50 protein-coding genes, 2 tRNA genes and 2 pseudogenes (1 of these 54 running past the window's edge) are annotated in these 56,987 nt (G+C 71.5%); 31 read left to right on the top strand and 23 right to left on the bottom strand.

Going from position 1 to position 56,987, the window contains the following annotated elements:
• The 8 genes in view from BU197_RS01580 to nuoN are tightly spaced (at most 12 nt apart) and all read left to right on the top strand, a layout consistent with a single transcriptional unit that may run on beyond the window.
• Positions 1–2,104 carry the 3' portion of an NADH-quinone oxidoreductase subunit G gene (locus BU197_RS01580; RefSeq protein ID WP_188266327.1) on the top strand. The gene continues 374 nt to the left of window position 1, outside the view, so 2,104 of the gene's 2,478 nt are visible here — the last part of the coding sequence; the start codon falls outside the window, past its left edge; its stop codon occupies positions 2,102–2,104.
• Complete coding sequence (gene nuoH / locus BU197_RS01575; protein ID WP_188266326.1) at positions 2,101–3,462, top strand: NADH-quinone oxidoreductase subunit NuoH; 1,362 nt, start codon at positions 2,101–2,103, stop codon at positions 3,460–3,462. The genes BU197_RS01580 and nuoH overlap by 4 nt, the downstream gene beginning before the upstream one ends.
• A complete protein-coding gene (nuoI, locus tag BU197_RS01570) occupies positions 3,437–4,051 on the top strand; it encodes an NADH-quinone oxidoreductase subunit NuoI (RefSeq protein ID WP_188266325.1) in 615 nt (204 codons plus the stop codon). Before nuoH ends, nuoI begins: the two co-directional genes overlap by 26 nt.
• Positions 4,048–4,875 (top strand): NADH-quinone oxidoreductase subunit J, encoded by an 828-nt coding sequence (locus BU197_RS01565; RefSeq protein ID WP_188266324.1) that lies wholly within the window; start codon positions 4,048–4,050, stop codon positions 4,873–4,875. Before nuoI ends, BU197_RS01565 begins: the two co-directional genes overlap by 4 nt.
• A complete protein-coding gene (gene nuoK / locus BU197_RS01560) occupies positions 4,872–5,171 on the top strand; it encodes an NADH-quinone oxidoreductase subunit NuoK (protein ID WP_188266323.1) in 300 nt (99 codons plus the stop codon). Before BU197_RS01565 ends, nuoK (BU197_RS01560) begins: the two co-directional genes overlap by 4 nt.
• A 12-nt stretch (positions 5,172–5,183) precedes the next feature.
• On the top strand, positions 5,184–7,079 hold the full coding sequence (nuoL, locus tag BU197_RS01555) for an NADH-quinone oxidoreductase subunit L (RefSeq protein WP_188266322.1): 1,896 nt from the start codon (positions 5,184–5,186) through the stop codon (positions 7,077–7,079).
• 5 nt (positions 7,080–7,084) lie between these two features.
• Positions 7,085–8,665, top strand: a complete 1,581-nt coding sequence (locus tag BU197_RS01550; RefSeq protein ID WP_188266321.1) for an NADH-quinone oxidoreductase subunit M — start codon at positions 7,085–7,087, stop codon at positions 8,663–8,665.
• Positions 8,662–10,311, top strand: a complete 1,650-nt coding sequence (gene nuoN / locus BU197_RS01545) for an NADH-quinone oxidoreductase subunit NuoN (RefSeq protein ID WP_188266320.1) — start codon at positions 8,662–8,664, stop codon at positions 10,309–10,311. The genes BU197_RS01550 and nuoN overlap by 4 nt, the downstream gene beginning before the upstream one ends.
• 69 nt (positions 10,312–10,380) lie before the next feature.
• On the opposite strand, the gene BU197_RS01540 is transcribed toward nuoN, so the two are convergent.
• On the bottom strand, positions 10,381–10,956 hold the full coding sequence (locus BU197_RS01540) for a hypothetical protein (RefSeq protein WP_188266319.1): 576 nt from the start codon (positions 10,954–10,956) through the stop codon (positions 10,381–10,383).
• Between the two features lie 201 nt (positions 10,957–11,157).
• Between BU197_RS01540 and BU197_RS01535 the strand changes: the two genes are divergently transcribed.
• Together BU197_RS01535 and BU197_RS01530 are read left to right on the top strand one after the other, a co-directional pair.
• On the top strand, positions 11,158–12,090 hold the full coding sequence (locus tag BU197_RS01535; RefSeq protein WP_188266318.1) for a helix-turn-helix domain-containing protein: 933 nt from the start codon (positions 11,158–11,160) through the stop codon (positions 12,088–12,090).
• Between the two features lie 40 nt (positions 12,091–12,130).
• Positions 12,131–12,955, top strand: a complete 825-nt coding sequence (locus BU197_RS01530) for a carbohydrate-binding protein (protein ID WP_188266317.1) — start codon at positions 12,131–12,133, stop codon at positions 12,953–12,955.
• 130 nt (positions 12,956–13,085) lie between these two features.
• Here the strand turns inward: BU197_RS01530 and fahA are convergent, their stop codons facing one another.
• Positions 13,086–14,312 carry a fumarylacetoacetase gene (gene fahA / locus BU197_RS01525; RefSeq protein ID WP_188266316.1) on the bottom strand — a complete coding sequence of 409 codons (1,227 nt, stop codon included), beginning with the start codon at positions 14,310–14,312 and terminating at the stop codon, positions 13,086–13,088.
• Positions 14,313–14,598: 286 nt separating this feature from the next.
• Here fahA and BU197_RS01520 point away from each other — a divergent pair, with 286 nt between their 5' ends.
• Positions 14,599–15,939, top strand: coding sequence for a peptidase (locus tag BU197_RS01520; protein ID WP_188266315.1), 1,341 nt, complete (start codon positions 14,599–14,601; stop codon positions 15,937–15,939).
• 60 nt (positions 15,940–15,999) lie between these two features.
• On the opposite strand, the gene BU197_RS01515 is transcribed toward BU197_RS01520, so the two are convergent.
• Entirely contained in the window at positions 16,000–17,997 is a 1,998-nt protein-coding gene (locus BU197_RS01515) for a CocE/NonD family hydrolase (RefSeq protein ID WP_188266314.1), read from the bottom strand.
• Positions 17,998–18,006: 9 nt separating this feature from the next.
• Positions 18,007–19,512 carry a peptide MFS transporter gene (locus BU197_RS01510; RefSeq protein WP_223182758.1) on the bottom strand — a complete coding sequence of 502 codons (1,506 nt, stop codon included), beginning with the start codon at positions 19,510–19,512 and terminating at the stop codon, positions 18,007–18,009.
• 167 nt (positions 19,513–19,679) lie between these two features.
• On the opposite strand from BU197_RS01510, the gene BU197_RS01505 reads away from it, so the two are divergent.
• Entirely contained in the window at positions 19,680–20,690 is a 1,011-nt protein-coding gene (locus tag BU197_RS01505) for a polyprenyl synthetase family protein (RefSeq protein ID WP_188266313.1), read from the top strand.
• 116 nt (positions 20,691–20,806) lie between these two features.
• Positions 20,807–22,027 (top strand): LolA family protein, encoded by a 1,221-nt coding sequence (locus tag BU197_RS01500; RefSeq protein WP_188266312.1) that lies wholly within the window; start codon positions 20,807–20,809, stop codon positions 22,025–22,027.
• Between the two features lie 152 nt (positions 22,028–22,179).
• Here the strand turns inward: BU197_RS01500 and BU197_RS01495 are convergent, their stop codons facing one another.
• Positions 22,180–23,496, bottom strand: coding sequence for a M28 family metallopeptidase (locus BU197_RS01495; protein WP_188266311.1), 1,317 nt, complete (start codon positions 23,494–23,496; stop codon positions 22,180–22,182).
• Between the two features lie 254 nt (positions 23,497–23,750).
• Here BU197_RS01495 and BU197_RS01490 point away from each other — a divergent pair, with 254 nt between their 5' ends.
• On the top strand, positions 23,751–24,353 hold the full coding sequence (locus BU197_RS01490) for a GNAT family N-acetyltransferase (RefSeq protein WP_188266310.1): 603 nt from the start codon (positions 23,751–23,753) through the stop codon (positions 24,351–24,353).
• A gap of 72 nt (positions 24,354–24,425) precedes the next feature.
• Here the strand turns inward: BU197_RS01490 and BU197_RS01485 are convergent, their stop codons facing one another.
• The 3 genes from BU197_RS01485 to BU197_RS01475 form a co-directional block, all read right to left on the bottom strand.
• Entirely contained in the window at positions 24,426–25,073 is a 648-nt protein-coding gene (locus BU197_RS01485; protein ID WP_188266309.1) for a DUF4291 domain-containing protein, read from the bottom strand.
• 80 nt (positions 25,074–25,153) lie between these two features.
• A complete protein-coding gene (gene rarD / locus BU197_RS01480; protein WP_411158429.1) occupies positions 25,154–26,080 on the bottom strand; it encodes an EamA family transporter RarD in 927 nt (308 codons plus the stop codon).
• Between the two features lie 172 nt (positions 26,081–26,252).
• Positions 26,253–27,119 carry an SDR family oxidoreductase gene (locus tag BU197_RS01475; protein WP_188266307.1) on the bottom strand — a complete coding sequence of 289 codons (867 nt, stop codon included), beginning with the start codon at positions 27,117–27,119 and terminating at the stop codon, positions 26,253–26,255.
• A gap of 171 nt (positions 27,120–27,290) precedes the next feature.
• Between BU197_RS01475 and BU197_RS01470 the strand changes: the two genes are divergently transcribed.
• Positions 27,291–27,641, top strand: coding sequence for a winged helix-turn-helix transcriptional regulator (locus BU197_RS01470; protein ID WP_188266474.1), 351 nt, complete (start codon positions 27,291–27,293; stop codon positions 27,639–27,641).
• A gap of 79 nt (positions 27,642–27,720) precedes the next feature.
• Here the strand turns inward: BU197_RS01470 and BU197_RS01465 are convergent, their stop codons facing one another.
• From BU197_RS01465 to BU197_RS01445, 5 genes are all read right to left on the bottom strand, one after another.
• Positions 27,721–28,773, bottom strand: a complete 1,053-nt coding sequence (locus BU197_RS01465; RefSeq protein WP_188266306.1) for a 2-oxoacid:ferredoxin oxidoreductase subunit beta — start codon at positions 28,771–28,773, stop codon at positions 27,721–27,723.
• A complete protein-coding gene (locus tag BU197_RS01460) occupies positions 28,766–30,703 on the bottom strand; it encodes a 2-oxoacid:acceptor oxidoreductase subunit alpha (protein WP_188266305.1) in 1,938 nt (645 codons plus the stop codon). Before BU197_RS01460 ends, BU197_RS01465 begins: the two co-directional genes overlap by 8 nt.
• A 299-nt stretch (positions 30,704–31,002) precedes the next feature.
• A complete protein-coding gene (locus tag BU197_RS01455; protein ID WP_317452081.1) occupies positions 31,003–31,674 on the bottom strand; it encodes a response regulator transcription factor in 672 nt (223 codons plus the stop codon).
• A gap of 172 nt (positions 31,675–31,846) precedes the next feature.
• A complete protein-coding gene (locus BU197_RS01450; RefSeq protein WP_188266304.1) occupies positions 31,847–33,133 on the bottom strand; it encodes a sensor histidine kinase in 1,287 nt (428 codons plus the stop codon).
• A gap of 418 nt (positions 33,134–33,551) precedes the next feature.
• Positions 33,552–34,733 (bottom strand): sensor histidine kinase, encoded by a 1,182-nt coding sequence (locus BU197_RS01445; protein WP_188266303.1) that lies wholly within the window; start codon positions 34,731–34,733, stop codon positions 33,552–33,554.
• Between the two features lie 303 nt (positions 34,734–35,036).
• On the opposite strand from BU197_RS01445, the gene BU197_RS01440 reads away from it, so the two are divergent.
• The 14 genes from BU197_RS01440 to BU197_RS01375 all read left to right on the top strand — a co-directional run bounded on the left by BU197_RS01440 (position 35,037) and on the right by BU197_RS01375 (position 48,119).
• Positions 35,037–35,438, top strand: a complete 402-nt coding sequence (locus BU197_RS01440; RefSeq protein WP_188266302.1) for an NADH-quinone oxidoreductase subunit A — start codon at positions 35,037–35,039, stop codon at positions 35,436–35,438.
• Entirely contained in the window at positions 35,429–36,016 is a 588-nt protein-coding gene (locus BU197_RS31170) for an NADH-quinone oxidoreductase subunit B (protein ID WP_188266301.1), read from the top strand. Before BU197_RS01440 ends, BU197_RS31170 begins: the two co-directional genes overlap by 10 nt.
• A complete protein-coding gene (locus BU197_RS01430) occupies positions 36,013–37,455 on the top strand; it encodes an NADH-quinone oxidoreductase subunit C (RefSeq protein WP_188266300.1) in 1,443 nt (480 codons plus the stop codon). The genes BU197_RS31170 and BU197_RS01430 overlap by 4 nt, the downstream gene beginning before the upstream one ends.
• Entirely contained in the window at positions 37,452–38,420 is a 969-nt protein-coding gene (locus tag BU197_RS01425; protein ID WP_188266299.1) for a complex I subunit 1/NuoH family protein, read from the top strand. The genes BU197_RS01430 and BU197_RS01425 overlap by 4 nt, the downstream gene beginning before the upstream one ends.
• Before the next feature lie 2 nt (positions 38,421–38,422).
• On the top strand, positions 38,423–39,091 hold the full coding sequence (locus tag BU197_RS01420; protein ID WP_188266298.1) for a NuoI/complex I 23 kDa subunit family protein: 669 nt from the start codon (positions 38,423–38,425) through the stop codon (positions 39,089–39,091).
• Complete coding sequence (locus BU197_RS01415) at positions 39,088–39,642, top strand: NADH-quinone oxidoreductase subunit J (RefSeq protein ID WP_188266297.1); 555 nt, start codon at positions 39,088–39,090, stop codon at positions 39,640–39,642. Before BU197_RS01420 ends, BU197_RS01415 begins: the two co-directional genes overlap by 4 nt.
• Positions 39,642–40,055, top strand: coding sequence for an NADH-quinone oxidoreductase subunit NuoK (gene nuoK, locus BU197_RS01410; protein WP_188266296.1), 414 nt, complete (start codon positions 39,642–39,644; stop codon positions 40,053–40,055). Before BU197_RS01415 ends, nuoK (BU197_RS01410) begins: the two co-directional genes overlap by 1 nt.
• The gene (locus BU197_RS01405; RefSeq protein ID WP_188266295.1) at positions 40,052–42,031 is read left to right on the top strand and encodes an NADH-quinone oxidoreductase subunit L; all 1,980 of its coding nucleotides are present in this window, start codon (positions 40,052–40,054) and stop codon (positions 42,029–42,031) included. Before nuoK (BU197_RS01410) ends, BU197_RS01405 begins: the two co-directional genes overlap by 4 nt.
• A gap of 27 nt (positions 42,032–42,058) precedes the next feature.
• The gene (locus tag BU197_RS01400; RefSeq protein WP_188266471.1) at positions 42,059–43,612 is read left to right on the top strand and encodes a NuoM family protein; all 1,554 of its coding nucleotides are present in this window, start codon (positions 42,059–42,061) and stop codon (positions 43,610–43,612) included.
• A 29-nt stretch (positions 43,613–43,641) separates the two neighbouring features.
• Positions 43,642–45,162: an NADH-quinone oxidoreductase subunit N gene (locus BU197_RS01395; protein WP_188266472.1), complete on the top strand. Its 1,521-nt coding sequence runs from the start codon at positions 43,642–43,644 to the stop codon at positions 45,160–45,162.
• A 35-nt stretch (positions 45,163–45,197) separates the two neighbouring features.
• On the top strand, positions 45,198–45,653 hold the full coding sequence (gene mscL / locus BU197_RS01390) for a large conductance mechanosensitive channel protein MscL (protein ID WP_188266294.1): 456 nt from the start codon (positions 45,198–45,200) through the stop codon (positions 45,651–45,653).
• 176 nt (positions 45,654–45,829) lie between these two features.
• Positions 45,830–46,693, top strand: a complete 864-nt coding sequence (gene htpX / locus BU197_RS01385; protein WP_188266293.1) for a zinc metalloprotease HtpX — start codon at positions 45,830–45,832, stop codon at positions 46,691–46,693.
• Positions 46,690–47,097 carry a YccF domain-containing protein gene (locus BU197_RS01380; RefSeq protein WP_188266292.1) on the top strand — a complete coding sequence of 136 codons (408 nt, stop codon included), beginning with the start codon at positions 46,690–46,692 and terminating at the stop codon, positions 47,095–47,097. The genes htpX and BU197_RS01380 overlap by 4 nt, the downstream gene beginning before the upstream one ends.
• A gap of 8 nt (positions 47,098–47,105) precedes the next feature.
• A complete protein-coding gene (locus tag BU197_RS01375; RefSeq protein WP_188266291.1) occupies positions 47,106–48,119 on the top strand; it encodes a hypothetical protein in 1,014 nt (337 codons plus the stop codon).
• A gap of 127 nt (positions 48,120–48,246) precedes the next feature.
• Here BU197_RS01375 and BU197_RS01370 read toward each other — a convergent pair whose 3' ends face one another.
• The 4 genes from BU197_RS01370 to BU197_RS01355 form a co-directional block, all read right to left on the bottom strand.
• The gene (locus BU197_RS01370; protein WP_188266290.1) at positions 48,247–49,485 is read right to left on the bottom strand and encodes an APC family permease; all 1,239 of its coding nucleotides are present in this window, start codon (positions 49,483–49,485) and stop codon (positions 48,247–48,249) included.
• 20 nt (positions 49,486–49,505) lie between these two features.
• Entirely contained in the window at positions 49,506–50,141 is a 636-nt protein-coding gene (locus BU197_RS01365; RefSeq protein ID WP_188266289.1) for an alpha-ketoglutarate-dependent dioxygenase AlkB family protein, read from the bottom strand.
• A complete protein-coding gene (locus tag BU197_RS01360) occupies positions 50,138–50,635 on the bottom strand; it encodes a methylated-DNA--[protein]-cysteine S-methyltransferase (protein WP_188266288.1) in 498 nt (165 codons plus the stop codon). The genes BU197_RS01365 and BU197_RS01360 overlap by 4 nt, the downstream gene beginning before the upstream one ends.
• A gap of 216 nt (positions 50,636–50,851) precedes the next feature.
• Positions 50,852–51,343, bottom strand: coding sequence for a YajQ family cyclic di-GMP-binding protein (locus BU197_RS01355; protein WP_188266287.1), 492 nt, complete (start codon positions 51,341–51,343; stop codon positions 50,852–50,854).
• Between the two features lie 173 nt (positions 51,344–51,516).
• Here BU197_RS01355 and BU197_RS01350 point away from each other — a divergent pair.
• Positions 51,517–51,598: transfer RNA gene (locus BU197_RS01350), tRNA-Tyr, on the top strand.
• A gap of 251 nt (positions 51,599–51,849) precedes the next feature.
• Here BU197_RS01350 and BU197_RS01345 read toward each other — a convergent pair.
• The 4 genes and pseudogenes from BU197_RS01345 to BU197_RS01330 form a co-directional block, all read right to left on the bottom strand.
• A complete protein-coding gene (locus tag BU197_RS01345; RefSeq protein ID WP_188266286.1) occupies positions 51,850–52,086 on the bottom strand; it encodes a hypothetical protein in 237 nt (78 codons plus the stop codon).
• Between the two features lie 768 nt (positions 52,087–52,854).
• Positions 52,855–53,220 (bottom strand): annotated as a pseudogene (locus tag BU197_RS01340) (site-specific integrase); the annotation flags it as partial.
• A gap of 15 nt (positions 53,221–53,235) precedes the next feature.
• Positions 53,236–54,108 carry a hypothetical protein gene (locus tag BU197_RS01335; RefSeq protein ID WP_188266285.1) on the bottom strand — a complete coding sequence of 291 codons (873 nt, stop codon included), beginning with the start codon at positions 54,106–54,108 and terminating at the stop codon, positions 53,236–53,238.
• A gap of 27 nt (positions 54,109–54,135) precedes the next feature.
• Entirely contained in the window at positions 54,136–55,272 is a 1,137-nt protein-coding gene (locus BU197_RS01330; protein WP_223182756.1) for a helix-turn-helix domain-containing protein, read from the bottom strand.
• Positions 55,273–55,594: 322 nt separating this feature from the next.
• On the opposite strand from BU197_RS01330, the gene BU197_RS01325 reads away from it, so the two are divergent.
• A tRNA-OTHER gene (locus BU197_RS01325) sits at positions 55,595–55,665 on the top strand.
• Between the two features lie 191 nt (positions 55,666–55,856).
• On the opposite strand, the gene BU197_RS01320 is transcribed toward BU197_RS01325, so the two are convergent.
• Together BU197_RS01320 and BU197_RS01315 are read right to left on the bottom strand one after the other, a co-directional pair.
• Positions 55,857–56,513: an SDR family oxidoreductase gene (locus BU197_RS01320; protein ID WP_188266284.1), complete on the bottom strand. Its 657-nt coding sequence runs from the start codon at positions 56,511–56,513 to the stop codon at positions 55,857–55,859.
• Positions 56,514–56,515: 2 nt separating this feature from the next.
• Positions 56,516–56,987 (bottom strand): annotated as a pseudogene (locus BU197_RS01315) (hydrolase); the annotation flags it as partial.

The following is a 56,987-nucleotide window of genomic DNA, read 5'->3' as shown; positions in this document are numbered from 1 at the left end:
CGAATGCCCCCTCCAGAACCAGGCCATGTCCCACGGACAGGCCGAATCCCGCTTCGACGGCGTCAAGCGCACCTACGAGAAGCCCCTCGCCATCTCCACCCAGGTCCTCCTCGACCGCGAGCGCTGCGTCCTGTGCGCCCGCTGCACCCGCTTCTCCAACCAGGTCGCGGGCGACCCGATGATCGAACTCGTCGAGCGCGGCGCACTCCAGCAGGTCGGCACCGGCGAAGGCGACCCCTTCGAGTCGTACTTCTCCGGCAACACCATCCAGATCTGCCCCGTCGGCGCCCTCACCTCCGCCGCCTACCGCTTCCGCTCCCGCCCCTTCGACCTCGTCTCCACCCCCTCCGTCTGCGAACACTGCGCCGGAGGCTGCGCCACCCGCACCGACCACCGGCGCGGCAAGGTCATGCGACGGCTCGCCGCCGAGGACCCCGAGGTCAACGAGGAGTGGATCTGCGACAAGGGCCGCTTCGGCTTCCGCTACGCCCAGCAGCGCGACCGCCTCACCACCCCCCTCGTACGGAACGCCGACACCGGTGAACTGGAGCCCGCCTCCTGGCCCGAGGCCCTCGAAGCCGCCGCCCGGGGACTCGTCAGGGGCCGCACCGGCGTCCTCACCGGCGGCAGGCTGACCGTCGAGGACTCCTACGCGTACGCCAAGTTCGCCCGGGTCGCCCTCGGCACCCACGACATCGACTTCCGCGCCCGCGTCCACTCCGGCGAAGAGGCCGACTTCCTCGCCTCCACCGTCGCCGGACGCGGCAAGGACCTCGACGGCACCGGAGTCACCTACGCCTCCCTCGAAGCCGCCCCCGCCGTCCTCCTCGTCGGCCTCGAAGCCGAGGAGGAGGCCCCCGGCGTCTTCCTGCGGCTCCGCAAGGCCTGGCGCAAGCACGGCCAGCGCACCTACGCCGTCGCCTCCCACGCCACCCGGGGCCTGACGAAGACCGGCGGCACCCTGCTCCCCGCCGCCCCCGGCACCGAGACCGAATGGCTCGACGCCCTCAGCTCCCGGGTCGGCCTCGAAGGCGCGGGACCCGCCGCCGCCGACGCCCTCCGCGAGGAAGGCGCCGTCATCGCCGTCGGCGAACGGCTCGCCGGAATCCCCGGCGCCCTCACCGCCGCCCTGCGCACCGCCGCCGCCACCGGCGCCCGGCTCGTCTGGATCCCGCGCCGCGCCGGAGAACGCGGCGCCGTCGAGGCGGGAGCGCTCCCCGCCCTCCTCCCCGGCGGACGCCCCGCCACCCACCCCCGCGCCCGCGAGGAGGTCGCCGCCGTCTGGGGCGTCCGCGAACTCCCCCAGGGCTACGGACGCGACACCGGCCAGATCGTCGACGCCGCCGTCACCGGCGAACTCGCCGCCCTGCTCGTCGGCGCCGTCGAGGTCGCCGACCTGCCGGACCCGGCCCGCGCCCGTACCGCCCTCGAAGCGGCCTTCGTCGTCTCCCTCGAACTGCGCCCGAGCGAGGTCACCGAACGCGCCGACGTCGTCCTCCCGGTCGCCGCCGTCGCCGAGAAGCCCGGCACCTTCCTCGACTGGGAGGGCAGGGCCCGCATGTTCGAAGCCGCGCTCAAGCCCGAGCAGATGACCCGGCCGCTCGCCCCCACCGACGCGCGCGTCCTCCACATGCTCGCCGACGCCCTCGACAGCCACCTCGGACTGCCCGACCTCAAGTCCGTACGCCGGGAACTCGACCGGCTCGGCGGCTGGACCGAGGACCGGGCCTCCGAGCCCTCCGAGCCCGGCCAGAGCGGGCCCCGGGCCGGAGAGGGAGAGGCCGTCCTCGCCGGACACCGCCTCCTGCTCGACCTCGGCCGCCTCCAGGAAGGCGACACCGCCCTCGCCGGAACCCGGCACGCGGCCGTCGCCCGGCTCTCCGCCGCCACCGCCGCCGACACCGGCGTCAAGAACGGCGACACCCTCCGGGTCACCGGCCCCGCCGGCTCCGTCGCCTTCCCGCTCCAGGTCACCGAGATGCCCGACCGGGTCGTCTGGCTGCCGCTCAACTCGGCCGGACGGGGCGTCCTCTCCGACACCGGAGCCCACCCCGGCGACCTGGTCCGCATCGGTTCGGCGACCCCCCAGGAGGTGCAGGCATGACCCCGAACGTGCTGGCCGCCGAAGACCTGTCCATGTTCGGCACCGACCCCTGGTGGCTGGTCCTGGTCAAGGCCGTCTTCTGCTTCGCCTTCCTCATGGTCACCGTGCTCTTCTCCATCGTGTGGGAGCGCAAGGTCGTCGCCTGGATGCAGCTGCGCGTCGGCCCCAACCGGCACGGCCCCTGGGGCCTCCTTCAGTCCCTCGCGGACGGCATCAAGCTGATGCTCAAGGAGGACGTGATCGTCCGCAAGGCCGACAAGGTCGTCTACGTCCTCGCCCCGATCGTCGCCGCCATCCCCGCCTTCATGGCCATCGCCGTGATCCCCTTCGGCCCGGCGGGCAACGAGGTCTCGATCTTCGGCCACCGCACCGCGATGCAGCTCACCGACCTGCCGATCGCGATGCTGTACGTCCTCGCGGTCGCCTCCGTCGGCATCTACGGCATCGTCCTCGCGGGCTGGTCCTCCGGCTCCACGTACCCGCTGCTCGGCGGACTCCGCTCCTGCGCGCAGATGATCTCCTACGAGATCGCCATGGGCGCCGCCTTCGCCTCCGTCTTCCTCTACTCCGGGTCGATGTCGACCTCGAAGATCGTCGAGGCGCAGGCGGACCGCTGGTTCGTGATCCTGCTGCCGGTCTCCTTCATCATCTACATCGTCACCATGGTCGGCGAGACCAACCGCGCCCCCTTCGACATGCCGGAGTCCGAGGGCGACCTGGTCGGCGGCTTCAACACCGAGTACTCCTCCATCAAGTTCGCGATGTTCATGCTCGCCGAATACGTGAACATGGTGACGGTCTCGGCCGTCTCCGCCACCCTCTTCCTGGGCGGCTGGCGGGCCCCGTACCCGATCTCGGCCTTCTGGGAGGGCGCGAACCACGGGTGGTGGCCGATGCTCTGGTTCGTCGTCAAGGTGCAGCTCCTCCTCTTCTTCTTCATCTGGCTCCGCGGCACCCTGCCCCGCGTCCGCTACGACCAGCTGATGAAGCTCGGCTGGAAGGTCCTCATCCCGGTCTCCGTCGTCTGGCTGATGCTGGTCGCCACCGTCCGGGCGCTGCGCAACGAGAACATCGCCTTCGGCAGCATCGTCCTGTACGTCGCCGGAGCCGTCCTCGCCCTGCTGCTGCTCTCCTTCGTCGCCGACGCCTTCCGCGACCGGAAGGCCGAGTCCACCGACGCGACCGGGACCGCACCCGCCTTCGACCCGATGGCCGGGGGCTTCCCCGTACCCCCCAAACCCGGGCAGTCCCTGCCGCCCGTACCCCGGCGCGGGCCGCGGCACGAACGGGACCTCGTTGTCAGTGGCGCCCCCGATACCGCTACTGCGAGTGATGGAAAGGAGACGGACGGTGTCTGACTTCCAGAATCCGGTGGCCGGGTTCGGCGTGACCTTCAAGGCCATGTTCAAGAAGCGGCTGACCGAGCAGTACCCGGAGCAGCCGAAGACGACGGCGCCCCGCTTCCACGGCCGCCACCAGCTCAACCGTCACCCCGACGGCCTTGAGAAGTGCGTCGGCTGCGAGCTGTGCGCCTGGGCCTGTCCCGCCGACGCCATCTACGTGGAGGGCGCGGACAACACCGAGGAGGAGCGGTACTCGCCCGGTGAGCGGTACGGCCGCGTCTACCAGATCAACTACGCCCGCTGCATCCTCTGCGGACTGTGCATCGAGGCCTGCCCCACCCGGGCGCTCACGATGACCAACGAGTTCGAGCTGGCCGACTCCTCCCGGGCCAACCTGATCTACACCAAGGAACAGCTCCTCGCGGGACTCGAAGAGACGATGGTCGACACCCCGCACGCGATCTTCCCCGGCATGACCGAGCAGGACTACTACCGGGGTCTGGTCGACGGAGCCGCGCCCGGCACCGTCCGCCAGGTCGCCGTCTCCAAGGGCGAGACAGGCGAGACGAGCGGGACGGGCGAGCAGGAAGAGGTGGACGCGTGAGCGCGAACCTCGCGGCGTACGCGACCTCCACCGGCGAGGCGTTCCAGTTCTGGGTCCTCGGCACCGTCGCCGTCATCGGCGCCCTCTGCACGATCCTGATGCGGCGGGCCGTCCACTCGGCGCTCTGCCTCGCCGGAACCATGATCATCCTGGCGGTCTTCTACCTGGCCAACGGGGCGTACTTCCTCGGCATCGTCCAGATCGTCGTCTACACCGGCGCGATCATGATGCTCTTCCTCTTCGTCGTCATGCTCGTCGGCGTCACGGCGGCGGACTCCCTCAAGGAGACCATCAAGGGCCAGCGCTGGCTGGCCGTCGCCTGCGCCCTCGGCTTCGGCATCCTGCTCGCCGCCGGCATCGGGAACGCCTCGCTGACCGAGTTCACCGGCCTCGGCGCGGCCAACAGCGCCCGCGGCGGGAACGTGGAGGGCCTCGCCGCCCTCATCTTCACCAAGTACGTCTTCGCCTTCGAGATCACCGGCGCCCTCCTCATCACCGCCACCGTCGGCGCGATGGTGCTCACCCACCGCGAGCGCACCGAACGGGCCCGCACCCAGCGGGAACTGGCCGAGCAGCGCGTCCGCGAGGGCGTCCACGTACCGCCGCTGCCCGCCCCCGGCGTCTACGCCCGGCACAACGCCGTGGACATCGCGGGACTGCTGCCCGACGGCACCCCCGCCGAGCTGACCGTCATGGGCACCCTGCGCAAGCGGGGCCAGATCCGGGACGTGTCCCCCGAGGCGCTGGCCGACCTCAAGGCCCTGGAGCAGCGCTCGCAGGAGCGGCTCGGCCGCGACCGGGACGAAGAGGAGGCCACCCGGTGAACCCCGTCAACTACCTCTATCTCGCCGCCCTGCTGTTCACCATCGGTGCGACCGGGGTGCTGATCCGGCGCAACGCGATCGTGGTCTTCATGTGCGTCGAGCTGATGCTCAACGCCTGCAACCTCGCGTTCGTCACCTTCTCCCGCATGCACGGAAACCTCGACGGCCAGGTCATCGCCTTCTTCACGATGGTCGTCGCCGCCGCGGAGGTCGTCGTCGGGCTCGCGATCATCGTGTCCGTCTTCCGTGCCCGCCACTCGGCCTCGGTCGACGACGCCAGCCTGATGAAGCTGTAAGGGGCCGGAACTGTGGACAATCTGATTGCGCTGCTCGTCGGGGCGCCCCTGCTCGGAGCGGTCGTCCTGCTCTGCGGCGGGCGGCGGCTCGACCGGTCCGGCCACTGGATCGGCACCCTGCTCGCGGCCGTCTCCTTCGGCCTCGGCCTCGTCCTCTTCGCCGACATGCTCGGCAAGGGCGCCGAGGACCGGCTCCTGCACCAGCGGCTCTTCTCCTGGATCCCCGTCGAGGGCTTCCAGGCGGACATGGCCTTCCAGCTCGACCAGCTGTCGATGACCTTCGTCCTGCTGATCAGCGGGGTCGGCACCCTCATCCACGTCTACTCCATCGGCTACATGGAGCACGACGAGCGCCGCCGCCGCTTCTTCGGCTACCTCAACCTGTTCGTCGCGGCGATGCTCCTGCTCGTCCTCGCCGACAACTACCTCCTCCTGTACTTCGGCTGGGAGGGCGTCGGCCTCGCCTCGTACCTCCTGATCGGCTTCTGGCAGCACAAGCCCAGCGCGGCCACCGCCGCCAAGAAGGCCTTCCTGGTCAACCGGGTCGGCGACATCGGCCTCTCCATCGCGATCATGCTGATGTTCACCACCTTCGGCACCTTCGCCTTCGGCTCGGTGCTCCCCGCGGCCGGTCAGGCGGGCGAGGGCAAGCTCACCGCGATCGGTCTGATGCTGCTCCTCGCCGCCTGCGGCAAGTCGGCCCAGGTGCCGTTGCAGTCCTGGCTCGGGGACGCGATGGAGGGCCCGACCCCGGTCTCGGCCCTCATCCACGCGGCCACCATGGTGACCGCCGGCGTCTATCTGATCGTCCGCTCCGCCGCCGTCTTCGACGGCGCCCCGGACGCCCAGGTCGTCGTCACCGTGGTCGGCGCGGTCACGCTCCTCTTCGGTGCGATCGTCGGTTGCGCCAAGGACGACATCAAGAAGGCGCTGGCCGGCTCGACGATGTCGCAGATCGGCTACATGATCCTGGCGGCCGGACTCGGCCCGATCGGCTACGTCTTCGCCATCATGCACCTGGTGACGCACGGCTTCTTCAAGGCCGGGCTCTTCCTCGGCGCCGGTTCCGTCATGCACGGCATGAACGACGAGGTCGACATGCGCAAGTACGGCGGCCTGCGAAAGTACATGCCGGTCACCTTCGTCACCTTCGGCCTCGGCTACCTCGCCATCATCGGCTTCCCCGGCCTCTCCGGCTTCTTCTCCAAGGACAAGATCATCGAGGCGGCCTTCGCCAAGGGCGGCACCGAGGGCTGGATCCTCGGCGCGGTCACCCTCCTCGGCGCCGCCATCACCGCGTACTACATGACCCGCGTGATGCTGATGACCTTCTTCGGCGAGAAGCGCTGGCAGCCCGACGAGCACGGCCACGAGCCCCACCCGCACGAGTCGCCGAAGTCCATGACGGTCCCGATGATCCTCCTCGCCTTCGGCTCGGTCTTCGCGGGCGGCGTCTTCGGCGTCGGCGACCGGTTCGTGAAGTGGCTGGAGCCCGTCACCGCCTTCGAGCACGGACACCCGCCGATCGGCGCCGGGGCGATCACCACCGCCACCGTCGCCGTCATGGTGATCGGCGTCGGTCTCGCCTACCTCCAGTACGGCCGGAGCCCCGTCCCCGTCACCGCCCCGCGCGGCTCGCTGCTCACCCGGGCGGCCCGCCGCGATCTGCTCCAGGACGACCTCAACCACGTCGTCTTCGTCCGCGGCGGCACGCATCTGACCCGCTCGCTCGTCTACGTCGACCACTCCCTCGTCGACGGCGTGGTCAACGGCACCGCCGCCTCCGTCGGCGGCCTCTCCGGCCGCCTGCGCAAGCTCCAGAACGGCTACGTCCGCTCGTACGCCGTCTCCATGTTCGGAGGTACGGCGGTGCTCATCGCCGCGACCCTGCTGATGAGGGCGGTGTGATCCCCATGTCCTTCCCGCTCCTTACGGTGACGGCTGCGGTCCCGGCGGTCGGTGCCATCCTCACCGCCGCCGTCCCCGCCGCCCGCCGCACCGCCGCCAAATGGCTGGCCCTGCTCGTCTCGCTCGCCACCCTGGCACTCGCCGCCGTCGCCTTCGCCCGCTTCGAGCCCGGCGGCGAGCGGTACCAGCTCACCGAGTCACACGCCTGGATCAAGGACTTCGGCGTCCGCTACGAACTGGGCGTGGACGGCATCGGGGTGGCGCTCCTCGCGCTCACCGCGCTGCTCGTCCCCTTCGTCATCCTCGCCGGATGGAACGACGCAGAACCCCTGGAGACCTCCTCCCCGCGGTGGCGGCCCACCCAGGGCTTCTTCGCCCTGATCCTCATGGTCGAGGCGATGGTGATCCTCTCCTTCGAGGCCACCGACGTCTTCCTCTTCTACATCCTCTTCGAAGCCATGCTCATCCCGATGTACTTCCTCATCGGCGGCTTCGGCGACCGCGCCCACAGCGGCTCCGACGAGAACGCGGCGGCCCAACGCTCCTACGCGGCCGTCAAGTTCCTCCTCTACAACCTGGCCGGCGGGCTGATCATGCTCGCCGCCGTCATCGGGCTCTACGTGGTCGCGGGGAACTTCTCGCTCACCGAGATCGCGGCGGCGCGCGCCGACGGCTCGCTGACCATGGCGACCGGCACCGAGCGGTGGCTCTTCCTCGGCTTCTTCTTCGCCTTCGCGGTGAAGGCGCCGCTGTGGCCGCTGCACACCTGGCTGCCGAACGCGATGGGGGAGGCCACCGCCCCGGTCGCCGTCCTCATCACCGCCGTCGTCGACAAGGTCGGCACCTTCGCGATGCTCCGCTTCTGCCTCGGACTCTTCCCCGAGGCGTCGAAGTGGGCCACCCCCGCGATCGTCGTCCTCGCCCTGATCAGCATCGTCTACGGGGCGCTGCTCGCCGTCGGCCAGCGGGACATCAAGCGCCTGGTGGCGTACGCGTCGATCTCGCACTTCGGCTTCATCATCCTGGGCATCTTCGCGATGACCAGCCAGGGCCAGTCGGGCGCCACGCTCTACATGGTCAACCACGGCGTCTCGACCGCCGCCCTGATGCTCGTCGCCGGATTCCTGATCTCCCGGCGCGGCTCGCGGCTCATCGCCGACTACGGCGGGGTGCAGAAGGTCGCCCCGGTGCTCGCCGGGACCTTCCTCATCGGCGGTCTCGCCACCCTGTCGCTGCCCGGACTCGCCCCGTTCGTCAGCGAGTTCCTGGTCCTGGTCGGCACCTTCGCCCGCTATCCGGTGGCCGGGATCATCGCCACCACCGGCATCGTCCTCGCCGCGCTCTACACCCTCGTCCTCTACCAGCGGACGATGACGGGCCCGGTGAAGGAGGAGGTGCGCGAGCTTCCCGACCTGCGCCCGCGTGAACTGGCGGTGGTCGTCCCGCTGATCGCCGTCCTGATCTTCCTCGGGGTCTTCCCGAAGCCGCTGACGGACGTCGTCGACCCGGCGGTCCGGCACACCCTGTCGGACGTCCGGCAGCAGGACCCCCAGCCCACCATCCCGAACGTGGAGGCGGCCAAGTGAGCACCCCCGCTGTCCACAGCCTGTGGACGACAGCCGCCGGTCCGCTGGACAAGATCCCGGCACCCCACATCGAGTACGTCCAGCTCTCGCCGGTGCTCATCGTGATCGGCGCGGCGGTCCTCGGCGTCCTCGTCGAGGCCTTCGTGCCCCGCCGGGCCCGCTACCACAGCCAGCTCTTCCTCAGCGTCGTGGCGCTCGTCGCCGCGTTCGCCGCACTCGTCGGCCTGGCCGCCGGGGGCTACGGCTCCACCAAGGCCCACATCGCGGCCATGGGCGCCATCGCCGTCGACGGGCCCGCCCTCTTCCTCCAGGGGGTCATTCTCCTCGCTTCCGTCGTGGCCGTCTTCACCTTCGCGGAGCGCAGGCTCGACCCGGCCGACCACGGCCACAAGGTCGACTCCTTCGCCGCAGAGGCGGCGGCCGTCCCCGGCAGCGAACAGGAGAAGGCCGCGATCAAGGCCGGGTTCACCACCACCGAGGTGTTCCCGCTCGCGCTCTTCGCCATCGCGGGCATGCTGGTCTTCCCGGCGGCCAACGACCTCCTGACGCTCTTCGTCGCCCTGGAGGTCTTCTCCCTCCCGCTGTACCTGCTCTGCGCCGTCGCCCGCCGCAAGCGGCTGATGTCGCAGGAGGCGGCCGTCAAGTACTTCCTGCTCGGCGCGTTCTCCTCGGCCTTCCTGCTCTTCGGGATCGCCCTGCTCTACGGCTACGCGGGCTCCGTCTCGTACGCCACGATCGCCCAGGTCGTCGACGGCGCGGTCACCACGGTCGACCCGGCGCTCGCCGACACCATGGGCAACGACGCGCTGCTGCTCATCGGCTTCGCCCTGGTCCTCATGGGCCTCCTCTTCAAGGTCGGCGCCGTCCCCTTCCACATGTGGACCCCGGACGTCTACCAGGGCGCCCCGACCCCGGTCACCGGCTTCATGGCCGCCGCGACCAAGGTCGCCGCCTTCGGCGCGCTGCTCCGGCTCCTCTACGTGGTGCTGCCGGGCCTCACCTGGGACTGGCGGCCCGTCATGTGGGGCGTCGCCATCGTCACCATGCTGGGCGGTGCGGTCGTCGCCATCACCCAGACCGACATCAAGCGGCTCCTCGCGTACTCCTCGATCGCGCACGCGGGCTTCCTGCTCGCGGGTGTCATCGCGGCCACCCCGAGCGGCATCTCCTCGGTCCTGTTCTACCTGGGTGCCTACTCCTTCGTGACGATCGGCGCCTTCGCCGTCGTCACCCTGGTCAGGGACGCGGGCGGAGAGGCCACCCACCTCTCCAAGTGGGCCGGTCTCGGACGCCGTTCGCCGCTGGTCGCGGCGGTCTTCGCGGTCTTCCTGCTCGCCTTCGCGGGCATCCCGCTGACCTCGGGATTCTCCGGCAAGTTCGCCGTCTTCAAGGCGGCGGCCGAGGGCGGCGCGGGCGCGCTGGTCGTCGTCGGTGTGATCTCCTCGGCGATCGCCGCGTTCTTCTACATCCGGGTGATCGTGCTGATGTTCTTCAGCGAGCCGAAGGCGGACGGCCCCACGGTCGCCGTGCCCTCGCCGCTGACGGGCATCGCCATCGCGGCGGGCGTGGCGGTCACGCTGGTGCTCGGCTTCGCGCCGCAGTACTTCCTGGACCTCGCGAGCCAGGCGAGCGTGTTCGTCCGGTAACCGCGGACGAGGTCCGGCGGCCCGGCTCGGGGGCGAGCCGGGCCGCCGGCATGCCCGGAGCCCCGCGGCTCAAGGGCAGGTCACCGTCGGGTTGTAGCGGGCGAAGAGGCCGTCCGGGTTCTCCTTGTAGAGCCAGACGTGCCGGTCGTAGATCCGGCCGAGGACGGCGTGGTCGAAAGGCCCGTCGAAGGGGCGCCCGAACATGTCGGGGGCCGGCTGCCCGCTGTCCCGGACGATCCACTCGACGGCCACCAGATGCCGCCGTCCGTCCGCGCCGGTCGCGTAGATCACGGTGGCGGGCCGGGCGGGGTCGGTGGAGCCCACGTTGGCCCGGTTCAGATAGTGGTAGCCCATGCCCCCGCCCATGCCGGGCATGGCGACACAGGTGTCGGTCCTGACGAACCCGGCGGCCACCGCCTCCGGCTCGTACGCGTACCGCGCGGTGGCCGTGTACGCCGTCGCGATGTCCCGGGCGACGGAGTCCCCGGCCCGCGCCGGGCCCGCCGTGAGGAGCCCGGCGGCGAGCACCGTGAGACCGAGCGCGGCGGGCAGGGGCCGGAGGGACCGGAAGGGCCGGGGGAGACGGGACGGCCGGAGGGACCGCGGCGGCCGGGGGAGACGGGCGAGGCGGGGGCGTACGGGCATGGCGTGCTCCTCGGAGAGGGGGAGCGCCCCGGGGCGCGGGGGCGCCCAAGGCGTCGGACGGCTCCACCCCGGAGCCCTCGTGAAGAGCATCGTCCCGGCCGGAGGGCGCCGCACGCGGGGGTGACCCATGGGAGGTCTCCGTGCCATCGTGTGAGCCGCCGCCCCAATGGTCTGTACCACCAGGAGGGAGTACGCCGCACGATGAGCGAGACCACCGCCTTAACCGGAACCCCCTGCGCCGCCCCCAGAGACGGCGATCCGCCCATGCACCGCCTCGAAATGAGGATGCCCGGCGGGGTGCCCTTCGCCGCGGGCACCTTCGACACCATCGGCCCCATGTCCCGGGCCGCCTTCCCGCACCGGCACACCTTCTACGAGATCGTCCACGTCACCGAGGGCACCGGCACCCATGTCGTCGACTTCACCCGCTGGGAGCTGAGCCCGCCGCACCTCGGCCTGATCCTGCCGGGGCAGCTGCACCACTGGGAGAACGCCCGGGGGCTCGACGGCAACGTCGTCCTGTTCACCGAGGACTTCCTCCTCGACCACCCCGGCGACCGCGATCTGCTGCGTCGCCTCGGCGAGCGCCCCTGGCTCACCCTCGACGGGCCCGCGCACGCCCGCACCGGCCGGCTGATGGCCGAACTCGTCGAGGAGTACGGGCACGGCGCCGACGGCTTCGCGACCGTCCTGCGCTCCCTGCTGCACGTCCTCCTGGTCCGTACGGCACGGCTGCGGGGCCCCGGCGCGGGCGGGCCGCCGCCCGGCAGGAACGCCGCCGTCGCCGACGCGTTCGCCCGGCTCCTCGCCCGGGACGGCGGCGCCGACGGACGGCCCGTCCGCGCCTACGCCGAACTGCTCGGCGTCACCCCCGGCTATCTCACCGAGTCCGTCCGCGCCGCCACCGGCCGCACCCCCGGCACCCTGCTCCGCGAGGCCCGCACCCGCGAGGCCCAACGGCTGCTCGCCCGTACGGAGTTGTCGGTGCGTCAGATCGCGGCCAGGACCGGCTTCAGCGATCCCGCCTATTTCTGCCGCTTCTTCCGTCGTGAGACCGGCACCAGCCCGGGGGACTTCCGGAAACACCACGACCACCGTGCTCCGTCCATCGAAGGCGGCCGCTCACGCGCCTAGTTTCAATGCCGATCCCCTCCCCCCCCCACGAGGAGCAGGCATGGAAAACGAGACCAGTACCGGGCACGTCTCCCGCAAGACGGTGCTGCGCGCCGCTCTCGCGGCCGGCATGGCGGCACCCGCCGTGCTCATGGGCGTCCCGGCGCTCGCGCGCACCCTCGGCTCCGGCGAGGAGTCGCTGGAACTCACCCCGGAGTGCCACGACGGCGACCCCGTCACGGTCGAGCAGATCGAGGGCCCGTACTTCAAGCCCAACTCGCCGCTTCGCTCCACCCTCCTGGACGGCAACCCGCCCGGTGTCCGCCTCACGGTCAGCGGCTATGTCTTCGGGAAGGCCTGCCAGCCGATATCGGGCGCCCTGCTCGACTTCTGGCAGGCGGACACCAACGGCGCCTACGACAACACGGGCTTCAAGTTCCGCGGGCACCAGTTCACCAACGCCCAGGGCGCGTTCAGCCTCTCCACGATCGTGCCCGGCCTCTACCCCGGCCGCACCCGGCACATCCACGTGAAGGTCCAGGCCCCCGGCCGCCCGATCCTCACCACCCAGCTGTACTTCCCGGGCGAGCCCCGCAACAACACGGACACCATCTTCGACCCGCGGCTCCTGATGACCGTGCGGGACGCGGGCGGTGCCAAGGAGGCGGCCTTCGACTTCGTCCTGAACGTGCCGCAGACCCCCGGCCCGACGCCGACGGCCACCCAGACCACCCAGCCGCCCGGCGGTACCTGGGCGGTCGGCACCGCCTACAAGGCGGGCGACAAGGTCACCTACGGCGGGGTCTCCTACGTCTGCCTCCAGGCGCACACCGGCCAGGCCGGCTGGGAGCCGCCGAACGTCCCCGCGCTCTGGCGCATCGCCTGAGCCAGGGGGCCACAGGCCCGCAGGCCCAGGGCCCCATGGGTTCACGGACCCGGGGGCCCAAGGGTCCGGAGCGCCCCCGCGGGGGCGCCCCGGACCCGCTCCGGTCCCGGCCGATGCCGGGACCGGAGCGTCAGACCGAGGGAGCGACCCGGCCCCGGACCTCGCCCAGCCCCACGCGGGTGCCGTCCGGGCCCGGAGCCCAGGCCGTCAGGACGACCTCGTCGCCGTCTTCGAGGAACGTCCGCTTGCCGCCCGGGAGGTCGATCGGGTCCCGGCCGTTCCAGCTCAGCTCCATGAGCGAGCCGCGCTGGTGCGCCTCGGGCCCGGAGACCGTCCCGGAGCCGTAGAGGTCGCCGGTGCGCAGCGAGGCGCCGTTCACCGTCATGTGCGCGAGCTGCTGCGCCGCCGTCCAGTACACGGTGGCGAACGGGGGCTCCGCGACCTTCTCGCCGTTGATCTCCACCGTGATCCGCAGGTCGAAGCCGCCCTGCTCCTCCTCGGCCGAGTCGTCCAGGTACGGAAGCAGCGGGAAGTCACGCGCGGGCGGGGCGACCCGGGCCGCGTCCAGGGCCTCCAGGGGCGTCACCCAGGCCGAGACCGAGGTCTGGAAGGACTTGCCGAGGAACGGGCCGAGGGGCACGTACTCCCAGGCCTGTACGTCCCGCGCCGTCCAGTCGTTGAGCAGCGACAGGCCGAACACGTGCTCGCGGAAGTCGCCGAGCCCGACCGGCCTGCCCGGCTCCGAGGGGGCGCCGACGAGGAAGCCGACCTCCGCCTCGATGTCCAGCTTGACCGTGGGGCCGAAGACCGGGGCCGGGTCCGAGGGCGCCTTGCGCTGGCCCGAGGGACGGACGACGTCGGTGCCGGAGACCACGACCGTGCCCGCACGCCCGTGGTAACCGATGGGCAGGTGCTTCCAGTTGGGGGTGAGCGCCTCGCTGTCGGGACGGAAGATCCGGCCCATGTTCGTCGCGTGGTGCTCGCTCGCGTAGAAGTCGACGTAGTCCGCGACCTCGTACGGCAGGTGCAGGGTCACCGCGTCGACCGGGTGCAGCAGCGGCTCGATCGCGGGGCGGTGCGCGGGGACGGTGACCCAGCCGGTGAGGGCCCGGCGCACATCGCGCCAGGTGGTCCGCCCGGCGGCGAGCAGCGGGTTCAGGGACGGCTGGTCGAGCAGGGTGGCGTACGGCGAGCCGAGCGCGTGCGCGGCGGCGCCCGCGTCCAGCACGTACCCGCCGATCCGGACGCCGATCCGGCGCCGTCCGGGCTCGTCGGCGGTGGAGAAGACGCCGTACGGGAGGTTGTGCGGGCCGAAGGGATCGCCTTCGGCCAGGTCGAGCGGGCTGGGCTCGGACATCGGTGCGTGCCTCGCTTTCCACGGGTGTGGGGGACACGTTACGGGGCGGGCCGCAGGGCGCGAATGACATGGATCACAGAGAAAGTGCGGCCTCCGTGCACAACTGTCCCGATTGTTCGGGTTTTTCGGAAGGGTGCTCGTCAGACCCGTCGTCACCTGCGGGAACAGGCACCGCAAACGGGATTTTCCGGCCCTACGATCGCAGGGGCATCGCACCGCGTGAGGTCTCCGCAGGCACCTGCCCCTGTCGCTCGCTCCACCCCTGACCAGGAAAAGGGTCCGCACTGTGAAGATCCGTCGCCTTCTCGCGACCGCCGTGGCCGCCGCCGTGACCACCCCGGCCGTGTTCCTCTCCGCCGCGCCCGCGTTCGCGGACACCAAGCCGTCGCCCGCCGCGACGCAGCCGTCCACGCCCTCCGCCGCCGCGCTGAAGGCCGCCGTCGACAAGGCCCAGGCCAAGGTCGACGCGCTCAAGGCCCAGCGCGAGGCGCTCAAGGACGAGCTGAGGAACCTGAAGGCCTCCGACGCCGACCTCGCCGAGCACGAGGCCGCCAAGAAGGCCGTCGCCGACGCCGAGGCCGCCCGGAAGGCCGCAGCCGCGAAGCTGGCCGCCGCCGAGGAAGCCCTCAAGGCCGCCGCCGAGGAGGAGCGGGAGGCCGCCCAGCAGGCCGTGGACGAGGCCGGGAAGGCGGTCGAGGAGGCCGCGACCGCCCAGAAGGACGCCGACGCGCGCCTGGTGAAGGCCACCGAGCCCCTCTCCGCCGCGACCGAGGCGGAGGTCGCCCTCAGCCGGAGGATCTCCCTTCTCGCCGCCGACCTGACGGAGGCCGGGACCGCTCTCGAAGAGGCCCACGAGGCCCTCGACGCCTTCGAGGAGGCCGCCGGGGAGAGCGGGGAGGAGAGCGGGGAGGAAGACGGCGAGGAGTGCGCCGAAGACGACTCCGTCAAGGCCACCCTGACCGGCCCGCGGCAGATCACCGCCGGGACCAGCGGGCTCTTCGCGCTGCGCGTCACCAACACCACGACCCACACCCTGGAGTCCGTGCAGGCCTACACCTTCGCCCTGAACCTCACGGGCATGGACGTGGACGGGGACGCGGACGGCGAGGAGCCCGGCGAGGAGTCCGTCCTCGACGACTTCCTCACCCTGGAGTGGTCCTCCGCCGCCCAGCCCGCCTGGCGGAAGCTGAACCGGGACACCGAGGAGGCCCTCGCGCTCGGCACCCTCGCCAAGGGCGGCTCGGCCGATGTGAAGCTGCGCCTCACCGTCGACGCGAAGGCTCCGGCGGGCGAGGGCGTCGCCTTCGCCGTCGGCGCGTACGAGAACGCGGACGGCAGCTGCGGCGTCAACCAGGAGTACGCCAACGCCCACTTCGACATCCTCGCGGCCAAGGGCGACAAGCCGGCGCCGACCCCCTCGCAGACCACCGCCACGCCCGCCCCGGACACCACCACCGGCGGCGGCAGCACCACCCAGCTCGGCGGCACGGGCACCCCGGACGGCGCCCTCGCCGCCACCGGCGCCGGTTCCGCCCTCCCGCTCGGCTGGGCCGCCGCGGGCGCGGTCGCCCTCGGCGCGGGCGCGCTGGTCGTCACCCGCCGCCGCAAGGCCGACGCGCGGGCCTGACCCGTACCGCGCGGGAGGGCCCGCACCCCGGGAAGCCGGGGTGCGGGCCCTCCCGCGTGCTCAGCCCGCCGTGCGCGGAACGCGCTTCTCCCACGTCCGGTGGAAGACGACCTCGCCGCCCTCCCGGCACACCACCTCGTCGGTGGTGAGGAAGGAGTCCGCGTCGCAGGAGATCTCCGAACGGGTGTCGATCACCACGTCCCAGGCCAGCTCCGGCCGGTGCAGCCGGATCGACCACTCCGAGCGGGTCCGCGCGGACAGCGGGTCGTGCTCCTCGATCGTGTAGGTCTCCCGGGCGTCCTCGGTGAACTCCAGACCGTCCGGGTACACCCGCGTACCGCCGTACTTCGGGTCGACCTCCAGGGTCCACTCGCCCTTGGCCACGTCCCGGACCACGAGCCGCTCCGGCCTCGGCTCCTCCAGGGTCTCCGGGAAGACCACCCCGAGCGGCGGGGACTGCTCGGGCTCGGCCCATTCCACGGCGTCCTCGGTGTGCTCGCGCACCGGCAGGGTGAGCGCGGAGCCCGCCGGGTCCAGGACGAAGCCCGCCGCGTCCGGCTGCGGCCAGATCCACGGCCAGTACGCCGAGGAGACCGCGAGCCGCACCCGGTGGCCGGGTGCGAAGGCGTGCCCGATGCCGTTCAGCTCGAAGACGTACGGCTCCGTCTCGCCGATCTGCGCCTCCACCGCCCGGTCACGGCCGTAGCGGGCGGAGAAGTTCAGCGCGCCCCGGGTGACGAGCGTCGAGGAACCGTCCGGGGCGACGTCGCAGAGCCGGGCGATCACCTGCCCGGTGGGGGCGGCGGCGCGCAGCGCCAGGTTGACCGAGGGGCGGCCGAGGATCTCCAGGGGGCCGCCGTCCGCCGGGACGGGGAAGTCGAAGCAGACCGAGCGGGCGTCCTCCTCGCGCTGGTCCGGCGGCAGGTCGGCGTCGTTGCCGAAGGGGAAGAAGCGCCCGGCGTCCACCCCGGTGTGCTGCGGCGAGTCGACGAGGACGGGCGTGCCCTGGAAGGCGTACGCCACGGGGGTGGTGTGCGGGGAGGGCCAGGAGGGGTCGGCGACCCAGCGGCCCGGCAGCTCCGGGTAGACGGTGGCCGGGGGGTGGGACTCGCTGATCCAGGAGCGGAGCAGCGGTTCGGCCAGGACGTCGTTGTCGGCGCCCTTGAGATGGTGGTCCCACCAGCGCAGGGTCTCCTGGAGGAAGCCGATGGCGGGCCCCGGCGGCAGCCCCCGGTCGGGGTACTGGTGCGACCAGGGGCCGATGATGCCCCGGACCCGGTCCTGCGGGAGGTGCCGGACGAGCCGCAGGACGGTGTCCCGGTACGGGTCGTGCCAGCCGCCGACGGCGAGGACGGCGGCCTTGATCGCGCCGTAGTCCTCGCAGACGCTGCCGTGCCGCCAGTAGTCGTCGCGGGTCTGGTGGGAGAGCCAGGTGTGGCTGAAGGGCTGGACGGCCTCCAGGCGCTTCAGCCACATCTCGCGCCACTCGGGTCCCATCTGAAGGGGGTCCGGCGGGCGGCAGACGAAGGCGAGCATGGTGGCGGCCCAGGCGTGCATGTCGACGCCGAGGACCGAGCCGCCCATGTAGTGGACGTCGTTGTCGTAGCGGTCGTCGGTGGAGCAGACGGTGACGACCGCCTTGAGGGGCTCGGGGGCGAGGGCGGCGATCTGGAGCGAGTTGAAGCCGCCCCAGGAGATGCCGAACATGCCGACCTTGCCGGTGCACCACTCCTGGGCGGCGAGCCAGTTCACCACGGCGACGCCGTCGGCCAGTTCGACGGCGTCGTACTCGTCGCCCGGCAGGCCCTCGCTGTTGCCGTGGCCGCGCACGTCGACCCGGACGGAGGCGTAGCCGTGGCCCGCGTACCAGGGGTGGCGCTGCCAGTCGCGGGGAGCGGTCCAGTCGGTGAGGCGGTAGGGCAGGTACTCCAGGAGGGCGGGCACGGGCTCGGCGGTGACCGGCCGCCACACCCGCGCGTACAGCAGGGTGCCGTCCGGCAGCGGGATGCGGACGTCCTCGTGCCGGGTCTCGTACGGGAAGTCGGTGCGGATCTTCATCTCGGCTCCCTATCGGACGGGGTGCATGGTGCGGCGCAGCCAGGGCGCCAGGGCGATGACGGCGAGGCCGACGAGGACGGCGGCGCCACCGTTGACGCCGAAGTAGAGCGGCTTGGAGACCTCGTCGTAGAGCTTCACGGTCTGTGCCTGGATGCCGTTGGCCAGGGCGAGGGAGAGGAACCAGAGCGACATCGTCTGGCTGGAGAACGCCTTCGGGGCGAGCTTGCTGGTGGCCGACATCCCGGAGGTCTCCAGGAGGACGTCGCCGAGCCCGAGCAGCAGATAGGAGCCGACGATCCACCAGGCGGCCATCTGGTAGGTGTCGCCGGAGTGCCCCGAGGTCGGCAGGACCATGAGGAGGAAGGACAGACCGCCGAGGATCACACCGAAGGCGATCTTGTTGGAGGCGTGTGGCTGCCGGGGGCCCATCCGCGCCCAGGCGGCGGCCACCACGGGGGCCAGCAGCACCTCGAAGGCGCCGAGGGCGGAGGCGTACCAGCCGGCCGGGAAGTCGAAGCCGAGGATGGTCGTGCGGGCGTTGGTGGAGGCCAGCAGGATCATCGTCGAGTAGGCCTGGAAGAGGATGAAGTTGAACGCCACCGAGGCCAGGAAGAGCACGATGTACGGCTTGAGCCGGCCGCGCTCCTCGGGAGTGACCCGGGGGCTGGCGAACATCACCCAGAAGTAGACGACCGGGGCGATCACCGAGATCAGGGTCAGCAGGTCGACGAACCGGTCCATGGTGAGCCAGCCCGCGAGCGAGAGCGCGGTGGCGAGGACGGCCACGACGACCGCTCCGGCGATCATCATCCGGACCGCCCTGCGCATGGCCTCGGGGGCCAGCGCGAACTCGGCGGAGTGCCTGCGCCCGGCCAGGTGACGGCGGCCCGCGACGTACTGGATCAGACCGAGGGTCATGCCGAGCGCGGCGGCCGAGAAGCCCCAGTGGTAGCCCTGGTGGTCGGCGAGCCAGCCGGTGATCAGCGGTCCGGCGAAGGCGCCGATGTTGATCGCCATGTAGTAGAGGGCGAAACCGGCGTCCCGGCGCTCGTCGTCGGTCCGGTACAGCTTGCCGACCATGGTCGCCACGTTCGGCTTCAGCAGACCGGTGCCCGCGCTGATCAGACCGAGGCCGACCCAGGTCATCGCGGCGGTCGGCACGGCCATCGCGTAGTGGCCGCAGGCGATCAGGACGCCGCCCCACAGGACCGCCCGGTAGGAGCCGAGGACCCGGTCCGCCAGCCAGCCGCCGGCCACCGACACCAGGTACACCAGGGTGCCGTAGGCGGCGGAGACCGAGGCGGCGGTGCCCGACGCCATGCCGAGGCCGCCATCGGATACGGTCGCGGCGAAGTACAGGACGAGGATCGCCTGCATGCCGAGGAACGAGAACCGTTCCCAGACCTCCAGACCGGAGAGGCTCAGCAGGCCTCGTGGGTGCCCGAGGAAGGCACGGTCGTCCTCGGGGGGCGGCTGTTCGCCGTTTCTGCCGGTGTCTATCGTTGCTCTGGACAAAACGCCTACTCCTGCTCGTATCAGCTGATCACGAACATACCGGGAGTGACGGGAAGGCGCCCACAGTGATCGAAAGGTGACCGGATACGCTGGCTTGAGCGAATCGAGCGACACATCGACAATCCGTGTGATCGTCAAGTAGACGTCAGCAGACAGGAGACCCCCTCGTGACCGTCGTCGGGCCGTTCGGTCTTAGCGTGCGGGACCAGGCTCTTGAGGCCGATGTCCAGACCGGCCTGGCGGCCGTGGAGGCGGGCCTCCTGGACGCCACCAAGAGCGATGTCCCCTTCATCACGGAGGCCGCCCAGCACCTGGTGCTCGCCGGCGGCAAGCGGTTCCGTCCCCTGCTCGTGATGCTCGCCGCCCAGTTCGGCGACCCGTACGCGCCGGGCGTGGTGCCCTCCGCCGTCGTCGTCGAGCTGACCCACCTGGCCACGCTGTACCACGACGACGTCATGGACGAGGCCGTCGTCCGACGCGGTGTCGAGAGCGCCAACACCCGCTGGGGCAACTCGCTCGCCGTCCTCACGGGCGACTTCCTCTTCGCCCGCGCCTCGCACACCCTCGCCGACCTCGGCCCCGAGGCCGTCCGCATCCAGGCCGAGGCCTTCGAGCGGCTGGTCACCGGTCAGATCCTGGAGACCGCGGGCCCCCGCGACGGCCGCGACCCCGTCGCCCACTACCTCGACGTCCTCGGCGGCAAGACCGGCTCGCTCGTCGCCGTCTCCTGCCGCTTCGGCGCCATGATGTCCGGCGCCGACGAGAGCGTCGTCGAAACCCTCACCCAGTACGGCGAACGGCTCGGCGTCGCCTTCCAGCTCGCCGACGACGTCCTCGATATCGCCTCCGATTCCCACGAGTCCGGCAAGACCCCCGGCACCGACCTGCGCGAGGGCGTCCCCACCCTGCCGATCCTGCATCTGCGGGCCGCCGCCGCGGCCCACGGCCGCCCCGAGGACCTCGAACTCGTCGCCCTCGTCGACGGCGACCTCGCCGACGACAGCCGGCACGCCGAGGCGCTGCGCCGACTGCGCGCCCACCCGGCCCTCGACCAGGCGCGCAGGGACACCGTGCGGTACGCGGAGGAGGCCCGCGCGATGCTGGCGCCGCTGCCCGAGGGCTACGCGAAGGCCGCCCTCGCCGAGATGTGCGACGCGGTTGTCCACCGAGCGGGGTAATTCCTCTCGGGGTCGGGTCATCCCGTAGCAGTACGCCAGGTTGAGCCCGGGGGCTGACGCTTCCGGGCTTTCTCCTTGATGGGATGGGGACATCGACCACGGAGGAAGCGGAGACCATGGCAGAGACCCGTAAGGCGAGCCGGTTCATCGTCCCGATAGCGGTGGCAACAGTGGCCGCGGCGACCATCGGGCTCGTCCCGGCGCTGGCGGCGTCCGGAGACCCCGACCTGCCCGAGATCACGGCCGCGCAGCTCATCGAGAAGATCGCCGCCTCGGACACCCAGACCCTGTCCGGCACGTTCCGGATCTCCACCGACCTCGGACTGCCGTCCCTCGGCGGTCTGACGCCGGGACTCGACGGGCTCGGCGCCCTCACCGGCGGAGGCGGCGGCGGGACCTCGTCGGCCGACCCCACGGCGAAGCTCGGCGAGCTGCTCTCCGGCAGCCACACCCTGCGCGTCGCGGCCGACGGCCCCGAGCGCCAGAAGCTCACCCTGCTCGACGGCTCCGACGAGTACAGCCTCGTCCACAACGGGCGGGACGTCTGGGCCTACGACAGCAAGTCCCGCGAGGTCCACCACGGTGAGACCGGCCCCGCCGGGAAGGCCGAGAAGCTCCCGGCCACGCCCAAGCAGCTCGCCGACGAGGTCCTGAAGGCGGCGGGCGACCACACCTCGCTCACCGTCGACGGGACCGCCAAGGTGGCCGGGCGGAGCGCGTACCAGTTGGTGATCAAGCCGAAGCAGAGCGGTTCGACGGTGGAGTCGGTGAAGATCGCGGTGGACGCGGCGACCGGCCTGCCGCTGAAGTTCACGCTTGCCTCCGTCGAGGGCGGCAAGCCCGTCGTCGACGCGGGATTCACCAAGGTCGACTTCGCGAAGCCGGCCGCATCGGAGTTCGACTTCAAGGTGCCGAAGGGCGCGAAGGTGACGGAGGAGGGAGCCGGGGCCGGAGACGGACCGGGTCTCGCTCCGGGGGACCTCGGCGACGATCTGCCCGAGGGCTTCGAGGAGGGACTGCCCGGCCTCGGCGGGGAGTCCGGGGGTCCGGACTCCGGTCTGCCCCAGGGCCCGAAGACCATCGGCGAGGGCTGGACGACCATCGCGACGCTCGACACCGGAGCCGACCCGACGGCCGCTCTCGACGAGGCACCGAAGGAGTTCAAGGGCCTGCTCGACTCCTTCGGCGACAAGGTCACCGGGAAGTTCGGCAAGGGCACCCTCTTCAAGACGAAGCTGGTGAACGCCCTCCTCACCGACGACGGCAAGGTCTACGTCGGCGCGGTGACGAAGGACGGCCTGATCGACGCGGCGAACGCGGCGAACGCGGCCAAGTAGCGGCGGAGTTGGTGACCCGGGCGGGTCGGGGGCGATGGTCACCGGCCCACCCGGGAGTCTTGCGCTGTCCGGCGCCGCCGGACCGAGGGAACGTCGGCACCGGTCCTTACGGGGCGTGGGCCCCGGCCCTTACGGGGCGTCGGTCCCGGCCCTTACGGGAACGTCAACTTGAAGCCGCTGATGTAACCGGTGTCGGAGGACGCCTTGTCCTGGGCGCGGAGCTGCCAGACGCCGTTGGCGACCTTGGCGGAGGCGTTGACCGTGAAGGTCTGGACGATGTTGTCCGCGCTGCCGCCCGCTCGGTTGTGCAGGTTGTAGACCGTGCCGTCGGGGGCGATCAGGTCGACGATCAGGTCGCCGATCCAGGTGTGCGCGATGTCCACGCCGACCGCGAGGTTGGCCGGGGCGTTGCCGGTGATGCCGGTGACGGTCACCGAGGTGGTCACCGCGGCGCCGTTGTCCGGGATGGCCACGTCGGCGGTGTTCTCGAAGACCTTGCCGGTGGGCGGGGTCGTCGAACCGGCCGACAGGTTCCAGATCGCGTACGCGATGGCGTCCGAGTTCCGGTCCAGGGCGGTGTCGTTGATGTTCGCCGTGGTGTCGCAGGACGCGTGGTAGCAGCGGTCGAACGCCAGACCCGAGGTGCCGCCCCACTTCTGGGCCTGCGCGGCGGTCTTGATGTAGTCGGCGCCGGAGAAGAGCCCGCCGACCGGGATGCCCACGTTCTTGAACGGCGCGTGGTCGGAGCGGCCGTCGCCCTCGGTCTCGATCTCGGTGGGGACGCCGATCCCCGCGAAGTAGTTCTTGAAGGTCTGCTCGATCGTCGGGTCGTCGTCGTAGACGAAGTAGCCCGGGTTCGGCGAGCCGACCATGTCGAAGTTCAGATAGCCCTTGATCTTCGCGCGGTCGGCGGTGGGCAGGTTGGTGACGTAGTACTTCGAGCCGACCATGCCGTACTCCTCGGCGCCCCACCAGCCGAAGCGCAGGTGCTTCGCCGGCTGGAGCTGGGCGCGGGAGACGGCGAGCGCGGCTTCCAGGGTCGCGGCGGAGCCGGAGCCGTTGTCGTTGATGCCGGGGCCCGCGGTCACCGAGTCGAGGTGGGAGCCCGACATGATCACCTGGTTGGGGTCGCCGCCCGGCCAGTCGGCTATCAGGTTGTAGCCGGTGGAGCCGCCGTAGCTGAAGGTCTGGAGGGCGGTGGTGAATCCGGCCGCGTCCAGCTTGGCCTTCACGAAGTCGATCGAGGCCTTGTAGCCGGTACGGCCATGGGCGCGGTTGCCGCCGTTGGCGGTGGCGATCGCCTGGAGGTCAGCCAGGTGCTGCTTGACGTTGGCGACGGGGATGTCCGGCGCGGCGACGGCGGCCGTCGCGGTGGGGCTGGCGGAGGCGGTGGTGCCGGTGAGTCCGCCGAGGGCGAGCGCCGCGAGGGCGGCGGCCGTGGTGACGCGTCTGGGCACGGAGGAGTTCATGAGGGGGGCTCCGGATTCCGAACGGGGACGGGACGGAACGTGCGAGACGCCCCGGGCGTGGGTGCCACGAGGCGCTGGAGCTGTGCGAATGCGCGTGCAGTGTTCAGTTGTTCTCTCGTGCTGCTGTTCGCTGTGCGTGCTGAATGGTCGGCGAGAGGGTGATTCTGCGTCAAGAGCGGAAACCGGTCAGTTGGGTTCGCTCATCGGACGGGCCGACGGCCCCGGATGGCGCCCAAGATCATTTGCTGGGCAGAATGAACCGTATGGCTCTCTCGAACATACCGACGAAGGCGACGGTCGAGGACGCTCCGGCGATCAGCCGGGCCCTGGCCCGCGCCTTCTGCGACGACCCCATGATGCGCTGGTTCTTCCCCGAGGAAGCCACCCGCGAGGACGGCCTCGGCCGCTACTTCACCACCCTCTTCACCCGCCAGTACGGGCTCCACGGCGTGTGCGAACGCACCGACGCCGCCGCCGCGTTCTGGGTGGCGCCCGAGGGCCAGGAGAAGGCGGTGCCCGACGCGGGGACCGTCCAGGAGCTGGCCGACATCCTCGGCGACCGCGCCGGACTCTTCCGCGAGGCGGTCGAATCCGCCGCCGCGCACACCCCGCCGGAGCCCCACTGGTACCTCGCCGTCATCGGCGCCGACCCCGAAGCCCGGGGCCAGGGCCACGGCTCCGCCCTCCTCCGCTCGGGCCTGGCCAAGGCGGACGCGGCGGGCCTCCCCGTCTACCTGGAGTCCTCCAAGCCGGAGAACCTCCCCGTCTACGAACACTTCGGCTTCACCACCCTCGGCGAAGCCACCCTCCCCGGCGGCGGCCCGACCCTGTGGGCGATGCGCAGGGCGCCGCGCTGAGAGGCGTCCGACGGGGCGGTGGCGGCGGGCTCCCTCACGGGGTGCCCGTCGCCCCGCCCGCGACCTCACCCGTCACTCCGCCCCCGTCGCTCCCCGTGTCGCTCCGTCCGCATCCCCGTCCGCGCCCCCGGCCCGCAGGTGGTCGAGCAGCCCCGGGACCTCCGGGTACGGCTCCTCGCGGGGCAGCAGCGGGCGGGCCGCCTCGGCGCCCCCGGCCCGTACCAGCGCGTGGATCCGGTGGGCGAGCGGCGTGACGTCGGTGAGGGACACCGTCCACTCGTCGGCGTACCGCCGGGCGGCCTCGCCGGTGAGCCCGAGCTGGAGCGAGCGGTGGGGGAGCGCCCGCAGCAGCGGGTCGCGCTCCGGGTCCCACTGGACGCGGGCCGGTGCCCGGCGCAGCTCGCGCCGCCGGCCGGCCCGGTCGGGGTGGAACCCGCGCGCGTAGTGCGAGAGGCAGGCGTGACGCAGGGCCCACTCGAAGCCCTCGCGGGTGATCTCCACGGCGAGGACGGTCTCCTGGCCCTCCTTCAGGCCCCAGCCCGAGCGGTACATCATCCACAGGAACGAGGGCTTGATCCAGGTCATCCGGTCCCGCTTCCAGGCGGCCGGAAAACGACCCTCGCGGGCGGCGGGCAGCCCGATGGCGGGCGGGTAGGCCTGGTAGACGGTGACCGTGTGCGCCGTGTGCCGCGCACGGATCCGGTACTTCGGTTCTTCCATGGGCCCAGGGTGGGACGGAGCCCCCGCGCCCGGCCACCGGATTTACGGGGCCGGGCGCGGGGGCTCGTGGACCGGACCCGTCAGAGGGCGGTCCGGGTCGGGTCCTCCGTCGCCGGTGTGGCCTTGGTGGTTTCGGCCAGGGCGGATGCTTCCCGCCGGGCCGCTTCCATCGCCGCCCGGCTCCGGCGGGCCGTGCGCAGGGCGTCCCAGGTGAGGAGGATCAGGGCCAGCCAGACCAGGGAGAAGCCCGCCCAGCGCTCCGGGGGCATCTCCTCGTGGAAGTACAGGATGCCCAGGAGGAACTGGAAGGTCGGCGCCAGGTACTGGAGGAGGCCGAGGGTCGAGAGCGGGACGCGTATCGCCGCCGCGCCGAAGCAGACGAGCGGGACCGCCGTGACGATGCCGGTGGCCGCGAGCAGGGCGGTGTGTCCGGCGCCGTGGGAGCCGAAGGCCAGATCGCCCCGGGTGCCGAGCCAGATCAGATAGCCGAGCGCGGGCAGGAACTGGACGGCGGTCTCTGCGGCCAGCGATTCCAGGCCACCGAGGTTGACCTTCTTCTTCACCAGCCCGTAGACGGCGAAGGAGAACGCCAGGGTGAGCGAGATCCACGGCAGCTGCCCGTAGCCGATCGCCAGGACGAGGACGGCGGCGAAGCCGACGCCGACCGCCGCCCACTGCGCGGGCCGGAGCCGTTCCTGGAGGACGAGGACGCCGAGCGCGATGGTGACCAGCGGGTTGATGAAGTACCCGAGGGAGGCCTCGACGACATGGCCGGTGTTCACGGACCAGATGTACAGGCCCCAGTTCACCGTGATCACGGCCGCCGCGATGGTGATCAGGCCCAGCTTGCGCGGGCTGCGCACGAGGTCGCCGACCCAGTCCCAGCGGCGCACGGCGAGCAGCGCGAGGCCGACGAAGGCCAGTGACCACACCATCCGGTGGGCCAGGATCTCGACGGCCCCCGCGGGTCTGAGGAGCGGCCAGAAGAGCGGGACAAGACCCCACATGCCGTAGGCGCCGATCCCGTAGAGCAGTCCCGCTCTTTCCTCGTTCACCGTCTGCACCGGTTTCACCGGACCTCCCGCCCCCTGCGCCGCGCTGTCGTGGGGAAAGGTAGCGCCGCACCGGGCGGATTGTCATGCACGTACCGCAATACGGTCATGACCGCGAGGGGGCCGGTCAGGAGGCGGCCAGGGCCTCGCCGACCGTCTCGCCGAGCGGGGTGGTGGGGCGGCCGATGAGCCGGGCCAGGTCGCCGGTGCGCAGGGCGAGCGCGCCGTGCTCCACGGCCCGGTCGACGTCGACGAGGATCTCCGCGAAGGCGGCGGGGAGCCCGGCGCCGGTCAGGATCTCCAGGTGGGCCTGGGCGGGCACGTTCCGGTACGTGATCTCCCGGCCGGAGCGGGCGGCGATCTCGGCCGCGTACTCGGCGAAGGACCAGGCGGTGTCGCCGCTCAGCTCGTACGCCCGGTTCAGGTGCTCCTCGGCCGGGCCGGTCAGGACGGCGGCGGCCGCGGCGGCGTAGTCGGCGCGGGTGGCGGAGGCGATCCGGCCCTCGCCCGCGTTGGCGACGACGGCGCCGTGGGCCAGGACGGGGGCGAGGTTCTCGGTGTAGTTCTCGGTGTACCAGCCGTTGCGCAGGAAGGTGTACGGCAGCTCCGAGGCGAGGATCAGCCGCTCGGTCTCCTTGTGCTCGGCGGCCAGCTCGAAGTCGGCCTCCGGGCCGCCGAGGATGCCGGTGTACGCGAGCTGGGCCACGCCCGCCGCCTTGGCCGCGTCGATCACGGCGGTGTGCTGGGGGACGCGGCGGCCGACCTCGCTGCCCGAGATCAGCAGCACCCGGTCCCCGGCGGCGAAGACGCCGGCCAGCGTCTCCGGCCGGTCGTAGTCGGCGATCCGCAGTTCGACACCGCGCGCGGCGAGGTCGGCGGCCTTCTCCTCGTTCCGGACGACGGCGGCGACCGAGCCGGCCGGGACGGTGGCGAGGAGGGCGTCGATGACATGGCGGCCGAGGTGGCCGGTGGCTCCGGTGACGACGATGCTCATGGTGCTGCTTCCTTCTCCCGTGGGGGGTGTGACGGGCGGGACGCCCACGACACTCACCGTACGACCAGCGCTATCTTTTGGTAAGTACCCACTTTGAAGTAAGGTACTGGTGTGGGAGTAAGTGGTGGTACGGAGCGTCCGCGGGGGCTGTTCGCCGATGTCGACGGCGGCATGTGCCCGGCGCGGCTCGTCCTTGAGCACGTCACCAGCCGCTGGGGCGTCCTCGTCCTGATCGCCCTGGGGGAGCGCTCGTACCGCTTCGGCGAGCTGCGGCGGCACATCGGCGGCGTCAGCGAGAAGATGCTGACCCAGACCCTCCAGACCCTGGAGCGGGACGGCTTCGTGCACCGCGAGGCCCGGCCCGTCATACCGCCCCGCGTCGACTACAGCCTCACCCCGCTCGGCGAGGAGGCCGCCCGCCAGGTCCGCGAGCTTGCCCGCTGGACCGACCGCCGGGTCCCGGAGGTCGAGGCGGCCCGCGAACGGTACGACAGGGCCCGCGCGGAGAGCGCCGGAGCGTGACGGTATGACGGTATGACGGCATGAGGAAGGGGCACGGCCTGGGTGGCCGTGCCCCTTCCTCGTCCGGTGCGGGTGGGCGTCAGCCCGCGACCGTCCAGGTGTCGTTTCCGGCGAGGAGGCGGCCGAGGTCGCCCTCGCCCTGCCGGGCCACAGCCGTCTCCAGCTGCTCCGCCATGAGCGTGTCGTAGACCGGCCGGTCCACCGAGCGGAAGACCCCGATGGGGGTCTGGTGCAGGGTGTCCGGGTCGGCGAGGCGGGAGAGCGCGAAGGCGGTGGTCGGGGAGGCCGCCGAGGCGTCGTGGACGAGGATCCGCGACTCGTTCTCCGGGGTGACGGCGACGACCTGGAGGTCTCCGGTGGCCGGGTCGCGGACCACGCCCTTCTCGTTCTCGGCGCCGAAGCGGATCGGCTGCCCGTGTTCGAGCCGGATGACCGCTTCCTTCGCCTGGTCCTTGTCCTTGAGGACCTCGAAGGCGCCGTCGTTGAAGATGTTGCAGTTCTGGTAGATCTCCACGAGCGCCGTGCCGTTGTGCTCGGCCGCCTGCCGCAGGACCTCGGTGAGGTGCTTGCGGTCGGAGTCGACCGTACGGGCCACGAAGGACGCCTCCGCGCCGAGCGCCAGCGACACCGGGTTGAAGGGCGCGTCGAGCGAGCCCATCGGCGTCGACTTGGTGATCTTGCCGACCTCGGAGGTGGGCGAGTACTGGCCCTTGGTCAGCCCGTAGATCCGGTTGTTGAAGAGCAGGATCTTCAGGTTGACGTTGCGGCGCAGGGCGTGGATGAGGTGGTTGCCGCCGATGGAGAGCGCGTCGCCGTCGCCGGTGACGACCCAGACGGACAGGTCGCGCCGGGAGGTGGCGAGCCCCGTGGCGATGGCCGGGGCACGCCCGTGGATCGAATGCATCCCGTAGGTGTTCAGGTAGTACGGGAAACGGGAGGAGCAGCCGATGCCGGAGACGAAGACGATGTTCTCCTTCGCCAGGCCCAGTTCCGGCATGAAGCCCTGGACGGCGGCGAGGACGGCGTAGTCGCCGCAGCCGGGACACCAGCGGACCTCCTGGTCCGACTTGAAGTCCTTCATCGTCTGCCGTGCCTCGGCCTTGGGCACCAGGTTGAGCAGGGGCTCAGGCATCGATGGCCTCCTTGAGGGCGGCGGCGAGCTGCTCGGCCTTGAACGGCATGCCGTTGACCTGCGTGTGGCTGCGGGCGTCGACGAGGTACTTCGCCCGTACGAGGGTGGCGAGCTGGCCGAGGTTCATCTCGGGGACGACGACCTTCTCGAACCGCGCCAGGACCTCGCCGAGGTTCTTCGGGAAGGGGTTGAGGTGGCGCAGATGGGCCTGGGCGATGGGCTGCCCGTCGGCCCGCAGGCGCCGGACGGCCGCCGTGATCGGCCCGTAGGTGGAACCCCAGCCGAGGACCAGGGTCCGGGCGTTGTCCGGGTCGTCGACCTCGATGTCGGGGACGTCGATCCCGTCGGTCTTGGCCTGACGGGTGCGGACCATGAACTCGTGGTTGGCGGGGTCGTACGAGATGTTGCCGGTGCCGTCCTGCTTCTCGATGCCGCCGATGCGGTGTTCGAGTCCGGGGGTGCCGGGCACGGCCCAGGGACGGGCCAGGGTCTCCGGGTCGCGCTTGTACGGCCAGTAGACCTCGGTGCCGTCGGCCAGCGTGTGGTTGGGGCCGGTGGCGAACTCGGTGCGCAGGTCGGGCAGTTCCTCGACCTCGGGGATCCGCCAGGGCTCGGAGCCGTTGGCCAGGTAGCCGTCGGAGAGCAGGAAGACGGGGGTGCGGTAGGTCAGGGCGATCCGGGCCGCCTCGATCGCCGCGTCGAAGCAGTCGGCGGGCGTCCTCGGGGCGACGACCGGGACGGGCGCCTCGCCGTTGCGGCCGTACATGGCCTGGAGGAGGTCGGCCTGCTCGGTCTTGGTGGGCAGACCGGTGGAGGGGCCGCCGCGCTGGATGTCGACGATGAGCAGCGGCAGTTCGAGCGAGACCGCGAGGCCGATCGTCTCCGACTTCAGGGCCACGCCGGGGCCGCTGGTCGTGGTGACGGCGAGGGAGCCGCCGAAGGCGGCGCCGAGCGCGGCGCCGATGCCGGCGATCTCGTCCTCCGCCTGGAAGGTGCGCACGCCGAAGTTCTTGTGCTTCGACAGCTCGTGGAGGATGTCGGAGGCGGGCGTGATCGGGTACGAGCCGAGGTAGAGCGGCAGTTCCGCCTGACGGGCGGCGGCGATCAGGCCGTACGAGAGGGCCAGGTTCCCCGAGATGTTCCGGTAGGTGCCGGTGGGGAAGGCGCGGGTGGCGGGTGCCACCTCGTAGGAGACGGCGAAGTCCTCGGTGGTCTCGCCGAAGTTCCAGCCGGCCCGGAAGGCGACGATGTTCGCCTCGGCGATGGCGGGCTTCTTGGCGAACTTCTGCCGCAGGAAGGTCTCGGTGCCCTCGGTCGGACGGTGGTACATCCAGGACAGCAGTCCGAGCGCGAACATGTTCTTGGAGCGCTCGGCCTCCTTCCGGGAGAGCCCGAACTCCTTGAGCGCCTCGACGGTCAGCGTGGTCAGCGGCACCGGGTGGACCCGGTAGCCGTCGAGCGAGCCGTCTTCGAGGGGCGAGACCGCGTAACCGACCTTGGCCATGGGGCGCTTGGTGAACTCGTCGATGTTGACGATGATCTCGCCGCCGCGCGGTACGTCCCCGATGTTCGCCTTGAGGGCGGCGGGGTTCATCGCGACCAGCACGTTCGGTGCGTCGCCCGGGGTCAGGATGTCGTGGTCGGCGAAGTGCAACTGGAAGGAGGAGACGCCCGGCAGGGTCCCGGCGGGTGCCCGGATCTCGGCCGGGAAGTTCGGCAGCGTGGAGAGGTCGTTCCCGAAGGACGCCGTTTCCGAGGTGAATCGGTCACCCGTGAGCTGCATGCCGTCGCCCGAGTCACCCGCGAAACGGATGATCACCCGGTCGAGCCGGCGGACTTCCTTCTCCGTGCCGTGGTGGGGCGTCTCGGGGGCACCGCGCTGCTCCCCGAGCAAAGCCTCACCGGCCTCGCTGCTGACCTGGCTGGTCACTGAACTGGACCTCCCTCGTGGCAAGGGGACTCCCCGCCGGAGGCGGAGAGGGCTCGGGTTGCGGTCGGCCGGTCACCGTCCGTCCCGAGGCCCACCCTACGACGCCGAGACAGGCCCTCCCGGGACTTCTCACATCCTGGACCTCTTTTTGAGACGCCCTCTTGCCCTGAATTGTCACCTTCTGTCACCCCCGGAACGCTCCGGGAGGCCGCGCCCAGCCTCGTCCTTCGGTCCTAGGCCCCCGGGGCGCCGGTGATCGGCCTCCGGAACCCCAGGGCGGCTGACGGTGTGTCAGGTCCTCAGGATCGCAAATACGTCAACACCGCAAGTACCCGGCGATGATCGCCTTCACTCGGCGAGAGGCCCAGCTTCAGGAAAATGTTGCTGATGTGTTTCTCCACCGCGCCGTCGCTCACCACCAGCGCCTTCGCGATCGCCGAGTTCGTCCGGCCCTCCGCCATCAGACCGAGGACCTCCCGCTCGCGCGGGGTCAGGTTCGCGAGCACGTCCTGCTGACGGCTCCGGCCCAGCAGCTGCTGCACGACCTCCGGGTCGAGCGCCGTACCGCCCCCGGCCACCCGGACCACCGCGTCCACGAACTCCCGGACCTCCGCGACCCGGTCCTTCAGGAGGTACCCCACCCCCCGGGTCGACCCGGCGAGGAGTTCGGTGGCGTACTGCTCCTCCACGTACTGCGAGAACACGAGCACCCCCAGACCCGGGTACTCCTTGCGCAGCCGCACCGCGGCCCGCACCCCTTCGTCCGTATGCGTCGGAGGCATCCGTACGTCCGCCACCACCACGTCCGGCAGCGCCCCCTCGGCGGCCAGCCCGGCCACCGTCGCCACCAGCGCCTCACCGTCCCCGACCTTGGCGACGACCTCGTGCCCCAGATCGGTCAGGAGCCTCGTGAGCCCCTCCCGCAAGAGGACGGAATCCTCGGCGATGACCACTCGTACCCGCTCCGCCACGCCCTGCACTCCCACGCGTTCCGTCCCCCATGCCCTGTCGATCGACTCGTCCGCGCCGCCCGCCCCCGAGGGGACGAAGACGACCCGGCCAGCATCGCAGGGTTCCGGCACGGAGGGGGAACCACCAGGGGGGCGGCCCGGCGTGGGCCGCCCCCCCTGGCAGAAGGGGCCGCTACGCCCGCCAGGGCAGCTCCACCGTCACCGTCGTCGGGCCGCCCTCCGGCGAGTCCACCGCGAGGACCCCGTCGACCGCGCCGACCCGCTCCGCGAGCCGGGCCAGGCTCCGCCCCGCCGCCGTCTCCGCGCCGCCCACACCGTCGTCCCTGACCTGGAGCATCAGACGCCCGCCCGCCCGCCACACATCCACCCACGCCCGACGGGCCCGTGCGTGCGCGGAGACGTTCTGGAGCAGCTCCGACACCGTGAAGTACGCGAGGCCCTCGATCGCCTGCACCGGACGCGCCGGCAGATCCACCGACACCGACACCGGCACCGCGCACCGCCCCGCCACCGCGGAAAGCGCCGCGTCGAGCCCCCGGTCGGTCAGGACCGCCGGGTGGATGCCCCGCGCCAGGTCCCGCAGCTCCTGAAGCGCCAGCTTCACCTCGCCGTGCGCCTCTTCGACCAGGACCGCGGCCGCCTGCGGGTCCCGCGCCAGCTTCTCCTTCGCGAGGCCCAGATCCATCGCGAGCGCCGAGAGCCGCGCCTGCGCCCCGTCGTGCAGGGCCCGCTCGATGCGCCGCAGATCGGCGGCGGCGGTGTCGACCACCACCCCCCGGTCCGACTCCAGCTCCGTCACACGGGACGCCAGCCGCGACGGACCGAGCAGCCCCCTCACCAGCGCCCCGTCCACGGCGACGAACCCGCGCAGCAGCCACGGCCCCACCATCACGAACACCAGGCCGATCAGGCACGTCACCGTGACCTCGAAGGTCGAGTCCAGATAGAAGCTGTGGGTCCCGTCGCCGTACAGCTGTATGCCCTCCTGCCCCACGTACGTCGGGAAGACCCACCGCCACAGCGGATACGTGAGCAGGCCCCAGCCCCACGACCAGAACGCCACCGTCACCGAGAACGAGAACACCGCCCACGGCAGGTGCACCACCGCGTACAGCAGATGCCGCCACGAGGCACCGCTCTTCAGCATCGCCGCCATCCACGCGAACGGCCCGCCCGTACGCCCCCGCACCGGCTCCGGCGCCCGCACGTCGAGACCGAGCAGCCCGCGCGCCCTCGCCCGCTCCACCGCCCCGAAGCCCCGGCACATCGCGAGCGCCCAGGCCAGGATCGGCACCCCCAGGAAGGTGATGAGCAGCCCGGCACCGGCCGACACGAACGACACGGAGAGCGCGAACCAGACGACGCTCAGCGGCAGCCCGGTCAGCACGTACAGCAGGGCCCGCCAGGTGCGGGCCTCGAACGGCGCGCGGATCGCGGCGGGAAGGCGGGGGGAGTCCATCGCGGAAGCCCTTCTTCAGTGGGGAGGGAAAGCCGGTGTGCGGTACATGTCCCAGGGTTCCGTCCCGACGCCCGCCGGACCATGAGGCGGGTGGGCGTCCCTGAACGGGGGTTTTCCCTACCTGGGGGAGGGGCGGGGCGTTCCCGGGTCCGGGCGTACGCGGAGGCACCCGAGGGGCGGGGTGCCTCTCGGGTGCTTGGGGGTTTGGGGCGCTTGGGCGCCTGGGGGAGTGCGGGTGTGCGGGCCTGAGGGGGCGCGGGGCGTGGGGGTACGGGATGCCGGGTGGTCAACCCGTACGGGTCCCAACGGCCCCGCCGGTCACCCCCGTACACCCCCTACTGGTCACCCCCTACGTGGCACCCCCTACTGGTCACCCCCTACGTGGCACCCCCTACCGGTCACCCCCTACACCCCGCCGTCACCCCTTCGGGCGGGTCCGCCACGGCAGTTCCGCCGTGACCGTCGTCGGGCCGCCCTCCGGCGAGTCCAGGACGAGGAGGCCGTCCACCGCCCCCAGCCGTTCCGCGAGCCCCGCGAGACCCGTGCCGCCGTCGAAGCGAGCCCCGCCCGCCCCGTCGTCCCTGACCTGGAGCATCAGCCGGTCGTCCGTCCGCCACACGTCCACCGAGGCGGACCGGGCCCGTGCGTGCTTGGAGACGTTCTGGAGCAGCTCCGACACCGTGAAGTACGCGATGCCCTCGATCGCCTCCGCCGGACGCTCGGTCAGATCGACCGTCACCTTCACCGGCACCGTGCAGCGCGCCGACACCGACGAGAGCGCCGCCCCGAGTCCCCGGTCGGTCAGGACCGCCGGGTGGATGCCCCGCGCCAGGTCCCGCAGCTCCTGAAGCGCCAGCTTCACCTCGCCGTGCGCCTCGTCGACCATCGCCGCCGCCGCCTCCGGATCGTGCAGCAGCTTCTCCTTCGCGAGACCGAGCCCCATCGCCAGGGCCACGAGCCGTGCCTGCGCCCCGTCGTGCAGATCCCGCTCGATGCGCCGCAGATCGGCGGCGGCGGTGTCGACCACCACCCCCCGGTCCGACTCCAGCTCGGCGATCCGCCGCTCCAGCTCGTCCGAGGGCGAGAGCAGCCCCCGGACCATGCCCCGGTCCGCACTCGCGAGCCCCCGCGCCAGAAACGGCAGCACCGGCCAGAGGACCAGCAGCGACACCAGCGACACGACGAACGTGAGGATGCCCCACGGCAGCCGGATCAGCCCGTACAGCTGAGTCCGCCACGCCACCGGGTCCTTCAGCGCCCCCCACAGCCAGCCGAAGAAGCCGCCGCGCTTCGGCAGCCGGGACGGCTCGGCGATCTCCACCCCGAGCAGCGCCCGCGCCCGCCCCCGCTCCGAACGCCCGATCAGCCGCGCGCCCCCCAGACCGAGGGCGAGCAGCGGCAGCCCGACCACGGTCACCGCGAGCCCCACGCCGAGGAGCACGCTCACCACCGAGTAGACGAAACCGACCAGCGTCGTCGCCAGATTGGAGAGCAGGAAGGCGATCTCCTTCCAGGTCTCCTTCCCGTAGGCGGTGCGCTTCGCGCGGGGCGGGGCGACGGCGGACACGGAGGTCTCGGCGGAGTCAAGATCGGCGGTCATGCCCTCAAGACTGCCGGTCGCGTGCGCCCCGGCGCCATGGGGGAGGTCGGTGAGTGACAGGGGGGTTAGCCCCACCGTGCCCCGGCGCGCCCCGCCCCGGGACCACCCGCGCCCGCCCCGTGCCCCGGCGCGCCCCGGCTCCACAACGGCGCGCGCCCGGGTCCGTACGCCCCCGCGCCCCCGCCCCGCCCGTACCGGCGACGCCGAACCGAGCCCCACGGGACTGCTTACCGTCTCTTTAGCAGGGCCTAGACTCGCGTCCGACAGAGATGACTCCTGAGACACCGAGACCGAGGGGCGGACGTGCGGGAACCGACCGTTGTCGCGGCCGACGCGGCGGACTACTTCCAGACGTACTCCGTCGTCGGCCTGCTCGCCGTCGTCGGCGTGCTCTTCGTCGCCGTGGCGTTCGGCGCGGGCCGCCTGCTGCGGCCCGTCGTGCCGACACCCGAGAAGCTCCTCACCTACGAGTGCGGCGTCGACCCGGTGGGGGAGGGCTGGGCCCACACCCAGGTCCGCTACTACGTGTACGCCTTCCTCTACGTCATCTTCGCCGTCGACTCGATCTTCCTCTTCCCCTGGGCGACGATCTTCGCCACACCCGGCTACGGCGCCACCACCCTGGTCGAGATGTTCGTCTTCCTCGGCTTCCTGGCCGTGGGGCTGCTCTACGCGTACAAGAAGGGCGTCCTCACATGGACGTAACACCCGGAACCGGAGAGGGCCCCGTGCCCCTGCCCGCGCCGAAGCTGGGGCTGCTCGCCCGTCTGGCCCCCGAGCCCATGAAGGTGGTCCTCAACTGGGGCCGCCGCTACAGCCTCTGGGTCTTCAACTTCGGGCTCGCCTGCTGCGCCATCGAGTTCATCGCCGCCTCCATGGCCCGGCACGACTTCATCCGGCTCGGCGTGATCCCCTTCGCGCCCGGCCCCCGCCAGGCCGACCTCATGATCGTCTCCGGCACGGTGACCGACAAGATGGCACCCGCCGTGAAGCGCCTCTACGAGCAGATGCCCGAGCCCAAGTACGTCATCTCCTTCGGCGCCTGCTCCAACTGCGGCGGGCCCTACTGGGACTCGTACTCCGTCACCAAGGGGGTCGACCAGATCATCCCCGTCGACGTGTACGTGCCCGGCTGCCCGCCCCGCCCCGAAGCGCTCCTCCAGGGCATCCTCAAGCTCCAGGAGAAGATCGCCCGCGAGAGCCTCGCCGAGCGGTACGCCACCGCCGCGTCGGTCTCCCAGCTGACGAGCCCCCTCGTCCCGCCGCCGGGAGACGACCGGTGAACCCGTACGACTCCCTCCCCGACGCCGTCACCGAGGTCTTCGGCCCGGACGCCACGGCCGAGCAGGCGTACGACCTCCTGACGGTCGACGTCCCCCCGGCGGAGTGGCTCACCGCCCTCGAAACCGCCCGGACCACCCTCGGCTGCACCTACTTCGACTGGCTGAGCGCCGTCGACGAACCCGGCACCGGCTTCCGCGTCTGCGCGCACGTGGTGGCGCTCGGCGCCGACCGGCCCCGCCGCCTCATGGTCCGGACGACCGTCCCGCACGAGGCGCCCGTCCTCCCGACCGCCATCGGCGTGTACGCGGGCGCGGGCTGGCACGAGCGCGAGACCCACGAGATGTTCGGCGTCTCCTTCGAGGGCCACCCGCACCTCGTGCCCCTCCTCCTCCCCGAGAACTTCGAGGGCCACCCGCTCCGCAAGGACTTCGTCCTCGCCGCCCGCGTCGCCAAGGCGTGGCCGGGCGCGAAGGAGCCGGGCGAGTCCCACGACGGCGGCGGCCCCAAGCGCCGCCAGATGCTCCCGCCGGGCGTCCCCGACCCCAACGAGTGGGGCCCCCTCAAGGGCCAGCTCCCCCCGGCCCCCACCCGCCCGTCCCGCGCACCCCGCGCGACCACGAGCGGCGACGACCGCCCGGCCCGCCGCACCCGCACGACGACGGAGGCCACTCCGGCGGCAGGGGCCGCCCCTGCGGCGGGGGCCGCCCCGACGGCGGGGGCCACTCCGGCTACGGAGGCCGCCCCCGTGCGTCGGTCGCGTTCGGCTTCGCAGGGCTCGGCGAGTCAGACGGCTGCGACCGGCCAGGCGGCTGCGACGAGCGGGACGGCCCCGGCGGCCGAGTCGTCGGGTGCGCCGGTCCGACGGTCGCGTTCGGCTTCGGACGGTTCGGCGAGTCAGGCGGCTGTGGTTTCCGGGGAGTCGGGTGCTTCGGCTCCGGCGGCCGAGCCGGGTGCTCCGGCTGCGGGGGCCGAGTCGGGTGCTCCGGCTGCGGGGGCCCGTCCGCCGCGCCGGTCGCGTTCCGCCTCGGACGGATCCGCGAGCCAGGCGAAGCCGCAGCCCGAGGCCCCGGGGGAGGGGGAGGCCGGCCCGGCCACTCCGCGTACCCGCAGCTCGGACGCCCCCTGGCACCACGCCCGCCCGGCCTTCGACGAGCCTTCGCCGACACCGGAACCGGCTACGGAGCCGCCGACACCGGAGCCCGCAACGACACCGGAGCCCGCGCCCGAGACGGCGCCCGCGCCCGAGACGGAGTCCGAGCCCGCACCGGCACCGGAGTCCGAGCCCGCACCGGAACCGGCGCCCGCGCCCCGCCCCCAGCGCGAGGCCGACCCCGAGAACCGCCCCAAACCCCCCACCGCTCCCACTGGCCCCAGCGATCCCCGCGATCCCAGCGAGTCCAACGGCCCCACCCACCCCGCCGGAGGCGATCCCGCGTGAACGACGTGCTCGACGTCGCCCTCCGGCTGGTCGTCGTCTTCGTTGCCTTCCTCGTGCTGCCGCTCGTCGTCGGGCAGACCGAGCACAAGGTCATGGCCCATATGCAGGGCCGTCTCGGACCCATGTATGCCGGTGGTTTCCACGGCTGGGCCCAGCTCGTCGCCGACGGCGTGAAGTTCGCGCAGAAGGAGGACGTGGTACCGGCCGACGCCGACCGGCGGGTCTTCCAGCTCGCTCCGGCCGTCGCCCTCCTCCCGTACCTCCTCGTCCTCCTCGTCATCCCGGTCGGACCGGGCGACGGCGCGGTCGGGCAGGTCGTCGACGCGGGCATCTTCTTCGTGCTGGCCGTGATGGGCGTCGGCGTCCTCGGCAGCCTGATGGCCGGCTGGGCGTCCGCGAACAAGTTCTCGCTGCTCGGCGGTCTGCGTACGGCCGCCCAGCTCCTCGCGTACGAGCTGCCGATGCTCCTCGCCGCCGCCTCCGTCGCGATGGCCGCGGGCACCGTCTCGCTCCCGGGCATCCTGGACGCCTTCGAGTGGTGGTGGGTGCCCTGGCAGATCGTCGGCGCGCTCGTCTTCTTCGTGGCGGGCCTCGCGGAGCTGCAACGGCCCCCGTTCGACATGCCGGTCGCCGACTCGGAGATCATCTTCGGCGCGTACACCGAGTACACCGGTCTCCGCTTCGCCCTGTTCCTGCTGGCCGAGTACGCCGGGATCGTCGTCCTGTGCGGTCTCACCACCGTCCTGTTCCTCGGCGGCTGGCACGGCCCCTTCGGCGGGGACGGGCTCGGCTGGCTCTGGACCCTCCTCAAGACCGCCGTCCTCGCGTTCGTCGTCATCTGGCTCCGGGTGAGCTATCCCCGGCTCCGTGAGGACCAGCTCCAGAAGCTCGCCTGGACGGTCCTCGTCCCGCTCGCCCTCGCGCAGATCGCGCTCACCGGCATCGTGAAGGTGGCGAACCCCTAACCATGTCTCCCTTCCCCGGCTCCGGCCTCGCCAAGGGCCTCGCCGTCACCCTCGGCACGATGACCCGGCGCGCGCACACCGCGCGGTACCCCGACGTCCAGCCCGAGCTGCCACCCCGTACGAGGGGCGTCATCGGACTGTTCGAGGAGAACTGCACGGTCTGCATGCTCTGCGCCCGCGAGTGCCCCGACTGGTGCATCTACATCGACTCCCACAAGGAGACCGTCCCGGCCGCCGCCCCCGGTGGCCGCGAGCGCAGCCGGAACGTCCTCGACCGGTTCGCGATCGACTTCTCCCTCTGCATGTACTGCGGCATCTGCATCGAGGTGTGTCCCTTCGACGCGCTGTTCTGGTCGCCCGAGTTCGAGTACGCGGAGACCGACATCCACGAGCTGACGCACGAGCGGGACAAGCTCCGCGAGTGGATGTGGACGGTCCCCGAACCGCCCGCGCTCGACCCGCGCGCCGAGGAGCCGAAGGAGATCGCGGCGGCCCGCAAGGCGGCCGAGAAGGCAGCGGCGGCGGAAGCGGCAGCGGCGGCGGAAGCCGCAGCGGCCACCGCCCGCGCCGAGGCCGAGGCACAGGCCGCAGCGCAGGACCCGGCACAACCCCCGGCGCAGGACCCGGCACAGCCCCCGGCCGCCCCCCAGGACCCGGAGGACCGCTCGTGATCCTGGCAGCAGCACAGCAAGCCCACGGCTTCCTCTCCCCGACGGGCGTCGAGATCGCCTTCGTCCTCGTCGGTCTCGTCACCCTCGGCGCGGCCCTCGTCACCGTCACCACCCGTCAGCTCGTGCACGCCGCGCTCTGGCTGGTCGTGGCGCTCGGCGGGCTCGCCGTCGAGTACCTGCTCCTGACGGCCGAGTTCATCGCCTGGGTCCAGGTCCTCATCTACGTGGGCTCCGTCGTCGTCCTCCTCCTCTTCGGGCTCATGCTCACCAAGGCCCCCGTCGGGCGCTCCCCGGACGCCGACTCCGGCAACCGGCCGGTCGCCCTCGCGGTCGCCGTCGCCGCAGCCGTAGCCCTCGTCTGGGTCGTCGCCGACGCCTTCCGCACGACCTGGATCGACCTCGGCGGAACCGTCCAGGGCTCGACGGACGTGACCGGCGAGATCCTCTTCCGGCACTGGGTGCTGCCGTTCGAGGCGCTGTCCGTGCTCCTCCTCGCCGCCCTGGTCGGCTCCATCGTGCTGTCCCGGAAGAAGAAGGAGGAGGAGCGCTGATGCACCTCGTCTACCCGGCGGTCCTGGCCGCCCTCCTCTTCTGCGTCGGCGTCTACGGCGTCCTCGCCCGCCGCAACGCGATCCTCGTCCTGATGTCCGTCGAGCTGATGCTCAACGCCGTCAACCTGAACCTGGTCGCCTTCGACGTCTGGCTCCGCGACACCCTCCACGCCGGACAGGCCCTCACCCTCTTCACCATCGCCATCGCCGCCGCCGAGATCGGCATCGGCCTCGCGATCGTCCTGATGGTCCACCGCAACAAGGGCACCTCGGACGTCGACCGGCTCCGCGACACGGCGGAGCCCCCCGGCTCCCCGGACGACGGGCCAGGGACCCGTACCGACGGAGCGACCACCGGCACATCGCCCACCGACGCAGCGCCCGACGGCGAGAAGGCCGAGGCCACCGCGTGACCACCACGACCCTGGCCGTCCTGGTCCCCCTCCTGCCGTTCCTCGGCGCCGTCGCCGGGCTTCTGCTCGGCCGGACCGCGCCCGGTTTCGTCCGCCCGCTGGCCGTGCTCCCGACGCTCGCCGCCGCGATCCTGGCCGTGCTCGTCGCCGTACGGCAGGGCGGCGGGAAGGCCGTCGACGCCGCCACCCAGCTCACCCCCACCGGCTCGGTCCCCGTCGACCTGGCCCTGCACATCGACGGCTTCGCCGCCCTCGTCGCCGTCCTGGTCGGCGTCGTCGCCACCTGTGTGCAGATCTACTCGACCGGCTACCTCCGCGAGGACCCGCGCTACCCCTCGTACGCCGCGCTCGTCTCCCTCTTCACCTCCGCGATGCTCCTCGTCGTCTACTCGGGCGATCTGATGGTGCTCCTGGTCGGCTGGGAGATCATGGGCATCTGCTCGTACTTCCTCGTCGGCCACTACTGGGAGACCCCCGAGGCGCGCGCCGCCTCCCTGAAGGCCTTCCTCGTCACCAAGCTCGGCGACGTCCCCTTCCTCATCGGTCTCTTCGCGCTCGCCGCCGACGCGGGCACCTTCCGCGTCACGGGCGTCCTCGGCGCCGTCGCGAGCGGCGGACTCGACCACCCGACCCTGGTCGCGCTGCTGCTCCTCGCCGGAGTCGTCGGCAAGTCGGCGCAGTTCCCGCTGCACACCTGGCTCCCGGACGCCATGGCCGGCCCCACCCCCGTCTCCGCGCTCATCCACGCGGCGACGATGGTCGCCGCCGGCATCTACTTCACGGCCCGGCTGCTGCCCGTCTTCGCCGCCTCCGCCGCCGCCATGACCGTCCTCGCGGTCCTCGCCGCCGTCACGATGGTCGGCTCGGCGCTCGCCGCGCTCGCCCAGGACGACATCAAGCGGGTCCTGGCCTACTCGACCATCGGCCAGCTCGGCTACATGGCCGGTGCCCTCGCCGTCGGCGACCGGGGCGCCGCCGTCTTCCACCTCCTCTCGCACGCCGCCTTCAAGGCCCTGCTCTTCCTCGCGGCGGGCACCGTCATCCACGCCGCCGGGACGAACTCGCTGACCGCGATGGCCCGCATGCGGGGCCTGGCGCGGCGCGTCCCCGACGCCTACTGGACGATGACCGTGGCGCTCCTCGCGCTCGCCGCGATCCCGCCGTTCGCGGGCTTCTTCTCCAAGGAAGCCGTCCTGGTGGCCGCCGAGCACACCGCGCTCGGGGAGCGGGACCTCGCCCCCGCCGGGGCGGGCTGGACCGTCCTGATCGCCGGACTCCTGACCGCCTTCCTGACCGCCGCCTACGCGCTCCGCCTCTGGCTCCGGGCCTTCCGCGGCCGGGGCGCCGACGCCCCCGACCACGGCCGCCAGCCGATCGCCATGACCGCCGTCCTGTGGGTGCTCGCGATCCCCTCCCTCGGTTTCGGACTCACCGTCACCCGCCTGGGCGACTGGTTCGACGGCGGCGACCTCACCCCGACGCTGACGACCGCCGTCCTCGGCACCGGCCTCGCCGCCGCCGGAGCGGTGATCACCTACGCCGTCTGGCGGACCCTCGCCGCCAGGACCCCGGCGCCCGTCGCCGTCCCGCACGTCGCCCACCCGGACGCCGAGGCGGGTCTCGTCGAGGCCGAGGCGCTGCACCTGCCGCACCCCGCCGCCGACCCGGCCGACCCCGGCCGCGCCCTCCTCGGCCCGCTGTACGGCCCCGCCTCCGACGGCTTCCGTCTGGACGCCGTCTACCGGGCCGCCTTCGTCCGCCCCGTCCTCGCCGCCGCCTCCCTGGTCCGCTTCCTGGACCGCGAGGTCGTCGACACCTACGTCCGGGGCGCCGCGGGCTCCGCCAAGGGCCTGGGATGGCTCGTCCGCCGCGCCCAGACCGGCAACGTGCAGACCTATCTCAGCGCCCTGCTCGCCGGCTCCGTCGTCCTGGCGGTCGTCGCCGTCGTCCTCGCCAACGCCGTCGCCGGAGCGTGAGCCGTGATCGATATCAGCGAATCCGTGATGCAGTTCCTTCTCGCGTTGATCGTCGTGGGGCCGCTCATCGGCGCCGCCGCCGCCTTCCTGCCCGCCCCGCCGGGGCTGAAGGGGAAGTCGCCCGAGCAGGCCGTGCTCCGGCACGGCGTCACCGTCACAGGCGCCGTCCTCCTCGCCGCGCTCGTCCTGGTCCTCGGCTTCGACCACGACCAGCCGTCGAGGATGCAGGCCACCACGGACATCACCTGGATCCAGGCGCTCGACGTGCGGATCCACCTCGGCGTCGACGGCATTTCCCTCCCCCTCCTGGTCCTGACCGCGCTGCTGAGCTTCCTCTGCGCGCTGTACAGCTACTTCAAGATGCCCGAAGGCCCCTCCCCGAAGGCCTTCGTCGCTCTCGTCCTCGTCCTGGAGTCCGGCACCCTCGCCACCTTCGCCGTCCTCGACCTCGTCCTGTTCTTCCTGGCCTTCGAGACCGTCCTCATCCCCATGTACTTCCTCATCGCCCGCTGGGGCGGTGCCGGAAGGCAGGCCGCCGCCTGGAAGTTCATCCTCTACACGCTGCTCGGCTCCGTCGTCATGCTGCTCGGCCTGCTCCTCATCGGCGTGAAGGCGGGCACGTTCGACATGGTGGCACTCGCCACTGACAACGGCCGGGGACTGACCACGTCGGTGCAGGTCATCGCCGTTCTCGCGATCGGCGTCGGGCTCGCGGTGAAGACCCCGATGTGGCCGCTGCACAGCTGGCTCCCGGACGCCCACACCGCCGCCCCCACGGTCGGCTCGGTCCTCCTCGCAGGCGTCCTGCTCAAGATGGGCACGTACGGCTTCGTCCGGGTCGTGCTGCCGATCGCCCCCGACGGCATGCGGGCCTTCGCCCCGTACCTCGCGGGCTTCGCCGTCGCCGGGATCGTCTACGGGTCGCTCGCCTGCCTCGCCCTGGTCAGGCCCGGCGGCAAGGGCGACCTCAAGCGGCTCATCGCGTACTCCTCCGTCGGCCACATGGGCTTCGTCCTCCTCGGCATCGCCACCATGACCCCCACCGGGGTCAACGGCGCGCTCTTCGCCAACATCGCCCACGGCCTCGTCACCGGCCTGCTGTTCTTCCTGGTCGGCGCGGTGAAGGACCGGTACGGCACCGCCGACCTCGACACCCTCGCCGGAGCCACGGGCGCCGCCCTCTACGGCCGCGCACCCCGCCTCGGCGCCCTCCTCGCCTTCGCCGCCGTCGCCTCCCTCGGCCTTCCGGGGCTCGCCGGGTTCTGGGGCGAGATGCTGGCCCTGTTCGGCGCCTTCGACCCGGCCGAGGGCCTCAGCCGCCCCGCGTTCCTCACCTTCATGGCGATCGGCGCCTTCGGCACCCTGCTGACCGCCGCCTATCTGCTGCTCGTGGTCCGCCGCGTCTGCATGGGCGGGCCCCGGCCCGCGGGGGAGACGCCGATCGCCGACGTCCAGGGGTACGAGTTCGCCGCCTGGACCCCACTCGTCGCCCTCACCGTCCTCGCCGGACTCTGGCCCGCGGTCCTCCTCGGCCTCACCGACCCGGCCGTACAGCAGCTCCTCGCCGGAGGCACCCAGTGACCCCGTCGCTCGTCCAGTCAGCCGACGCGATCTCCCCGCTCGCCCGGTCGTCCGACGCGATCCCCTCGCTCGTCCAGTCCGTCGACTGGCTCACGATCGCGCCGCCGCTCCTGACGGCCCTGACCGCCCTCGCGGTGCTCGTCGCCGACCTGTTCGTCCCCGAGGGCCGCAAGCCGCTGCTCGGCTGGGCCGCCGTCGCCGGACTCGCCGGCTCCCTCGCGCTCCTGCTTCCGCTGCGGGCCGGTGACCGGGCGACGTTCTGCCTGACCGTCGAAGGCCGGGCCGGGGCGTGCAGCTACACCGCCGACCACTTCACCCTCGTCATCCAGCTGCTCGTGCTCGGCGGCGCGCTCCTCACGGCGCTGCTCTCCTTCTCCGAGACCCGCGAGCGGCTTCCGGCGGGCGAGTTCTGGTTCCTGCTGCTGTCCTCGGCGGCGGGCGCCGCCCTGCTGCCCGCCTCCCGCGATCTGGCGACCCTCGTCGTCGCCCTCGAAGTGGCCTCGCTGCCCGCGTTCGCGCTCGTCGGCCTCAAGCGCGGCGACCGCAGGTCGGGCGAGGCGGCGCTCAAGTTCTTCCTCTCCTCGGTCACCGCGACCGCCGTCACCCTGCTCGGCGTCAGCTTCGTGTACGCGTCGACCGGCACCCTCCACCTGACGGAGCTGGCCACCCGTCTGGACGACGTGCCCGGCCGGCTGGAGACCCTCGCCGAGGCGGGCGTGGCCCTCACCCTGGTCGGCTTCGCCTTCAAGACGGCCGCCGTCCCCTTCCACTTCTGGGTCCCCGACACCTACGTGGGCGCCCCGCTGCCCGTCGCCGCCTATCTCTCCGTGGTCGGCAAGGCCGTCGGCTTCACCGGGCTCATCCTGGTGACGGTCGTCGCCTTCCCCTCGTACGCGGACGTGTGGGGGCCCGCGCTCGCCGTCCTGGCCGCGCTGACGATGACCGTCGGCAACGTCGCCGCCCTGCGGCAGGTCTCCACGCGCGCGTGGAGCGCGGTCCGGCTGCTCGCCTGGTCCTCCGTCGCCCAGGCCGGCTACCTCCTGGTGCCGATCGCCGCCGCCGCGTACTCCAGCGACGACCAGATCGGCGCGACCGTCGCGTACGCCCTGATGTACGCCGTGGTGAACCTGGGCGCGTTCGCGGTCGTCGCGCTCGTCGCCCGCCGCCACCCCGAGAACCGGCTCGACGACTACCGGGGCCTGTACGCGGCGGCCCCCGCCGCCGCCCTCGCCCTCGCCTTCTTCCTGGTGAATCTGTCCGGTTTGCCCCCGGGTATCATCGGCCTCTTCGCCAAGGTGACCGTCTTCTCGTCGGCCGTCGACGCGGGCCTCGGCTGGCTTGCCGTGATCATGGCCGTCAACGTCGTGATCGGGCTGTACTACTACCTCCGCTGGACCGCGTCGCTGTTCCGCGCCCCCCAGGGCCGGGCCGAGCCGTACCGGGCCCCCACACCGGTCACCCTGGCGATCGTGCTGACGGCCGCCGCCGGAGCCGTGCTGTCGGGGTACCCGCAGCTCGCCCTCCGCTTCGCCACGCAGACCCTGTTCTGATCTCCCCACAGAAAAAGACCGAGGAGCAACACCCCGTGCTGAACGGATTCAAGGACTTCATCCTTCGCGGAAACGTCATCTCGATGGCCATCGGCCTGGCCGTCGGATCGGCGTTCACGGCCGTCGTCACCGGCTTCAGCAAGGCGTTCATCACCCCGCTCATCGGTCTCGCCACCGGCTCCGTCGGCGACTTCAGCGAAGCCAGCTTCAAGATCCAGGGCACCGTCTTCCCCTACGGTCTGGCCATCGCCGCCCTCATCGCCTTCCTCATCACGGCGGCCGTCCTCTACTTCCTGATCGTGGTCCCCATGACCAAGATCCAGGCCAAGTTCGCCAGGGCCGAGGCCACCGACCCCAAGGCCGAGAAGCGCGACTGCCCGCACTGCTTCACCGAGATCCCGGCCATCGCCACCCGCTGCGGCCACTGCACCAGCGAGATCGAGCCCACCGCCGCCCCGCTGGAGAAGATCACGGTCCCGGCGGCCCGCTGATCACCCGAACGGCGGACACCACCCCCGGCGCGGCCAGGGGAACCACAGCTTCCCGCCTGGCGTTGACCAGTACGGAAGGGTCCACTGGACCTGGAAGCCCCGCTCCCGGCCCAGGCCCGGGAGCGGACGACCACGAAGCAAAGGGTTCCCCTGCCGCACCACTTGGAGGGCGTACCGTGCACCGCCGGCACAACGGGCTGAGGACCGCCGTACTCCTCGGAGGGCTCTCGGCCCTCATCATCGTCATCGGCAGCTTCTTCGGGCGTACGGGACTGATCGTCGCGCTCGTCGTGGCGCTCGGCACCAACGCGTACGCGTACTGGAACAGCGACAAGCTGGCACTCCGGGCCATGCGCGCCCGCCCCGTCAGCGAATTCGAGGCCCCCGCCCTCTACCGGATGGTGCGGGAGCTCTCCACCCAGGCGCGCCAGCCCATGCCCCGCCTCTACATCTCGCCGACCCAGGCGCCCAACGCCTTCGCGACCGGCCGCAACCCGCGCAACGCGGCCGTCTGCTGCACGGAGGGCATCCTCGCCCTCCTCGACGAGCGCGAACTGCGCGGGGTCATCGGCCACGAGCTGAGCCACGTCTACAACCGGGACATCCTCATCTCCTCGGTCGCCGGAGCCCTCGCCTCCGTGATCATGTTCCTGGTGAACTTCGCCTGGCTGATCCCCGTCGGACGCTCCAACGACGACGACGGGCCCGGACTCCTCGGCATGCTCCTGGTCATGATCCTCGGCCCGATCGCCGCCTCGGTGATCCAGCTCGCCATCTCCCGCTCCCGCGAGTACGAGGCGGACGCCTCCGGAGCCCAGCTCACCGGCGACCCGCTCGCCCTCGCCAGCGCCCTGCGCAAGCTCGAAACCGGCACCAGGCAGCTGCCGCTCCCCCCGGAGCCCCGGATCGAGACCGCGAGCCACATGATGATCGCGAACCCGTTCCGCCCCGGCCAGGGCGTCTCGAAGATGTTCTCCACCCATCCGCCGATGGCCGAGCGCATCGCCCGGCTCGAACAGATGGCAGGTCACCGCCCGTGAAGACTCTCCTCAACGTCATATGGCTGATCCTCTGCGGCTTCTGGATGTTCCTCGGCTATCTGCTCGCGGGCGTCCTGCTCTGCGTCACGGTCATCGGCATACCCTTCGGCCTCGCCGCCTTCCGCATCGGCCGCTACGCGCTGTGGCCCTTCGGCCAGACCGTCGTCGACCGCCGTGACGCCGGAGCCCCCTCCTGCGTCGGCAACGTCCTCTGGCTGATCCTGGCCGGCTGGTGGCTCGCCCTCGGCCACATCACCACCGGCATCGCCCTCTGCCTCACCGTCATCGGCATCCCCCTCGGCATCGCGAACTTCAAGATGATCCCGGTCTCGCTGCTGCCCCTCGGCAAGGAGATCGTCCCCACCGACCAGGCCTACGGGACGTACGGCCCGCAGGTCCGCTGAGGCCCTCGGTGCACCCCCGGTACGCACTCGTCTCGGGCCCCTACGAGGTCGCCCGCTGCCAGGACGTCGAAGGGCTCTACGGCGAGCCCGTACCGCCGCCCCGCCTCGTCCACGAACTCCGCGGCTGCGAACCCCGGGGCGAACTCGCCCGAGCCGTCACCCAGGCCGTCGTCGAGGGCACCGCCCCGCTCGGCACCCTCCACGTCCTCACCCACGACGGCCTCGCCTGGGTCCTCGAAGGCTGCCGCGTCCTCGGCGCGCGCGGCGACGTCGTCACCGTCGAGTCCGCCGGCGGCCCCCGCCGCTCCCACACCGGCGAGCCCGCCGTCCCCTGCGGCAACCTCGTCCGGCTCTCCCGCGTCCCCGCCGCCCGCACCCACACCGAGATCACCTTCCTCGGCTGCGTCCCGCGCGGCGGGCTGCGCCAGGCCCTGGAATCCGGCGCGCGCGAGTACGACCCCGTCCGCTACCAGGTGCTCGGCCACACGGGCGCCGTCCACCACGAGGCCCCGGCGGGCCGCGTCACCGGCTGGCGGGGCTCCGCCCACGACCCCGGCCTGTTCGACCTCACCGTCTCCTTCCCCAGGGCGGGCCTGGTGCCGCACCAGAAACGGCAGGTCTGGGAGCTGTGGCACCACGACCGGCCCGCCGAACCGGGCACCTGGCGGCGCTTCACCGGACCGGGGCGCGCCGAATGGCTCCGGCAGGCCGCCCGCCGCTCGCACGGCGTCCCCGGGATCGTCCCCGGCGCCACCCACCACCTCGACGGCGCCGGCATCGTCGACGAGGACTCCCTGCTCTGCGCCCTCGGCGAGGCCGTCCACGGCCCCGGGCGCGCCCTCGGCGCCGCCACCCCGAGGGAGGCGGGCGAACTGCTCGCGGGCACCACCCTCGTCTGGCACCACGCCGACACCGCCCGCGCCTGCCTGGGCGTCCAGCCGTGGAGCGCCCACCGCCCCCTCACCTTCGAGGAGTTCGCCGAAGAACTCAGGACGGCGGGCGTACGACTCGTCCTCGACTGACCACCCACGCGCCGAAGGGCTCGGGAGGGCGGGAGGTACGGCTCCTCCTCGACTGACCGCCCAGGCCACGGCCCCGGCTTGAGTACGAGGCAATGGGTGGCGGCCGACCGCCCACGCGCCGAAGGGTTCAGGACGGCGGGCGTACGGCTCGTCCCCGGCCGACCGCCCAGGCCACCACGCCCGCCGCGACGACCGCCGCCCCCGCGAGCACCGCGCCGGGCGGCAGCGCGAGCGCGAGGGCTCCGCACCCGGCGAGCCCGAGCGCGGCGAGCGGCCGCCGCCGGGGCCCCAGGGTCCACGCGGAGGCGTTCGCGATCCCGTAGTAGACGAGCACCCCGAAGGACGAGAAGCCGATCGCGCCCCGTACGTCCGCCGTCGCCGCCACCACGGCCACCACCGCGCCCACCGCGACCTCGGCCCGGTGCGGTACCCGGTAGCGGGGGTGGACGGCGGCGAGCGCCACCGGCAGATGCCCGTCCCTGGCCATGGCAAGGGCCGTACGGGAGACCCCGAGGACCAGCGAGAGCAGCGAGCCGAGCGCGGCGACGGCGGCCCCCACCGCGACCACCGGCACCAGCCAGGCGGCGCCCGCCGCGCGGGCCGCGTCCGTAAGGGGCGCGGGGGAGTGGGCGAGCGCCCCGGCGCCGAGGACGGCGAGCACCGCCCAGGCGACCAGGGCGTAGACGAGGAGCGCGAGGCCCAGCGCGAGGGGCACGGCACGCGGGATCGTCCGGGCCGGATCACGGACCTCCTCGCCGAGCGTGGCGATCCGCGCGTACCCCGCGAATGCGAAGAAGAGCAAACCGGCGGCCTGGAGAACCCCGCCGAAGGAGGCCTCCGCGCCGGGCGGTCGCGGCCCGCTCCCACCGGCCCCGAGGCAGACCGCGACCAGCACCGCGAGCACGGTCAGGACCACCGTCACGAGCACCCGGGTGAGCAGCGCCGACTTCTGGACTCCCCTGTAGTTCACGGCGGTCAGGGCCACCACGGCGGCCACCGCCACCCCATGCGCCTGCTCCGGCCACGCGTACGCCCCGACGGTCAGCGCCATCGCCGCGCAGGAGGCCGTCTTGCCCACCGTGAACGCCCAGCCGGCCAGATACCCCCAGAACGGCCCGAGCCGTTCGCGACCGTACACATACGTGCCACCCGACTGCGGATGGACAGCGGCGAGCCGGGCCGAGGCCATGGCATTGCAGTACGCCACGACGGCGGCGATCCCGAGCGCCGCGAGCAGCCCGCCCCCGGACCCCGCGGCCCCGGCGGCGGGCCCGAGCGCGACGAAGATCCCGGCCCCGACCATGGCACCGAGCCCGATCACGACCGCGTCGAGGACACCGAGGGACCGGCGCAGCTCAGCACTCATGGGCGGCAGACTAGGGCTTCTCAGGGAAGCACCGGGAGTCCCGTCTCGCGCAGCGTGATGTTCAGCCGCCCGGCAAGCCCCAGCGCCGGATCGGCCGTCCCCGCGAGGACCCTGGGCACCCCGTGATGCACCCACCGCGACGCCCCGCCGAAGACGAACAGATCCCCCGAGACCAGCTCCACGTCCTGGTACGGGCGCCCCCGGTTCTCCTCGTTCCCCAGCCGGAACACACACCGGTCCCCGAGACTCAGCGACACCACCGGCGCCCCCGAACGCTCCTCCCGGTCCTGGTGCATCCCCATCCGGGCCCCCGGCCCGTAGAAGTTCACCAGCGCGGTGTCCGGAGTGAACCCCCCGTCGTCGCCGTACGCCTCGGCCAGCGCCTCCCGCCCAAGGGCGACGAGCATCTCCGGTACCGGCACGGCGCCCGTGCCGAGATAGCGGTACGGCACCCAGCGCCGCCCCAGACAGAGCGAACTCACCGACATGACACCCCCGCCGGGCAGCACGGTCCGCCGGTACGGCACCGGCCCCCGCCCCCACTCCCGGCAGCTCTCCACAAGCTCCCGCTGTCGAGCGAACGACAGCCACCCCGGCACGTGCACGGCGCCGGGCGCCACCTCGGCCCGCTCCCGGGGAAACAGCCCCTCGCTCACCCCAGGGCCCCCTCCAGGCCCAGCAGCCGCTCCTTGCGCTCAAGCCCGGCGGCGTACCCCCGCAGACTCCCGTCGGCCCCGATCACCCGGTGACACGGCCGCACCACCAGCAGCGGATTGCGCCCGATCGCCGTCCCCACCGCCCGCACCCCGGCCCCCGCCGACCCGACCCGCCGGGCGATCTCCCCGTACGAGACCGTCGTCCCGTACGGGATCTCCTCCAGGGCCCGCCACACCCGCTGCTGGAACGCGGTCCCCCCGTCCACCGCGAGCGGCAGCTCGAACCGCTCCCTGCGCCCCGCGAAGTACTCGCCCAACTGCCCGGCCACCTCGCCGAAGACCTCGGGCGCGAGAACCCACCCCTCCTGGACCTCGACCCCGCCCTTCTGCTCCGGCAGCGACAACGACCGCAACGCGATCCGCCCCCCGTCGAGAACCTGCCCGACCAGCAGCATCTCGCCCAGGGGCCCGTCGACGTACGCGTACACGGCCATGACTCGTTCCTCTCCCGCACCGGTCTTCCCCCACCAGTGTGCGGCGGCCGAGGGGGCGGGGGCTGGCGGATTTCGGACGCGGGGGTGGGGGCGACCGCCACGGGGCCGCGGGAACGCGGAGGGGGCGTGGCACGGAGTCCCGTGCCACGCCCCCTCGACCGCAGAGCCGCAGAGCCGCAGAGCCCTCTCGGGCGGCGGCGGTGCCCTCGGCCGCGCCTAGCGGTAGTTCACGAACTGGATCGCGAAGTCGAAGTCCTTGCCCTTGAGCAGCGCCTGCACCGCCTGGAGGTCGTCCCGGCTCTTCGAGCTGACGCGCAGCTCCTCGCCCTGGACCTGGGCCTTGACGCCCTTGGGGCCCTCGTCGCGGATGGTCTTCGCGACCTTCTTCGCGTTCTCCTGCGAGATGCCCTCCTGCACCGAGGCGAAGAGCTTGTACTCCTTGCCGGACAGCTGCGGGTCGCCCTCGACGTCCAGCGACTTGAGCGAGATCCCGCGCTTGATCAGCTTGGACTGGAAGATGTCGAGGATCGCGAGGACGCGCTCCTCGCCGTTCGCCTGCATCAGGATCTTCTCGCCGGACCAGGAGATCGAGGCGTTGGTTCCCTTGAAGTCGTAACGCTGGGAGATCTCCTTGACGGCCTGGTTGAGGGCGTTGTCGACCTCCTGCCGCTCGACCTTGGACACGATGTCGAAACTGGAGTCGGCCATGACTCGTGGCTCCTTGCTCGGATGCTTGGGGTACAGGCCAAAGCCTAGGGGGTGAGCCGCGACCCGAACCGCTGATCAATCCGGTGGCGGACCACCCCGGGGGATCAGGTATTGTTTACGTCGTTGCCAAGGAACACCGCAGCAAAGCGGCGACTCCACAGCAGCGATCTCATGGCGATGTGCCCGAGTGGCCAATGGGAGCGGACTGTAAATCCGTCGGCTTAGCCTACCCAGGTTCGAATCCTGGCGTCGCCACGCGATAAGAACGGCCCCTGATCTGCGGAAACGCGATCAGGGGCCATTCTGCTGTCCGGGGGCGGCGGAGTCGAGCTGTCTCGCTACGTGCCGACCAATCGCAGGCCCTACCAGGTGCCACGGACGACACGTGGACGGGGCACCAGTGCTCCTCTCTCAAGAAGGTCACCCTTGCCAGCAAGGGTGACGGCCCGGACGCTACGGGACGTGGCGTCCGGGGTCTCGCGCCCCGTGCCAGTGACCGACTGCGGTCACACGATGTGCACGCGCTCAAGGGACCCGTCCTCGTTGCGCAGGAGAACCTGCCGCCCATCAGCCATCTCGCCGGCCAGGAACGCGTAGATCTGGACTGCCCTATTGATCACATCCGTCTTGGAGAGCCCTGATAGCTCCGTCAGGGCTTGGATCGATTGCACCGAGGGTGGGACGAAGGTGACTGAAAAGCGTTCGCTTTCGGCGGGCTCAACGGCCCTGAGTGCTCTGCTCATACGCCTTCCTTTGTGACGGTAGAGCCCAATTGGTATGAGCCCCGCACTCTCATCGTCGCACAGATACATCCAGTGCGCACCGACTGGGTTCGATTCTGGTGTGTTTTTGGTGCATGACTGGTGCGTCATGCGCTACGGTGGTTTCACCCCTCGAAACCTCGAAGGGCCTCAAGGAGAGGAGTTGACATGAGGCAAAGCCGACCGACCACTGCTGTCTAGCGGCCGGGAGCTTGGCGCCGGTGACTGTTGATTACGGATGATCAACGGCCGGGGCCGCCCGGAAGGAAAAAAGTGTCGAAGAACACCGAAGCGCTGGTCCCTGTCGCCACCGCTACTGTCCGCCAGCCCGTCCAGGGAGATGTAGAGCCGTCGGCTGAGGAGCCCACTGGGGCGGCGACGGTCACCATTTTCGCTGTGCCGGAAGGGCCGGGAATCACCGTTTCCGTCCCGGCTAGTTCTAGCGGTCACATGTTGGAGTCGGTCACCTGCCTTGGCGTCACTGCGGCGTCGATGTTGGGACCCATCGCTTTGTTGAAGGTCGTGCCTGCCGATTGGCCCTGGCCGGTTGGGGGAGGGTTGGCGCTCCTGCTGGCGCTGATGCCCCTGGCGTACGTCCTTCTCAGCACTCGGCGTTTGCGCCGCAAGTAGCGGCTCAGTGAGTCGAGACGTTCTCCGTATCTAGCGAAGTGGCGCCACCCCTGCCCTGCAGGGTCGACCGTTCATGGTCAACGGCCAGCACCCCGCTCAGGGGCGCTGGCCGCCATGTGTTCACGAGCCGAGGCGCTGTTGCAGCCGGGCGGAGATCTTGGCGTTCGCGGCCTCGTCGCCGCCCTTCAGGAACTTCGCGTAGACCCGAAAGAGCACGGCGACCGAGTGGCTGGCCCGCTGTGCGACGAGCTGAGGCTCGACGCCGGAACTGAGCCACGTCGAGACGGCGGCGTGACGAAGATCATATGGTCGCTTGGCCAGCTTCGTCTCCCGCTCGGCCGGGCTTGGCACGTCCTCACGGGCGCCCGCCCAGACCTCGCCGTAGCCGCTCTCCTGGGCCATGCCGCCCCGGGCGGTCCGGAACAGCCGGCCGTCGGCGTGGGTGCCGTAGGCGGTGACGTGCCACCGGAGCATCGAGACCAGCTCGATTGCCCCCGGCTGTTAGTTGATCAGTTGGCCGATATAGAGAGGGGTCAGTACTCGAATTCGGCTCTCAGGGATGTCGCCGGCAAGGGCTTGTACAGCAAGATTGGTTCCTGTGGTGGCTGCTGCGCCGAAGAGTTCACGCAAGTGCTGCAAACCCGTCACGGCAATCTGACCTACTCGCGGGTCGGTCCTCAGCGAGTCAAACGCTGATGAAACCTGCCCGACGGGGACGGTAGCCATGATGCGGTAGACGTCGCCAGCGTCTTTGGCGGAGAGACGCTCGGGCTTGCCTCTTTGGGCGTCGGCGATTCGCTCCTGCAGTTTGAAAGCCTTCGCGACAAGGAGAGCCGCAGGTCCTGCGACGTATGCTTCTACACTGCGCGGGTCCTCTGACGCCAGGCTCCGGATGGTCAGCAGAGAGCGGTCGACTGCCGCTACCTCCAGGCCGGGAACCTTCTTTGTCGCCCAGGGGTCATGTGGCGGCATCTCGGTACGCCGCTTCTTCTTGTTTCCGGGAGCCAGCCCCTCGGGGACGAGTAGATCGACTTCGACCCCGACCTGGGTGTGGCCGACCTGTTCCGTACGCTGCCACAACCCGACTTGGGGGTTACCTCTGGCGTCTGGCTTCAGCGAGAAGCCAGCCGCGCTCATGGCTTCTTCCAGGAGCGGCTGCTCGCCCAGGGTTTCTGGGTCAATGCTGATGTCGCCGTCGGACGTGTACGCGGCGTTGCTGATCGCTGCTTGTTCGGTCCGGAGGTAGACGGCCTGCGCGCCCACCACGGTCAGGGCTTCGCGGTGGTTCTCCAGCGCGATGAGGGCGTCTAGCAGCACCCTGCGTGCGGCCAGGTTCAACTCGTCAACGTCAGTGTCGGGTGATGCCTGCGACATAGTCCCCCCTCGAGATCTGGCGCGATCCTAGAGCAGGGTTGGTTCATCTGAGAGGGAAAGATCGGGTTTACGCCATGCGTGTTCATGCTCGGTCATGAACGCAAGTACTTTCTCGCCTTCGGCCGGCATGCGCCCTGGCCCCGAGAGGCAGTCGACAGCGAGTTGACTGAGACCGACTTGCCAACGCCCTGCGATCTCGATGGGGCGTTGCCACACGCTGCTGTCTCGGGCATGCAAGAGGAGGACTTCGGCTCCCTCGGGTACAGGCATGAGCCCAAGCTCGTTCGCCACAGCCTGGGCGTTCTCCGGAGCTTCTTGGACGTACAGCATGAGCTGCCCCCCCACGGAGACCGGCGCAAAGGATCGAGCCGCGTAGGAGCCGGTGATGAGGACCTCGCGCCGGTACCCCGGCCCCGTGGCTTCCAGCTGGTGGAGGACGGCCTTGACGCCGTTTGGGGCGATCATCCCCATGGGGTTCGCGCTGCGGAGCAGGTCAGTTTGCATTGCGCGGGCTCGCAGAAGTCTTTGCCAATCGACGGAGACTACGACCTTGCCGTCACGCTGGATCAGTAGTTGGTCCTCCAGTGTGTCGAGGAGCTTCGAGACGTAGGGCAAGCTGAGCCCCGCCCGCTTAGCCAACTCCGTTGCGCGGTAAGGGGGGACGACGTCAGCCAGTAGGCGCAGCAGTCGGCCTGCTCGCAGGCCAGTCAGGAGTGGCTTGCTGGAGCGGTGGCGGTGACTTGCCGGGGCCCGGTCTGCCCCCTGAGTGTGGATGACGATGGCTGGCCGCCCTACCCGCAGGGAGATGTTCCCTGTGAGGTCCAGGTAGTTGATGTCGTTACTGCGCAGCGCATCCTGGGTGAGTGGGCTGATCCATGGGGAGACCACCATGAGCTGGGTGTAGTGATTCACTCGGCGGACGAGGGATGCGGTGGAGGCTAGGCGGTCCGCAGCTTCCTTGGGGGTAACCCGCTCCTTCGCCTCCACAAGCATCTGGACGTAGACGCCGTCGGTGGACTTGATCTGCAACATCGCGTCCCATGCGTGGTCGCCACCGGGTACCTGGTCCGGCTGCAGGATCACCTCCCATTCGGGTCCGAGTAGATCCTGCAGTGTGGCCCGGGTTCGCTCCAGCAGCTCGTGCTCTGCATGCGCGTTGTCCATGTCTCGATCATGGCACGGCAAGTCTGCCGATTTTGGAGAACTTGCCGATTGGTTGCAACTTTCCTTCTAGAGGAAAGTTGCTTAGATCGGAAAGTTTTAGGATATTGCAAGCTTTCTTGAGTCGGGAAAGTTGCAGTCTCCGGAAACTCGGTCGGGCAGCTTCAGGCCAGGAGAGGGTGCAGGGGGCTCTACTCGGCGGCCATCCCTGTGTGCCAACCACCGTGGTGGTCAGTGGAGCGCCGTCGCAGCACTGGACGAGGTGTGGACGGGATGATCCCTGGACCTGTGTCGCTTGAGCTTCAGTGCAGGCCAGCTGCCATCAGGCGAGGTCATGATCAGCGGACTGTAAATCCGTCGGCTTAGCCTACCCAGGTTCGAATCCTGGCGTCGCCACGTGAAGAAGGTCCCCGGTGTTCGCACCGGGGACCTTCACTCGTTTTCGGGAACCCGCCTTCGAGGCCCGGGGAATCACCCCTCGCGGGGGCCGGGAACCACCCCTCGCGGGGGCCCGGGGAGCCGCCCGTCCAGGCGCGAGGAACCGCCCGTCCGGGCCCAGGGGAACCGCCCGTCCGGGCCCGCCCCGCTCAGTTCCCCGCCACGTCCTTCACCGCCACCGACAGCGGCACCGAGCCCTCGATCAGCTCCAGCGTCAGACCCGCCGTCGCCGGAGTCTCCAGCAGCTCCGCCAGGACCGCCGCCACATCGTCCCGGGACACCCGGCCCCGGCCCGTACGCGCCTCCAGACGGACCCGGCCCGTCCCCGCCTCGTCCGTCAGCGCGCCCGGCCGCAGGATCGTCCACTCCAGGGCCTCGCGCGCCCGGATCGCGTCGTCCGCCGCGCCCTTCGCCCGCAGATACGCGTCGAAGACCTCCTCACCCGGATGCCCGGCGTCCGCGCCCATCGACGAGACCACCACGAACCGGCGCACCCCCGCCCGCTCCGCCGCGTCGGCGAACAGCACCGCCGCCCCCCGGTCCACCGACTCCTTGCGGTCCGCGCCACTGCCCGGCCCCGCGCCCGCCGCGAAGACCGCCGCGTCCGCACCCCGCAGGGCCTCCGCGACCGCCTCCACCGACGCCGACTCCAGGTCGAGCACCACCGGCTCGGCCCCCGCTTCCCGCAGGGCCTCCGCCTGCTCCGGTCTGCGGACGACCCCCGCGACCTCATGCCCGCCGGCCGAGAGCAGCCGCTCCAGACGCAGGGCGATCTTTCCGTGTCCTCCAGCGATGACGATGCGCATACTCACGACCGTACGACGGGACCGGCCGGAGGGCCCCCCGGTTCCTGCGGACGCTCCGGACGCGTCTGACGCGGCAGATCCAGCGCCGACGCCGAATCGCAGTACTCCCGCACCGCGCTCGTCCGCGCCACCACCCGCCCCCGGTGCACCACGATCCGGCTGTACGCCAACGACAGCACGCCCCCGAGCCGCTCCCCCCGCACGGCCACCAGCTCCGCAGGGAAACCCGCCTCCACCCGCACCTCCGGCAGCCCCATCACCGCCCGCGCCTCCCCGCTCACCGCCCCGTACGCCTCCTCCGGACGCAGCCCCCCGAGCGAGGCCAGCAGATACGCCGCCTCCAGCGGATCCCCCCGCCCCACCGGATTCGCCACGTCCCGCAGCGCCCCGCTGCCCGCCGCGACCCGCACCCCCGCAGCCCGCAGCAGCCGCACCGGCGCCGCGCCCCGCCGCCCGGTGCTCCCGCAGCCGCCC

The organism is Streptomyces sp. CBMA291, from assembly GCF_014596525.1.
Taxonomy (GTDB): domain Bacteria; phylum Actinomycetota; class Actinomycetes; order Streptomycetales; family Streptomycetaceae; genus Streptomyces.
The sequence above is the reverse complement of the archived record's forward strand: the minus strand, read 5'-3'. Positions and strand labels throughout refer to the sequence as shown.

Excerpts from the sequence above, each read along its gene's own strand:
- BU197_RS01535 (WP_188266318.1), top strand. The coding sequence starts at position 11,158 with ATGAGCGAGACCACCGCCTTAACCGGAACCCCCTGCGCCGCCCCCAGA.
- nuoK (WP_188266296.1), top strand. The coding sequence starts at position 39,642 with ATGCACCTCGTCTACCCGGCGGTCCTGGCCGCCCTCCTCTTCTGCGTC.
- BU197_RS01550 (WP_188266321.1), top strand. The coding sequence starts at position 7,085 with ATGTCCTTCCCGCTCCTTACGGTGACGGCTGCGGTCCCGGCGGTCGGT.
- BU197_RS31170 (WP_188266301.1), top strand. The coding sequence starts at position 35,429 with ATGGACGTAACACCCGGAACCGGAGAGGGCCCCGTGCCCCTGCCCGCG.
- BU197_RS01355 (WP_188266287.1), bottom strand. The coding sequence starts at position 51,343 with ATGGCCGACTCCAGTTTCGACATCGTGTCCAAGGTCGAGCGGCAGGAG.
- BU197_RS01500 (WP_188266312.1), top strand. The coding sequence starts at position 20,807 with ATGGCAGAGACCCGTAAGGCGAGCCGGTTCATCGTCCCGATAGCGGTG.
- BU197_RS01330 (WP_223182756.1), bottom strand. The coding sequence starts at position 55,272 with ATGGACAACGCGCATGCAGAGCACGAGCTGCTGGAGCGAACCCGGGCC.
- BU197_RS01450 (WP_188266304.1), bottom strand. The coding sequence starts at position 33,133 with ATGGACTCCCCCCGCCTTCCCGCCGCGATCCGCGCGCCGTTCGAGGCC.
- BU197_RS01465 (WP_188266306.1), bottom strand. The coding sequence starts at position 28,773 with ATGCCTGAGCCCCTGCTCAACCTGGTGCCCAAGGCCGAGGCACGGCAG.
- BU197_RS01370 (WP_188266290.1), bottom strand. The coding sequence starts at position 49,485 with ATGAGTGCTGAGCTGCGCCGGTCCCTCGGTGTCCTCGACGCGGTCGTG.
- nuoI (WP_188266325.1), top strand. The coding sequence starts at position 3,437 with ATGGAAAGGAGACGGACGGTGTCTGACTTCCAGAATCCGGTGGCCGGG.
- fahA (WP_188266316.1), bottom strand. The coding sequence starts at position 14,312 with ATGTCCGAGCCCAGCCCGCTCGACCTGGCCGAAGGCGATCCCTTCGGC.
- BU197_RS01360 (WP_188266288.1), bottom strand. The coding sequence starts at position 50,635 with ATGGCCGTGTACGCGTACGTCGACGGGCCCCTGGGCGAGATGCTGCTG.
- BU197_RS01470 (WP_188266474.1), top strand. The coding sequence starts at position 27,291 with ATGTGCCCGGCGCGGCTCGTCCTTGAGCACGTCACCAGCCGCTGGGGC.
- BU197_RS01485 (WP_188266309.1), bottom strand. The coding sequence starts at position 25,073 with ATGGAAGAACCGAAGTACCGGATCCGTGCGCGGCACACGGCGCACACG.
- BU197_RS01530 (WP_188266317.1), top strand. The coding sequence starts at position 12,131 with ATGGAAAACGAGACCAGTACCGGGCACGTCTCCCGCAAGACGGTGCTG.
- BU197_RS01335 (WP_188266285.1), bottom strand. The coding sequence starts at position 54,108 with ATGTCGCAGGCATCACCCGACACTGACGTTGACGAGTTGAACCTGGCC.
- rarD (WP_411158429.1), bottom strand. The coding sequence starts at position 26,080 with ATGTGGGGTCTTGTCCCGCTCTTCTGGCCGCTCCTCAGACCCGCGGGG.
- BU197_RS01495 (WP_188266311.1), bottom strand. The coding sequence starts at position 23,496 with ATGAACTCCTCCGTGCCCAGACGCGTCACCACGGCCGCCGCCCTCGCG.
- BU197_RS01345 (WP_188266286.1), bottom strand. The coding sequence starts at position 52,086 with ATGAGCAGAGCACTCAGGGCCGTTGAGCCCGCCGAAAGCGAACGCTTT.
- BU197_RS01445 (WP_188266303.1), bottom strand. The coding sequence starts at position 34,733 with ATGACCGCCGATCTTGACTCCGCCGAGACCTCCGTGTCCGCCGTCGCC.
- BU197_RS01490 (WP_188266310.1), top strand. The coding sequence starts at position 23,751 with ATGAACCGTATGGCTCTCTCGAACATACCGACGAAGGCGACGGTCGAG.
- BU197_RS01515 (WP_188266314.1), bottom strand. The coding sequence starts at position 17,997 with ATGAAGATCCGCACCGACTTCCCGTACGAGACCCGGCACGAGGACGTC.
- BU197_RS01475 (WP_188266307.1), bottom strand. The coding sequence starts at position 27,119 with ATGAGCATCGTCGTCACCGGAGCCACCGGCCACCTCGGCCGCCATGTC.
- BU197_RS01320 (WP_188266284.1), bottom strand. The coding sequence starts at position 56,513 with ATGCGCATCGTCATCGCTGGAGGACACGGAAAGATCGCCCTGCGTCTG.
- BU197_RS01400 (WP_188266471.1), top strand. The coding sequence starts at position 42,059 with ATGCAGTTCCTTCTCGCGTTGATCGTCGTGGGGCCGCTCATCGGCGCC.
- BU197_RS01540 (WP_188266319.1), bottom strand. The coding sequence starts at position 10,956 with ATGCCCGTACGCCCCCGCCTCGCCCGTCTCCCCCGGCCGCCGCGGTCC.
- nuoH (WP_188266326.1), top strand. The coding sequence starts at position 2,101 with ATGACCCCGAACGTGCTGGCCGCCGAAGACCTGTCCATGTTCGGCACC.
- BU197_RS01420 (WP_188266298.1), top strand. The coding sequence starts at position 38,423 with ATGTCTCCCTTCCCCGGCTCCGGCCTCGCCAAGGGCCTCGCCGTCACC.